Origin of the sequence: Sulfuritalea sp. (assembly GCF_017302275.1) — a bacterium.
Lineage (GTDB): Bacteria > Pseudomonadota > Gammaproteobacteria > Burkholderiales > Rhodocyclaceae > Sulfuritalea.
In genome coordinates this window covers 1-51,605 of the sequence record NZ_JAFLDR010000030.1, presented here as the reverse complement: position 1 = coordinate 51,605, position 51,605 = coordinate 1, and the positions used below count along the sequence as shown (strand labels likewise).

Annotated in this window: 43 protein-coding genes and 2 pseudogenes; 10 read left to right on the top strand and 35 right to left on the bottom strand. The window is 63.5% G+C overall.

Annotation, left to right across the window (positions count from 1 at the left end; all coding sequences use genetic code 11):
* Both J0M27_RS15355 and J0M27_RS15350 read left to right on the top strand, forming a co-directional pair.
* The coding region (locus tag J0M27_RS15355) for a putative Ig domain-containing protein (RefSeq protein ID WP_294993496.1) at nt 1-4,353 on the top strand (4,353 nt) is incomplete at its 5' end.
* 72 nt (nt 4,354-4,425) lie between these two features.
* Nucleotides 4,426-6,222, top strand: a complete 1,797-nt coding sequence (locus J0M27_RS15350) for an ABC transporter transmembrane domain-containing protein (protein ID WP_294993493.1) — start codon at nt 4,426-4,428, stop codon at nt 6,220-6,222.
* A gap of 120 nt (nt 6,223-6,342) precedes the next feature.
* Here J0M27_RS15350 and J0M27_RS15345 read toward each other — a convergent pair whose 3' ends face one another.
* The 5 genes from J0M27_RS15345 to mltG are packed head-to-tail and all read right to left on the bottom strand — an operon-like array spanning nt 6,343 to nt 10,380.
* Nucleotides 6,343-6,972: an ankyrin repeat domain-containing protein gene (locus tag J0M27_RS15345; RefSeq protein ID WP_294993490.1), complete on the bottom strand. Its 630-nt coding sequence runs from the start codon at nt 6,970-6,972 to the stop codon at nt 6,343-6,345.
* Nucleotides 6,965-7,738, bottom strand: coding sequence for a TatD family hydrolase (locus J0M27_RS15340; protein ID WP_294993504.1), 774 nt, complete (start codon nt 7,736-7,738; stop codon nt 6,965-6,967). Before J0M27_RS15340 ends, J0M27_RS15345 begins: the two co-directional genes overlap by 8 nt.
* A gap of 5 nt (nt 7,739-7,743) precedes the next feature.
* Nucleotides 7,744-8,745 carry a DNA polymerase III subunit delta' gene (gene holB, locus J0M27_RS15335; RefSeq protein ID WP_294993487.1) on the bottom strand — a complete coding sequence of 334 codons (1,002 nt, stop codon included), beginning with the start codon at nt 8,743-8,745 and terminating at the stop codon, nt 7,744-7,746.
* A gap of 28 nt (nt 8,746-8,773) precedes the next feature.
* Nucleotides 8,774-9,385, bottom strand: a complete 612-nt coding sequence (gene tmk / locus J0M27_RS15330; protein WP_294993484.1) for a dTMP kinase — start codon at nt 9,383-9,385, stop codon at nt 8,774-8,776.
* Nucleotides 9,386-9,390: 5 nt separating this feature from the next.
* On the bottom strand, nt 9,391-10,380 hold the full coding sequence (gene mltG / locus J0M27_RS15325) for an endolytic transglycosylase MltG (RefSeq protein ID WP_294993481.1): 990 nt from the start codon (nt 10,378-10,380) through the stop codon (nt 9,391-9,393).
* Nucleotides 10,381-10,476: 96 nt separating this feature from the next.
* Here mltG and J0M27_RS15320 point away from each other — a divergent pair, with 96 nt between their 5' ends.
* Together J0M27_RS15320 and J0M27_RS15315 are read left to right on the top strand one after the other, a co-directional pair.
* Nucleotides 10,477-11,514, top strand: a complete 1,038-nt coding sequence (locus J0M27_RS15320; protein ID WP_294993479.1) for a folate-binding protein — start codon at nt 10,477-10,479, stop codon at nt 11,512-11,514.
* 8 nt (nt 11,515-11,522) lie between these two features.
* On the top strand, nt 11,523-12,317 hold the full coding sequence (locus tag J0M27_RS15315; RefSeq protein WP_294993477.1) for an NRDE family protein: 795 nt from the start codon (nt 11,523-11,525) through the stop codon (nt 12,315-12,317).
* Here the strand turns inward: J0M27_RS15315 and J0M27_RS15310 are convergent.
* From J0M27_RS15310 to J0M27_RS15275, 8 genes and pseudogenes are all read right to left on the bottom strand, one after another.
* Nucleotides 12,271-12,603: a GNAT family N-acetyltransferase gene (locus J0M27_RS15310; RefSeq protein ID WP_365962911.1), complete on the bottom strand. Its 333-nt coding sequence runs from the start codon at nt 12,601-12,603 to the stop codon at nt 12,271-12,273. The genes J0M27_RS15315 and J0M27_RS15310 overlap by 47 nt on opposite strands.
* An 84-nt stretch (nt 12,604-12,687) precedes the next feature.
* A pseudogene (locus J0M27_RS15305) lies at nt 12,688-13,164 on the bottom strand (L,D-transpeptidase); the annotation flags it as partial.
* Nucleotides 13,165-13,176: 12 nt separating this feature from the next.
* A complete protein-coding gene (gene tadA, locus J0M27_RS15300) occupies nt 13,177-13,641 on the bottom strand; it encodes a tRNA adenosine(34) deaminase TadA (protein WP_294993474.1) in 465 nt (154 codons plus the stop codon).
* Between the two features lie 79 nt (nt 13,642-13,720).
* Nucleotides 13,721-16,516 carry a pyruvate, phosphate dikinase gene (gene ppdK, locus J0M27_RS15295; RefSeq protein ID WP_294993471.1) on the bottom strand — a complete coding sequence of 932 codons (2,796 nt, stop codon included), beginning with the start codon at nt 16,514-16,516 and terminating at the stop codon, nt 13,721-13,723.
* A 280-nt stretch (nt 16,517-16,796) separates the two neighbouring features.
* Entirely contained in the window at nt 16,797-18,362 is a 1,566-nt protein-coding gene (guaA, locus tag J0M27_RS15290) for a glutamine-hydrolyzing GMP synthase (RefSeq protein WP_294993468.1), read from the bottom strand.
* A 56-nt stretch (nt 18,363-18,418) separates the two neighbouring features.
* Complete coding sequence (guaB, locus tag J0M27_RS15285; protein WP_294993465.1) at nt 18,419-19,879, bottom strand: IMP dehydrogenase; 1,461 nt, start codon at nt 19,877-19,879, stop codon at nt 18,419-18,421.
* A 100-nt stretch (nt 19,880-19,979) separates the two neighbouring features.
* Nucleotides 19,980-20,300 carry an RnfH family protein gene (locus J0M27_RS15280; protein ID WP_294993462.1) on the bottom strand — a complete coding sequence of 107 codons (321 nt, stop codon included), beginning with the start codon at nt 20,298-20,300 and terminating at the stop codon, nt 19,980-19,982.
* On the bottom strand, nt 20,293-20,724 hold the full coding sequence (locus J0M27_RS15275) for a type II toxin-antitoxin system RatA family toxin (protein ID WP_294993459.1): 432 nt from the start codon (nt 20,722-20,724) through the stop codon (nt 20,293-20,295). Before J0M27_RS15275 ends, J0M27_RS15280 begins: the two co-directional genes overlap by 8 nt.
* A 321-nt stretch (nt 20,725-21,045) precedes the next feature.
* Between J0M27_RS15275 and smpB the strand changes: the two genes are divergently transcribed.
* Together smpB and J0M27_RS15265 are read left to right on the top strand one after the other, a co-directional pair.
* Entirely contained in the window at nt 21,046-21,495 is a 450-nt protein-coding gene (gene smpB, locus J0M27_RS15270; protein ID WP_294993456.1) for an SsrA-binding protein SmpB, read from the top strand.
* A gap of 25 nt (nt 21,496-21,520) precedes the next feature.
* Nucleotides 21,521-22,702 (top strand): multidrug effflux MFS transporter, encoded by a 1,182-nt coding sequence (locus J0M27_RS15265; protein ID WP_294993454.1) that lies wholly within the window; start codon nt 21,521-21,523, stop codon nt 22,700-22,702.
* A 60-nt stretch (nt 22,703-22,762) separates the two neighbouring features.
* Here the strand turns inward: J0M27_RS15265 and J0M27_RS15260 are convergent, their stop codons facing one another.
* Complete coding sequence (locus J0M27_RS15260) at nt 22,763-23,575, bottom strand: SAM-dependent methyltransferase (protein WP_294993498.1); 813 nt, start codon at nt 23,573-23,575, stop codon at nt 22,763-22,765.
* Nucleotides 23,576-23,592: 17 nt separating this feature from the next.
* On the bottom strand, nt 23,593-24,435 hold the full coding sequence (locus J0M27_RS15255; RefSeq protein ID WP_294993452.1) for an NYN domain-containing protein: 843 nt from the start codon (nt 24,433-24,435) through the stop codon (nt 23,593-23,595).
* Nucleotides 24,436-24,554: 119 nt separating this feature from the next.
* Here J0M27_RS15255 and recQ point away from each other — a divergent pair, with 119 nt between their 5' ends.
* Both recQ and J0M27_RS15245 read left to right on the top strand, forming a co-directional pair.
* Nucleotides 24,555-26,411, top strand: a complete 1,857-nt coding sequence (gene recQ / locus J0M27_RS15250) for a DNA helicase RecQ (protein ID WP_294993449.1) — start codon at nt 24,555-24,557, stop codon at nt 26,409-26,411.
* 151 nt (nt 26,412-26,562) lie between these two features.
* Entirely contained in the window at nt 26,563-27,807 is a 1,245-nt protein-coding gene (locus J0M27_RS15245) for a nitronate monooxygenase (RefSeq protein ID WP_294993446.1), read from the top strand.
* A gap of 222 nt (nt 27,808-28,029) precedes the next feature.
* On the opposite strand, the gene cysM is transcribed toward J0M27_RS15245, so the two are convergent.
* The 20 genes from cysM to gyrA form a co-directional block, all read right to left on the bottom strand.
* The gene (gene cysM / locus J0M27_RS15240; protein ID WP_294993444.1) at nt 28,030-28,932 is read right to left on the bottom strand and encodes a cysteine synthase CysM; all 903 of its coding nucleotides are present in this window, start codon (nt 28,930-28,932) and stop codon (nt 28,030-28,032) included.
* The gene (rfaD, locus tag J0M27_RS15235; protein WP_294993441.1) at nt 28,929-29,927 is read right to left on the bottom strand and encodes an ADP-glyceromanno-heptose 6-epimerase; all 999 of its coding nucleotides are present in this window, start codon (nt 29,925-29,927) and stop codon (nt 28,929-28,931) included. Before rfaD ends, cysM begins: the two co-directional genes overlap by 4 nt.
* Before the next feature lie 58 nt (nt 29,928-29,985).
* Nucleotides 29,986-30,924: a D-glycero-beta-D-manno-heptose-7-phosphate kinase gene (gene rfaE1, locus J0M27_RS15230; protein WP_294993438.1), complete on the bottom strand. Its 939-nt coding sequence runs from the start codon at nt 30,922-30,924 to the stop codon at nt 29,986-29,988.
* Between the two features lie 159 nt (nt 30,925-31,083).
* A complete protein-coding gene (locus tag J0M27_RS15225; protein WP_294993436.1) occupies nt 31,084-32,406 on the bottom strand; it encodes a UDP-glucose/GDP-mannose dehydrogenase family protein in 1,323 nt (440 codons plus the stop codon).
* 7 nt (nt 32,407-32,413) lie between these two features.
* Nucleotides 32,414-33,589: a lipopolysaccharide assembly protein LapB gene (lapB, locus tag J0M27_RS15220; protein ID WP_294993434.1), complete on the bottom strand. Its 1,176-nt coding sequence runs from the start codon at nt 33,587-33,589 to the stop codon at nt 32,414-32,416.
* Between the two features lie 4 nt (nt 33,590-33,593).
* Complete coding sequence (locus tag J0M27_RS15215; RefSeq protein ID WP_294993431.1) at nt 33,594-33,836, bottom strand: lipopolysaccharide assembly protein LapA domain-containing protein; 243 nt, start codon at nt 33,834-33,836, stop codon at nt 33,594-33,596.
* Nucleotides 33,837-33,920: 84 nt separating this feature from the next.
* On the bottom strand, nt 33,921-34,217 hold the full coding sequence (locus tag J0M27_RS15210) for an integration host factor subunit beta (protein WP_294993428.1): 297 nt from the start codon (nt 34,215-34,217) through the stop codon (nt 33,921-33,923).
* A 9-nt stretch (nt 34,218-34,226) separates the two neighbouring features.
* Nucleotides 34,227-35,936, bottom strand: a complete 1,710-nt coding sequence (gene rpsA / locus J0M27_RS15205; protein ID WP_294993425.1) for a 30S ribosomal protein S1 — start codon at nt 35,934-35,936, stop codon at nt 34,227-34,229.
* A gap of 114 nt (nt 35,937-36,050) precedes the next feature.
* Nucleotides 36,051-37,985 (bottom strand): bifunctional 3-phosphoshikimate 1-carboxyvinyltransferase/cytidylate kinase, encoded by a 1,935-nt coding sequence (locus tag J0M27_RS15200; RefSeq protein WP_294993422.1) that lies wholly within the window; start codon nt 37,983-37,985, stop codon nt 36,051-36,053.
* A gap of 48 nt (nt 37,986-38,033) precedes the next feature.
* The gene (locus J0M27_RS15195) at nt 38,034-38,669 is read right to left on the bottom strand and encodes a hypothetical protein (RefSeq protein ID WP_294993419.1); all 636 of its coding nucleotides are present in this window, start codon (nt 38,667-38,669) and stop codon (nt 38,034-38,036) included.
* 165 nt (nt 38,670-38,834) lie between these two features.
* Nucleotides 38,835-40,508, bottom strand: coding sequence for a tetratricopeptide repeat-containing serine protease family protein (locus J0M27_RS15190; RefSeq protein ID WP_294993416.1), 1,674 nt, complete (start codon nt 40,506-40,508; stop codon nt 38,835-38,837).
* 55 nt (nt 40,509-40,563) lie between these two features.
* Complete coding sequence (locus J0M27_RS15185) at nt 40,564-41,133, bottom strand: hypothetical protein (RefSeq protein WP_294993413.1); 570 nt, start codon at nt 41,131-41,133, stop codon at nt 40,564-40,566.
* Between the two features lie 123 nt (nt 41,134-41,256).
* The gene (locus tag J0M27_RS15180; protein ID WP_294993412.1) at nt 41,257-41,556 is read right to left on the bottom strand and encodes a type II toxin-antitoxin system RelE/ParE family toxin; all 300 of its coding nucleotides are present in this window, start codon (nt 41,554-41,556) and stop codon (nt 41,257-41,259) included.
* Nucleotides 41,556-41,750 carry a hypothetical protein gene (locus tag J0M27_RS15175; protein ID WP_294993409.1) on the bottom strand — a complete coding sequence of 65 codons (195 nt, stop codon included), beginning with the start codon at nt 41,748-41,750 and terminating at the stop codon, nt 41,556-41,558. The genes J0M27_RS15180 and J0M27_RS15175 overlap by 1 nt, the downstream gene beginning before the upstream one ends.
* 100 nt (nt 41,751-41,850) lie before the next feature.
* Nucleotides 41,851-42,744, bottom strand: coding sequence for a prephenate dehydrogenase/arogenate dehydrogenase family protein (locus tag J0M27_RS15170; RefSeq protein WP_294993406.1), 894 nt, complete (start codon nt 42,742-42,744; stop codon nt 41,851-41,853).
* Complete coding sequence (gene hisC, locus J0M27_RS15165; RefSeq protein WP_294993403.1) at nt 42,744-43,832, bottom strand: histidinol-phosphate transaminase; 1,089 nt, start codon at nt 43,830-43,832, stop codon at nt 42,744-42,746. Before hisC ends, J0M27_RS15170 begins: the two co-directional genes overlap by 1 nt.
* 12 nt (nt 43,833-43,844) lie before the next feature.
* Nucleotides 43,845-44,927 (bottom strand): prephenate dehydratase, encoded by a 1,083-nt coding sequence (pheA, locus tag J0M27_RS15160; protein ID WP_294993401.1) that lies wholly within the window; start codon nt 44,925-44,927, stop codon nt 43,845-43,847.
* Nucleotides 44,928-44,929: 2 nt separating this feature from the next.
* Nucleotides 44,930-46,120 (bottom strand): phosphoglycerate dehydrogenase, encoded by a 1,191-nt coding sequence (locus J0M27_RS15155; protein WP_294993398.1) that lies wholly within the window; start codon nt 46,118-46,120, stop codon nt 44,930-44,932.
* Complete coding sequence (gene serC, locus J0M27_RS15150; RefSeq protein WP_294993396.1) at nt 46,117-47,202, bottom strand: 3-phosphoserine/phosphohydroxythreonine transaminase; 1,086 nt, start codon at nt 47,200-47,202, stop codon at nt 46,117-46,119. Before serC ends, J0M27_RS15155 begins: the two co-directional genes overlap by 4 nt.
* 7 nt (nt 47,203-47,209) lie before the next feature.
* Complete coding sequence (gyrA, locus tag J0M27_RS15145) at nt 47,210-49,789, bottom strand: DNA gyrase subunit A (protein ID WP_294993393.1); 2,580 nt, start codon at nt 49,787-49,789, stop codon at nt 47,210-47,212.
* Between the two features lie 114 nt (nt 49,790-49,903).
* Here gyrA and J0M27_RS15140 point away from each other — a divergent pair, with 114 nt between their 5' ends.
* Both J0M27_RS15140 and J0M27_RS15135 read left to right on the top strand, forming a co-directional pair.
* Nucleotides 49,904-51,247: a TRZ/ATZ family hydrolase gene (locus J0M27_RS15140; protein WP_294993391.1), complete on the top strand. Its 1,344-nt coding sequence runs from the start codon at nt 49,904-49,906 to the stop codon at nt 51,245-51,247.
* A gap of 173 nt (nt 51,248-51,420) precedes the next feature.
* Nucleotides 51,421-51,605: pseudogene (locus tag J0M27_RS15135) on the top strand (OmpA family protein); the annotation flags it as partial.

Below are 51,605 nucleotides of genomic sequence, written 5' to 3'. Positions count from 1 at the left end.
GACGGGGCGACCCGGATCGAGCAGGTCCGCTTCGCGGACGACATCAACATGATCTGGGATGCCGCGCTGCTCGGCGCCACCATCAGCAGCGGGACGCCACTGGCCGATACCTTCCTCGGCGACGGGCTGGCGGACCATTTCGATGGGCGGGAAGGTAACGACAGCTTGACCGGCGGAGCGGGGGACGACGTGCTGGTTGGCCGGCCGGGCAACGATCTGCTGAAGGGAGGCAGCGGCAACGATACCTACCGCTTCGGTCGCGGCGACGGCGAGGACACGATGGACGAGAGCTTCCAGGGCGGCGGCATGGATACGCTGGAACTGGGCGCCGGAATCACGGCAGCGGATGTCAGCCTGTATGCCAACGACTTTTTCGCCGGCGATGGTCGCCTGGTGGTGGTACTCGACGGCAGTCCGACGCAACTCACTGTCAGCAGGTTCTTCACCGGCGGGACGGCGCAGATCGAGCGCATCCTTTTCGCCGACACGAGCGAGTGGAATGTGGCGGAGATCAATGCGCGGGTGATCCGCGGCGCCGCCAATGCGATGGTCGGCACTGCCGGCAACGACAGCTTCGTCGTCGACCACTATGCCGATACGATTACCGAGGGCCTCAATCAGGGCACCGACACGGTGCTGTCGGGTATCGGCTGGACGCTGGGCGCCAATCTGGAGAACCTGACCCTGACCGGCCCGCTGAACGTGTGGGGTAACGGAAACACGCTCAACAACGTCATCACCGGCAATACCGGCAACAACGTGCTTGACGGCCTTGGCGGCAGGGATACGCTGATCGGCGGCATGGGCGACGACACCTACTACGTCTCGCCGCTGGTCGGGGACATCGTGACGGAACTGGCGAACGAAGGCATCGATACGGTGATCGCCGATTTCAGTTACACCCTGCCGGACAATGTCGAAAACCTGAACATGAATAGCGGCTACATCGGCACGGTGGAGTCCATCGGCAACGCCCTGGACAACGTGATCTATGGTCGCTATGGCACCAGCGGGGATACCATCGACGGCCGCGGCGGCAACGATACCCTCGTGGGCAGCGTCGGCGACGACAAGTATCGCTTTGCGCTCGGCGGCGGGGCAGACACCATCATCGAAAGCGGCGGCACGGATCAGATCCTGTTCGGCGCGGGGATCTTCGCAACTGGCGTGAGCGCCAGTCGTAGCGGTTCCCAGGTGACGCTGTCGGTTTCCGCCGGCGACAGCATCAGCTTCGCCGAGACCACGCCGGGACAGTACGCGGTAGAGCGAATCGTTTTTTCCGGCGGCCCGACCTGGCTGGCAGCCGATTTGCGGCAACGGCTGAACTCGGCGCCGACCGGCGCCGTGAGCGTGAGCGGCGTGGCCGCGCAGAACCACACACTGGTCGCGGGGAATACCCTGGCCGATGCCGACGGCCTGGGTCCGATCGGCTACCAGTGGCAGAGCTCGGTCGACGCGGGCGCGACCTGGAACCCGATTCCCGGTGCCACGGCAGGCACATTCACCCCGGGAGAAGCGCAAGTCGGCATGCAGGTTCGTGCCGTGGCTTCTTACACGGATGTTCGCGGCACGCTTGAGAGCAAGGCCAGCGAGCCGACGGCGGTGATTGTCGGCATCGGCGGCAATGCGGCGCCGAGCGGAGACGTCGGCGTTGGTGGCACGGCGATTCAGGGTCAAAACCTGACCGCCAGCAACACGCTGGCCGACGCTGATGGTCTGGGCGCCATCGGCTACCAGTGGCAGTCCTCAGCGGACGGCACGACCTGGACCGACATTGTCGGCGCAACGGCCGGCAGCTTGACTTTGGCCGAAGCGCAGGTGGGCAAGCAAGTGCGCGCGCTGGCCAGTTACACCGATGGCCACGGTACCCTCGAATCGGTCGCAAGTTCCGCCACGGCGATCGTTGCCAACCTCAACGACGCGCCGAGCGGAGAAGTCGGCGTTGGTGGCACGGCGATTCAGGGTCAAACCCTGACCGCCAGCAACACGCTGGCCGATGCCGATGGTATGGGCAGTATCGGCTACCAGTGGCGAGCGGATGGCGTCGCCATCGGCGGCGCCACTGCGAGCACTCTGGTCCTGGCCGAAGCCCAGGTGGGCAAAGCCATCAGCGTGACCGCCAGCTATACCGACGGCCATGGCACGGCCGAGGCGGTGACCAGCACTCCGACGCCTGCGGTCGGCAACATCAACGACGTCCCGACGGGAACCGTCACCATCACTGGCAGCCCGACGCAGAACCGAACCCTCACGGCAAGCAACTCGATCGCCGACGCCGACGGTCTCGGCACCCTCGGTTACCGGTGGCAAAGCTCCGCGGACGGCTGGACATGGAGCGACATCGACGGCGCGACGTTCGAAAGTTTCACGCTGACCGACGCACAGGTGGGCAGGCAAGTACGCGCACTGGCCAGCTACATTGACGGCCACGGCACGCTCGAATCGATCGCCAGCGACGCAACCGCACCAGTGGTCGGCGACGTCAATCACGCGCCGACCCTCGCCGCGCCGATCGCCGATCAGGTTGCCATCGAGGAAACCGCGTTTTCATTCACGCTGCCGGCTGGCAGCTTTGCCGACTCCGATCCCGGCGACGTCCTCGGCTACCAGGCCACGCGAAGTGATGGCACGGCACTGCCGGCGTGGCTGAGCTTCGATGCCGTGACGCGAACATTCAGCGGCACGCCACCCGCGGCCCCGGTCGGTCAGGTGGCGGTGCGCGTCACCGCCACCGACCTGGATGGCGCCAGCGCCACCGACGTTTTCACGCTCGACGTGGCCAATCACATGGTCGGCACGGCCACCGCGAACACGCTGGTCGGCACCTCGCAACGCGACGTCATCGAAGGCCATGCCGGCAACGATGTGCTCGATGGCGGGTCCGGCGCGGATGTCCTGATCGGCGGCATCGGCGACGATACCTACGTGGTGGATGATGCGGACGACCGGGTCGTCGAAGCGGAAGGCGAAGGGATCGATCAGGTCATTGCGTCGTCCAGCTTTGTTCTTGCCGGCGGCGTGGAGAACCTGACCCTGAACGGCTGGCAGGACGCCGACGGCACCGGCAACGCGCTGGACAACGTGCTCATCGGCAACGGTGACGCCAATCGCCTGACCGGTCTTGCGGGCAACGACTGGCTCGACGGCGGACTGGGTCGCGACACGCTGCTTGGCGGCGCGGGCGATGATACCTACCTGGTTGACCAGGCCGGCGACAGCATCATCGAGAATCCGGGCGAGGGGATCGACTGGGTGCGCAGCAGCGTCACCTGGACGCTGGGCGCCAACCTGGAGCACCTGCAACTTGTCGGCAACTCGGGAGTGGGCGCGATCGGCAACGAATTGGACAACACCCTGATCGGCAACGCAGGCAACAACAACCTGGATGGTGGCGCGGGGGCGGACGTGCTTGTCGGCGGCATTGGCAACGATACGTACTGGGTGGACGATGCCTCCGACATCGTCTTCGAGTACGCCGGCGAGGGGATCGATCAGGTAAGGAGCGGTTCCGTAAGCGTGATCCTCGCCGACCACGTGGAAAACCTGGCGCTGCTCGGCAACGCCTCGATCGACGGAACCGGCAATGCGCTGGACAACGTGCTGCGGGGCAATGCCGGCAGCAATCGCCTGGTCGGCGGCGATGGCAACGACAGCCTCGACGGCGGCGGCGCCGTGGCGGATATCCTGATAGGTGGGCGCGGCGACGATGTCTACACCGTTTATGGCGCCACGCAGGTCATCGAATTGGCAGGCGAGGGCGTCGATACGATATATACGCCGACGAGTTACTCACTTGCCGCCCATGTCGACAACCTGACTCTCACGGGCGACGCCACCAACCACATCGGGGGTACCGGCAACGAGCTGGACAATGTGCTTGTGGGAAACGCCGCCAACAACACGCTCACCGGCAGCGGTGGCAACGACACACTGGACGGCCGGGGCGGGGCCGATGTGCTGATCGGTGGCACCGGCGACGACCGCTACCTGTTCGGGGCCGGTTTCGGCAGCGACACGGTGCGCGAAAACGACGCCACCGCCGGCAACGTCGATGCCGCGGAATTCCTGGCCGGCATCGCCGCCGACCAAATCTGGATGCGCCATGTCGGCAACCACCTGGAGGCCAGCATCATCGGCACCACGGACAAGTTCACGGTGGAGAACTGGTATCTCGGGTCCAATTTCCACGTCGAGCAGTTCAAGACCGCCGATGGCAAGTTGCTGCTCGACAGCCAGGTCGAGAATCTGGTGCAGGCGATGGCGGTCTTCGCGCCCCCCGCGCCGGGGCAGACCAGCTTGCCGAGCTACTATCAGGAGGTGCTGGCGCCGGTGATCGCAGCGAACTGGCAATAAGCCGCGATGGACCGGGACGACATTCCCGGTCCGCTGCAGGGCAGGGCACCTGTATCCATAAGATAATCGGGCATGGATACCGCCGCACTGGAAGCTCCGATCACTCCCCGCCGCCTGTCGCCGCTGCGCGGCCTGCTGCCCTTCCTGCGCCCCTACCGGGCGCGCATCGCGCTGGCCTTCGTGTTGCTGTGCGTCGGTTCGGCGACCATCCTGCTGGTGCCGCTGGCGTTTCGCGACCTGATCGATTTCGGCTTCGGCGCGCAGCCGCGCGCGGCCGGGGGGCTGCTGGGCGGCCTGAGCCTGAACGGGCATTTCCTCGCGCTGTTCGCGCTGGCCAGCTTCTGGGGGCTGGTGGTGTCGGCGCGTTTCTACATGGTGTCGTGGGTCGGCGAGCGGGTCACCGCGGACCTGCGCGATGCGGTGTATGGTCGCGTCCTGGCGCAGTCGCCGCAGTTCTTCGAGACGCTGCAGACGGGGGAGGTGCTGTCGCGGCTGACGGGCGACACGACGCTGATCCAGACGGTGGTCGGCAGTTCGATCTCGATGGGCCTGCGCAGCCTGTTCCAGTTCATCGGCGGCATGGTGATGCTGGCGGTGACGAGCTTTTACCTGTTCGCGCTGAACCTTGGGCTGATGGCGCTGCTGGTGCTGCCCATCGTCGCCATCGGGCGCAAGGTGAGGAAGCTCTCGCGCGAATCGCAGGACCGCATTGCCGACGCCTCGGCACTGGCGGGCGAGATCCTCAATGCCATGCCGACGGTGCAGGCCTTTACCCAGGAAAGGCAGGAAGTCCGCCGTTTCGCCGAACGCACCGAACGCAGTTTCGCGACGGCGATCCGGCGCGCGCGGGTGCGCTCGGCGCTGACGGTGCTGATCATCTCGGCGGTGATGGGCAGCATCATTTTCGTGCTCTGGGTGGGCGCACGGCAGGTGCACGAGGGCGTGCTCACCGGCGGCGAGCTGGCGTCCTTCGTCCTTTACGCGGCGCTGGTGGCCGGCGGCGTGGGCACGCTGGCGGAGGTGTGGGGCGACGTGATGCGCGCTTCCGGCGCGACGGAAAGGCTGCTCGAACTGCTGCATGCGGAACCGGCGATCCGCGAGGCGCCACGTCCGGAACGACGGCTGCGGCCGGAGAGTGCCGCGCTGCGTTTCGACCACGTCGTCTTCAGCTATCCGGCGCGCCCTGGAACGCGGGCGCTGGACGACGTCTGCCTGGATATCGCGCCCGGCGAGAGCGTGGCGCTGGTCGGGCCCTCCGGCGCGGGCAAGACCAGCCTGTTCCAGTTGCTGCTGCGCTATTACGAGGTTTCGGGCGGCCGAATTCTTTTGAACGGGCAGGACCTGCGGCAGCTCGTGCTGGACGACTTGCGTGGCAGCATCGCCATCGTGCCGCAGGACCCGGTGATCTTTTCCGCCAATGCGCTGGAAAACATTCGCTACGGGCGGGCTGCGGCCAGCGACGCGGAGGTCTTGGCGGCGGCGCGCACGGCGCTGGTGGATGAGTTCATCGACCGCCTGCCGGAGGGTTACCAGACTTTTCTCGGCGAACGCGGCACGCGGCTGTCCGGCGGTCAGCGCCAGCGGATTGCAATAGCGCGGGCGATCCTCAAGGGAGCACCCTTGCTATTGCTTGACGAGGCGACCAGCGCGCTCGATGCGGAATCCGAGATACTGGTGCAGCGTGGGCTGAATGCGGCCATGGTCGGGCGCACCACGCTGATCATCGCGCATCGCCTGGCGACCGTGCGGCAGGTGGACCGCATCGTGGTCATGGAGCGCGGGCGCATCGTCGAAACCGGTACGCCGGCGGATCTGAGGACGCAGGGCGGTTTATATGCCCGGCTGGCGGCGTTGCAACTCGATGCCTGAATGGACAGTCCCATCCGCAACACGGTTGACCACCGTAAACTTATTTATTTACATAATACGGATTATGCGCTGTTTTAGGTTGACGGAATTGCCAAGTTTGCGGCTCTTCAAGCCTTGGATCTATTCGACCGCGCCGACCTGGCGCAGATAACTGGCTATCTCGTTATTGCCGGCTTTCCGCGCCAGACGCAATGCCGTGTCGCCGTCGTAGTCGGCCAGGTCCATATCGGCATCGGCGTCGATCAGCAATTTGACCAGATCTAGCTTGCCCAATTTGGCGGCGAGCATCAGCGCCGTCTGTCCATTCGGCGCACGGCTGTCGAGTTTCGCCTTGTTTTCGATGAGCATCGCCAGGGTTTCCGCACTGCCGCCGAATACCGCGTAATGCAAGGCAGTCCATCCTGAAGTTTCGAGTTCCGCCCCGATGACAAGCAGCAACTGAACGGCTGGCGATTTCGCGTTGATAGCCGCAAGCATCAGCGCCGTATCGCCGTGCTGGTTGCGCCGGTTGATTCCCGCGCGGTTGGCCAGCAGCATTTCCATGAGTCGAACATTGCCGGTGCGCGCCGCCATCATCAGCAGCGTGGTACCGGCGCGGTCGGTCGTATTGACATCCATGCCGCGCTGGAGCAAACCGATGACGGTGGCGTTTTCACCATTCTCCGCGGCGGCGAGGATGTCATCGTAAGCTCCCGCCTGGACAAGCCCGGCCAGCAGCATCAATACAATTGCAATCAGTCGCTTAGGCATCTTTTTCCGGTGCGAACAGGCGTTGAAAATTGGTCGTGGTGGCCTGCGTCAACTCGTCGAGGCCGATGCCCCGCAGGCGCGCAATCTCTTCCGCGACATGGCGTACCAGTGCGGGATGGTTCAACTTGCCGCGATGCGGAACGGGCGCCAGATAGGGCGCATCGGTTTCCACCAGCAGGCGATCGAGCGGCACCGATCGCGCTACCTCCTTGACCTGCAGTGCATTTTTGAACGTTACGATGCCTGAAATGGAGATGTGGAAGCCCAAAGCCAGGGCGGCCTGGGCGACCGCAGCCGTCTCGGTAAAGCAATGGAAGACGCCCCCAGCCTTGCCTCCATCTTCTTCCTCAAGGATACGCAGGGTATCGGCGGCCGCTTCCCGCGTGTGGATGATCAGCGGCTTGCCGCAGCGGCGCGCGGCGCGGATATGGGTGCGGAATCGGTCGCGCTGCCATTCCAGATCGCCCTCCAGCCGATAGTAATCAAGCCCGGTTTCGCCGATGGCAACCACTTTGGGGTGCGCCGCCAGGCGTATCAGGGTTGCCTCGTCGGGTTCCTTGCCCTCCTGCGTGTCGGGATGGACGCCCACGGCGGCATACAGGTTGGAAAAACGCTCGACCAAGGCCCGAACAGACGGAAAACGTTCCAGCGTCACCCCCGCGATCAGGGCATGGCCAACGTCGTTGGCCGCCATGGCGGCGACGAGTTCGGCTTCCCGCCCGTTGAAATCGGGGAAGTCGAGATGGCAATGGGAGTCGACGAGCAAGGTAGTCATGTGCCGACCGGGCGCAGCGCCCGCAGGAAATGGGCCGCCAGGCTTTCCAGAAACAGTAATTGATTCAAGGGATGGCGCGCGCTGCGGCGAAATGGCTGGAGCTCGCGCCAGGCCGCAAGCAGGGCTTCCGGATCCAGCTTTTCGATGCCCTTGGGACGCGGCCAGCCGCCGTGGTAGCGAACCTCGCCCGCCATGCGCTCCTGTGCCAGGTCGAACAGCCAGCGCTGAACACCCTCGACCAGGTTTTCCAGGCGAAACATGCCGTCGCCCTTGAGCAGCCCATCCCATCGCGCGGCTAGCGCGAGCGGATCGGCGACCGGCGCAATCAGCGAATCAACCAGCGCATCGATCGGGGCCAATTGCCCCTGTTCCTGCCATTGGGCGACGCGCATGGGCGCACCGCCGGCCAGGTCGAGATAGCGCTTGGCCTGCTTTTCCAGCCCGGCATTGCGCAACCATGCGGTCGCCGCCGTCGTGTCGGGCGTCGTGAACGGGATTACCCGGCAGCGGCTGCGCAGGGTCGGCAATAGTGACTTTGATCTAGTGGATACCAATATAAAATATACGCTTGACGGAGGTTCTTCAAGTATCTTAAGAAGTGCGTTTGCGGTCGGGCCGTGCATGGCTTCGGCTTCCGTGATCAGCACCACCCGATTGCCGGCACGATGGCTGCCGGTAAAAACGAAAGCCTCGAGTTCGCGGATCTGCTCGATGCGGATGATGCTGGCCGAGCGCTTTTTGGCCTTTTCGCCGGCACCCTCCTCCGCGTCGTCGTCGCCCTCGGGCGCGATGCGACGAAAATCCGGATGGTTGCCGGCGGCCAGCCAACGACATGCCTGGCATTCGCCGCAACCGGAAAGCGCGGCGCTTATCGACTCGCAGAGCAGCAATTCTGCAAGCTGTTCCGAAAACGCGGTCTTGCCGACACCGGGCGGTCCGACCAGCAGCACCGCGTGCGGCAGGCGGTCGAGCCCCTGCCCCAGCAGCTGGTGCCGCAATGTATCGTTCCAGCTTATTATTTTATTATCAGAATGTTGCAATTATTTTCTCAAGTGTTTTATTAATATCATCTGGTGTCCGGGTGGCGTCGATGACGCGCACTCGATCTGGATTTTCGGCGGCAATTCGGAGATAGGCCGCACGCACTTTTTCGAAGAACGCCGCCTGTTCCTTTTCAAAGCGGTCGGGATTGGCGGTGGCGGCATGCAGTCGCTGTTGGGCGATGGCGACCGGCGCATCGAAGATCAGCGTCAGGTCGGGTTGTAGGTCGCCGAGCACCCAGCGCGTCAGCGTCTGGAGTTTCCCCCAATCGAGGCCACGCCCTCCGCCCTGATAGGCAAAGGAGGCATCAACGAAACGGTCGCAGACCACCCAGTCGCCTCTATTCAGTGCCGGTTCAATGACTTGTGCGACATGTTCGCGCCGTGCAGCGAACATCAGCAGCGCTTCGGTTTCCAGGTGCATGGCTTCGGCCAGCAGCAGGCTGCGCAGCTTTTCACCCAATGGAGTACCGCCCGGTTCCCGCGTGGCGACCACCGTGCGCCCATGCCGCCGCAGGTGCCCGACCAGCCAGGCATGCTGGGTGCTCTTGCCGGCACCGTCGATGCCCTCGAAACTGATGAAGCGACCACGCGTCATGCAAACTACCTCCTTTGATAGCGGTTGACGGCTTCGTTGTGCTCGCCGAGGTTGGCGGAAAAGGCGCTCGATCCGTCGCCGCGGGCGACAAAATACAGCATGTTGCTCGGTGGCGGTTTGGCGGCGGCCAGCAGCGACGCCATGCCCGGCATGGCGATCGGGGTGGGCGGCAACCCGGCGCGGGTATAGGTGTTCCACGGCGTATCGGTTTGCAAGTCGACCTTGCGCAGGTTGCCGTTGAAGCGTTCCCCCATGCCGTAGATCACCGTCGGATCGGTCTGCAGCAGCATGCCGCGCCGCAGGCGATTGACGAAAACCGCGGCCACTTGCGGCCGGTCGGCGGGCAGCCCGGTCTCCTTTTCGACGATCGAGGCCAGGATCAGCAATTCATAGGGCGATTTGAGCGGCATCGTTGGCTCGCGTCGCTCCCAGGCCATGGCCAGACGGGATTTCATGGCGCCATGCGCGCGCCGGAAAACGTCGATGTCGCTACTGCCCTTGGCAAAAAGGTAGGTGTCGGGAAAGAACAGGCCTTCGGCATGCTTCTCCGTGGCGCCGAGGCGGGACAGTATCTGGGCATCCGTCAGTCCAAGCGTGTCGTGTGAAAGATCGGGATGTTCGTTGACGGCAGCGCGGAACTGGCGAAAGTTCCTGCCTTCGACGAGCACCAATTCCCCCATGGTCACGTCGCCGCGCGTCAGCTTGTCCAGCAGGCCGAGTGCGCTGAGGCCGCCTTCGATTTCATAACTTCCCGCCTTGATCCTGGCTGAGTGGCCGAGGATGCGCCCGAGCAGTTCCAGTTGCCAGGCGGGCAAATCGACTCCGGCCGCTTCGATGGCCTGGGCCGCGGTGCGCAGGCTGGCGCCGGGGGGGATGGAAAAGGCTGTCGGATCGCTGCGCATGGGGAGATGGCGGGAAGTGACCCAGCCGACTCCCCCGACTGCACTGACAAATGCGAGAATCGTCAGCAGCAGGATCAACTTGAACGTACGCATGAGTACCCGGCAAGGCTTGAATAATTCAGGGAGCGGCGCAATATTTGCTGCTGCTTCGATAATAGCATCGCCCCCCTTCCAACCGGACACCCACCGATGACCCAAGACTGGAATTCCCTACTCGCCGGCCAGGGCCTCGCCGCCGATGGCAGCAGTTTCGGCGCCCTTGCCGACGAACTGGCCGCGGCGCGCGACGGCGCGGTCGTGGCCCCGCTGGTGGACTTGGGCGTGATCCGCGCCAGCGGCCCCGATTCCGCCGAGTTCCTGCATAAGCTGATGAGCAACGACATCAAGGGCATCACCCCGACGGGAGCGCGTTTTGCCGGGTTCTGCACGGCCAAGGGGCGGCTGCTGGCGTTGCTGCTGATCTGGCGCGAAGGCGACGACTTTCTGCTGATGCTGCCGCGCGACATCCTGCCGATGATCCTGAAGAAGCTTTCGATGTACGTGCTGCGCTCGAAGGTGAAGCTGAGCGACGCGACGGCGGAGCGCATCCTGATCGGTTGTTCGAGCCCCACCGTGGCGCCAGCGCCGACTCTTGAGCAGTCTGCACTTGAACTGTCGCGCTTCGGTGTCTGTGCCACTTCGGGTGGCCAGGCCATCCGCCTTGACGACACACGCTGGCTGCTGGCCGTCGACCCGACAACCGCGGTGGCGCGCTGGCCAGCCTTGTCGGCTGCGGCGCGGCCGGTGGGTCTGGCGGCCTGGCAATGGCTGGAAATCGCCGCCGGGCAGCCGCGCGTCGTGGCCGCCACGCAGGAAGCCTTCGTGCCGCAGATGCTGAACATGGAGTTGCCGGCGGTGGCCGGCGTCAGTTTTACCAAGGGCTGTTATCCCGGCCAGGAAATCGTCGCCCGCACACAGTACCTGGGCAAGGTCAAGCGGCGCACTTACCGCGCCCGGCTTGATTCGGCCGTGGCGCCTGGCACCGCCGTGTATGCTCCGGCGACCGGCGACCAGCATTGCGGCGCGATCGTCAGCGCGGCGCCCTCCCCGGCTGGCGACTTCGAATACCTGGTCTGCGTGCAGAGCAGCGCGGTCGAGGCCGGCGCGGTGCATGTCGGCGCGCTCGACGGGCCGCAACTGGAAATCCTGACGCTGCCCTACGCCCTGCAGGAAGCCCCCTCGGCCTGACGCCGGCGATGTGCCTGATCCTGGTCGCCTGGCGGGTGCATCCGGACTATCCGCTGGTGGTGGCGGCCAATCGCGACGAGTTCTTCGCCCGGCCGACGGCGCCGGCAGCCTTCTGGCAGGAAGCGCCCCAGGTCCTCGCCGGGCGTGACCTCGACGCCGGAGGCACCTGGATGGGAGTCACCCGTGGTGGGCGCTTCGCGGCGCTGACCAATTTTCGCGATCCGGCCCAGATGCGCAGTGGCGCGCCGTCGCGCGGCGCGCTGGTTGCGGACTTCCTGGCCGGCGCCGAGGCTCCGCAGACCTACCTGGAACGGATCGCCGAACGCGGCCGCCTTTGCAACGGCTACAACCTGCTGGTCGGCGACGACGATTCCCTGTGGTGGGCGTCGAACATGGGCGGCGCGGCGCGCGCCCTGGCGCCAGGGGTTTACGGCGTATCGAACCACCTGCTCGATACGCCATGGCCGAAAGTCGGCGCTGGCAAGACGGCGCTGGCCCGGGCCCTCGACGATTTGCCCGCGGACGAGGCGCTGTTCGCGCTGCTGCGGGATGACGGCGTCCATCCCGACGAGCATCTGCCCCAAACCGGTGTTCCGCTCGAATGGGAACGCCTGCTGTCCTCGGCCTTCGTCAGGTCGCCCGGCTATGGCACGCGCAGCTCGACCGTGTATCGTCTGGGCAGCGATGGTCGGGCCAGTTTCGACGAGCAGACGTGGCTGCCCGGCGCACAGCGCGGTGGGCGAATGCGCTGCGGATTCAAGGCGAACGCACCATGGTCCGGTGCGGAATGCCGGCCTCCATGAACTCCGGGCCTTCCTCGACGAAGCCGAAGCGCCGGTAGAAGCCGGTAGCCTGGGTCTGCGCGTGCAGGGCCAGGCGCCGCATGCCAAGTCCGGCCGATTCTTCCAGCAAGCGTTCCAGCAAGGCCCGGCCGACGCCCTTGCCACGCCAGTCGGCCAGCACCGCCATGCGGCCGATGTGCCCGTCGGGCAGCAGGCGGCCGGTACCGACCGGGTTGCCATCGTTGTCGCGGGCCAGCACATGGCGGCTGCTTGCGTCGTGTTCGTCGAGCTCGATCTCGGCCGGCACCTTCTGCTCGACGACGAACACGGCCTCGCGCACCGAGGCCGCTGCTTCGCGCAGGTCATTCCACGAGCCCGCTTCGACCCCGAATTCGACGATATCGACCGGCGTGTACGCCGGCACCAGGTCGAACAGTTCGATGATGTCGTCGTTGCGCAGGCGCACGCAGCCGTGGGATCCCGGCACACCCGTGACGGAGCCGTCGGGGCTGCCGTGCAGATAGATGTAACGGCGCATGGTATCGACTTCACCCAGGCGGTTGCAGCCCGGTTCCCGGCCCGAGAGCCAGAGGATACGCGACAGGATCCAGTCGCGGCCGGGAAACCGGGTGGCGAGTTCCGGCGACCAGACCTCGCCGGTCGGACGGCGGCCCACGAAGACCGTGTTCGCCGTCTCGCCAGCGCCGACTTTTGCGCGCACGAGATGGCGCCCGCGTGGCGTGCAGCCGCTACCAGAGTGCTCGCCGGGACCATTGCTGGCGGTGGATACAGGGTAGCGGCGCAGCAGCGCTCCATGGGCGTCGTGCAGTTCCAGGGTTTGCTGCGGCAGGCTGATGCGGATCTGCATGGGCTGTGGCGATCACGCCACCAGCGTGCGACCGCGGCGCGCGGCAAAAAAGCTCGACAAAAGGCTGCCGCAGTCGTCGGCCAGCACGCCGCCGGTGATCGTGGCGTGGTGGTTGAGGCGGGCCTCGGCGAACAGGTCGACCACGCTGCCCGCCGCGCCGGTCTTCGGATCGCGTGCACCGAACACAACCTGTGCGACGCGGGCATGCATGATCGCGCCGGCGCACATGACGCAAGGTTCCAGGGTTACGTAAAGGGTGCAGCCCGGCAGGCGGTAATTGCCCAGCCGCGACGCGGCGTCGCGCAGGGCCATGACTTCGGCATGGGCGGTGGGATCGTGGCGGTCGATCGGGCGGTTGAAGCCGCGCCCGACCACCTCGCCCTCGAGCACGACCACGGCGCCCACCGGCACTTCGCCAAGGGCACCCGCCTCGCGTGCCAAGTCCAACGCCAGTCCCATGAAATGCACATCGTTCATGGCGTCGATTATGGCACCGCTGCAATCCGCCGCCGCACCCGGATCGGTGCGCGGCAGCGGGATTCCGCAGCGTCGGGTGTCAGGCGTTCTTGGTGACCGCGCCGCCGCCTTCGAGCAACTGCGCCTGCGCCGCCGCCAAACGGGCGATCGGCACGCGCGGGCCGGAGCAGGACACGTAGGTCAGACCGATCTTGTGGCAGAACTGGATCGAAGCCGGATGCCCGCCATGTTCGCCGCAGATGCCGACCTTGAGCTCCGGATTGGTCTTGCGGCCTTCGCTTACGGCAAATTTCATCAGTTCGCCGACGCCCTTCTGGTCCAGCACCTCGAACGGGTTGTCCTCGAGGATGCCGGTTTCGATATAGGCCGGCAGGAACTTGTTCTCGGCATCTTCACGGCTGAAGGAAAAGGTCGCCTGCGTCAGGTCGTTGGTGCCGAAGCTGAAGAACTGCGCGTCCTCCGCCATGCGGCCGGCGCGCAGGCAGGCGCGCACGACTTCCAGCATGCTGCCGAACTTGACGCCGACATTGATGCCGTGGGTCAGTTCGACCACCTTGTGGATGCGCTGCACGTAACTGTGGATGCGCTTGAGCTCCTCCACGGTGGCAACCTGCGGCACCATGATTTCCGGATAGACCTCGATGCCTTCCTTGGCGCAGAGCGCCGCCGCTTCCAGGATTGCCTTGATCTGCATCTCGTAGATCTCGGGATAGGTGATGCCGAGGCGCACGCCGCGGTGACCCAGCATGGGATTGACCTCGGAGAGCGCACGCACCTTCTTCAGCGTCTTTTCCTTTTTGTGGATGACGTCTTCCTCGAGGTGGCTGTCCTTGAAGTCCTCCATGCCGCGGCTGAGCTTATTCAGGCCGTCGGCATACTGCTGGTACAGGCGCGGGCTCAGAAGTTTCAGCGTCTCCGGCAGTTCCTCGACCGCCTTCAGCGAATCGCGCAGATGGTGCAGGTGGGCGATTTCCAGTTCGAGCTGGGCAGCCGTCGGCAGGAACTCGTGCAAGGGCGGATCCATCAGCCGCACCGTGACCGGCAGCCCCTTCATGGCCTTGAAGATGCCCTTGAAATCGGCACGCTGGATCGGCAGCAGGCGGTCGAGCGCGGCCTGGCGTTCCTCGCTGGACTCGGCGAGGATCATTTCCTGAACGATCGGCAGGCGATCAGTGGAGTTGAACATGCGCTCGGTACGGCACAGGCCGATGCCCATTGCACCGAAGCCACGAGCCTTGACGGCATCGTCGGGCGTATCGGCGTTGGCCATCACCTTGAGCCGCGCCACCTGGTCGGCCCACTTCAGCAGGGATTCCATGTACTCGTTGAACTCGGCCTGCACCGTCGGCACTTCGCCGGCATAAACCTTGCCGTTGCCGCCGTCGATGGTGACGACGTCGCCCTCATGCAAGGTCGTGTCCCCGATGGTGGCGCACTTCTTGATGTCGTCGATATGGATCGCATCGCAGCCGGAAACGCAGGGCTTGCCCATCCCGCGCGCAACGACAGCGGCATGCGAGGTCTTGCCGCCGCGGCTGGTGAGGATGCCCTGGGCCTGGAAGAAGCCGTGGATGTCCTCGGGCTTGGTTTCTTCGCGCACCAGGATGATGCGCTCGCCGTTGCGGCCGCGCGCCTCGGCCGTGTCGGCATCGAACACGATCTTGCCCGAGGCGGCGCCGGGTGACGCCGGCAGGCCGGTGGCCAATGGCTTGCCCTTGAAATCGGGTGCCAGTTGCGGCACAAGGAGTTGCTCCAGCATCGCCGGATCGATGCGCAACAGGGCTTTTTCCTTGCTTACCAGGCCCTCCTTGAACATTTCGACCGAGGTGCGCACCATGGCCATGGCATTCATCTTGCCGTTGCGGGTCTGCAGGCAGTAAAGCGTGCCGCGTTCGATGGTGAACTCAAAGTCCTGCACTTCCTTGTAGTGGCTTTCCAGGCGGTTGTGCAGTTCCAGCAACTGCCGGTAGATCTCCGGCATGTCGCTTTCCATCTCGGCAATGGCCTTAGGGGTGCGAATGCCGGCCACCACGTCCTCGCCCTGGGCGTTCACCAAGTACTCGCCGTAAATCAGGTTTTCGCCGGTGCCGGGATTGCGGGTGAAGCCGACGCCGGTGCCGGAATCGTTGCCCATGTTGCCGAAAACCATGGTGCAAATATTCACTGCCGTGCCGTTGGCCTGGGCCTTGGTGATCCGGAACTGCTTGCGGTAGTCGATCGCCCGCTTGCCGTTCCAGGAACGGAATACCGCCTGGATCGCGATTTCGAGCTGCTTGTAGGGATCTTCCGGGAAGGGCTTGCCGGTGTTGGCCTCGATGATCCTCGTAAACTGGTCGGCCAGTTCCGCGAGGTGCTCGGCGCTCAGGTCGACGTCCTGCGAGACGCCCACCTTCCTCTTCATCGCCACCATGGCGTCGTCGAAATGCTTGTCCTCGACGCCCAGCGCGATCTTGCCGTAAAGCTGGATGAAGCGACGGTAGGCGTCGTAACCGAAGCGCGGGTTGTCCGTCAGCTTGATCAGGCCCTGCAGCGTGGTCTTGTTCAGGCCCAGGTTGAGGATGGTGTCCATCATTCCCGGCATGGACATCGAGGACCCGGATCGCACCGATATCAGCAGCGGATTGCCGGCCCCGCCGAACTGCTTGCCGGTCTTCGCTTCCAGATCCTTCATGTTCTTCAGAATCTCTTCCCAGGCGCCCTTGGGCAATTCGTCATGCTCCAGGTAGGCAAGGCAGGCTTCGGTGGTAATGGTGAAACCCGGCGGCACGTTGAGGCCTATCTGGGTCATTTCGCAGAGATTCGCACCCTTTCCGCCCAGCAGCATCTTGTTCTTGCCATCACCTTCCTCGAAGGCAAACACCCATTTCGATTTCATGATTTGTTCTCCCTTTAGACCTGCAGTCACACGGCTCGAAACTTTGAATATTGCCACTCAATCGCCCGTGACGGGGCGATTTCGGGATGAAAAGCACAATGCTTGAGATAAACGAATTCCATGGTAGCCAGCTTCATGGAAACTTCACCGATTGCCGTGGCGACGGCCGGTGGCAGCCAGGCCGGCGGGGCCAACGGGAACCTGAACCGGCATCGACGGGAAGGCTTCCGATCGATTCAGGTCCCTGATCGACGGACGGTCGGGACGGTCAATCCTCCCGTCACTCCCACTCGATGGTCGCCGGCGGCTTTCCCGAGATGTCGTAGACCACGCGGTTGATGCCGCGCACTTCGTTGATGATGCGGTTGGACACCCGGCCCAGCAACTCGTGCGGCAGTTCCGCCCACTTCGCGGTCATGAAGTCCGAGGTCTGCACCGCGCGCAGGGCCACCACGTATTCGTAAGTGCGGCCGTCGCCCATGACGCCGACGCTCTTCACCGGCAGGAACACGGCAAAGGCCTGGCTGGTCTTGTCGTACCAGTCGGCGGCGCGCAGTTCGTCAATGAAGATCGCATCAGCGCGGCGCAGCAGATCGGCAAACTCCTGCTTCACTTCGCCGAGGATGCGCACGCCGAGCCCGGGTCCCGGGAAGGGATGGCGATACACCATCTCGTGCGGCAGGCCCAGCGCCACGCCGAATTCGCGCACTTCGTCCTTGAACAGTTCGCGCAGCGGTTCCAGCAGCTTGAGGTTCAGCGTTTCGGGCAGGCCGCCGACGTTGTGGTGGCTCTTGATGGCGTGCGCCTTCTTGGTCTTGCCGCCGGCCGATTCGATCACGTCGGGATAGATGGTGCCCTGCGCCAGCCAGCGGGCGTTGGGCAGTTTTTGCGCCTCGGCCTGGAACACTTCGACGAATTCGCGGCCGATGATCTTGCGCTTTTGCTCCGGGTCGGCGACACCCTTCAGGTGGCCCATGAACTGGCCCACAGCATCGACGTGGATCACCTTGACGCCGAGGTTGCGGGCGAAGGTGTCCATCACCTGCACGCCTTCGTTGAGGCGCAACAGACCGTTGTCGACGAAGACGCAGGTCAGCTGGTCGCCGATCGCCCGATGCAGCAACGCGGCCACCACGGAGGAATCGACGCCACCGGAGAGGCCGAGGATCACCTCCTCCTTGCCGACCTGCGCGCGCACCTTGGCGATCGCCTCCTCGACGTAATTGGGCATGTTCCAGTCGCCGCGGCAGCCGCAGATGTCACGCACGAAGCGGGCATAGATTTCGCGCCCCTTGAGCGTATGCGTGACTTCGGGATGGAACTGCACGGCGTAGAAACCGCGCGTTTCGTCGGCCATCGCGGCGATCGGCGTCGATTCGTTGCTGCCGATGAGCTTGAAGCCGGGAGGCAATTCGGTGACCTTGTCGCCGTGGCTCATCCAGACTTCGAGCAGGCCGTGGCCCTCGGCATTGGTGCGGTCCTGGATGCCGTTGAACAGTTTCGAATGGCCGCGCGCGCGCATCTCGGCATAGCCGAATTCGCGCTTGTGACTGCTTTCGACCTTGCCGCCGAGCTGCGCCGCCATGGTCTGCATGCCGTAGCAGACACCGAGTACCGGCACGCCGAGCTTGAACACGATGTCGGGCGCCTTCCATTCCTCGGCTTCATAGACCGAATTGGGGCCGCCGGAAAGGATGATGCCCTGCGGCTTGAACTCGCGGATGAATTCCTCGCTGACATCGAAGGGATGCAGTTCGCAATACACCTGCTGCTCGCGCACGCGACGGGCGATGAGTTGCGCAACTTGCGAACCGAAATCGAGGATGAGGATCTTCTGGTGGGACATGTGGCTTCCTGAAAGAAGAAAGGCGGCCGCAGCCGCCTTTCGCGCGGTGGAAGGGTTCAGTCGATATGGTAGTTCGGTGCTTCCTTGGTGATCTGCACGTCATGCACATGCGATTCGCGGATGCCGGCCGAGGTGATTTCGACGAATTCCGCCCTGGCCCGCATTTCGTCGATAGTGGCGCAGCCGACATAGCCCATCGAGGAACGCAAGCCGCCCATCAACTGGTGAATCACGGCGATGACCGGGCCTTTGTAGGGAACGCGGCCTTCGATGCCTTCGGGCACCAGCTTTTCGACATTGGCATCCGAATCCTGGAAGTAGCGGTCCGCCGCCCCGTCCTTCATCGCGCCGAGGCTGCCCATGCCGCGATAGGCCTTGTAGGAGCGGCCCTGGTAGAGCACGGTCTCGCCGGGCGCTTCTTCGGTACCGGCGAACAGCCCGCCCAGCATCACCGAACTGGCGCCGGCGGCGATGGCCTTGGAAATGTCGCCCGAATAGCGGATGCCGCCATCGGCGATCAAAGGTATGCCGTCGGCGGCCAGCGCACTGGCAACCATTTCCACGGCCGTGATCTGCGGCACGCCGACGCCGGCGACGATGCGCGTGGTGCAAATCGAACCGGGGCCGATGCCGACCTTGACGCCGTCGGCGCCGTGATCGACCAGCGCCCTGGCCGCGTTGGCGGTGGCGATGTTGCCACCGATCACTTCCACCTGCGGAAAGTTCTTCTTCACCCATTCCACGCGCTTCAGCACGCCGTCCGAATGGCCGTGGGCGGTATCGACCACGATCACATCCACGCCGGCCTCGGCCAGCAGTTCGGCGCGTTCCTCGGTGCCTTCGCCGACGCCGATCGCGGCGCCGACGCGCAGGTGGCCCTGCTCGTCCTTGCAGGCGAACGGGTGTTCGCTCGACTTGAGGATGTCCTTGACCGTGACCAGGCCGCGCAATTGGAACGCACCATTGACCACCAGCACGCGCTCCAGGCGATGCTTGTGCATCAGGGCCTTGGCCTCTTCCGGCGAACTGCCTTCATTGACGGTGATCAGGCGCTCGCGCGGGGTCATGATGTTGCCCACCGCCTGGTCGAGGTTGGTCTCGAAGCGCGTGTCGCGGTTGGTCACGATGCCCACCACCACGCCGTTATCGACCACGGGCAAGCCGGAAATGCGGTAGCTGCGGGTCAAGGCCAGCACTTCGCGCACGCTCATGGTCGGCGGCACGGTGATGGGATCCTTGAGCACGCCTGACTCGAAACGCTTGACCTTGGCCACCTCGGCGGCCTGCGCCTTGGGATTCAGATTCTTGTGCACGATGCCGATGCCGCCTTCCTGGGCAAGCGCAATTGCGAGGCGCGCTTCCGTCACCGTGTCCATGGCGGCGGAAAGCAGGGGCAGGTTCAACTGGATCTTGCGGGTAAGGCGGGTAGCGAGGCTGACGTCGCGGGGGAGGATCGCCGAATGGGCGGGTACCAGGAGGACGTCGTCAAACGTCAGCGCCTTCTGGAGCAATCGCATAGTAAATTCCTTCGTTCCAAAACAGCATTATACGCGAGAGCCCGACGGTCATTGCCGTGCCGCCAGCGCCGACTTTCGACACGGCGACATGTAGCGATGCTCAGGCTTCGCCGCCCTCGCCGCCGCCCTTTTTCATGACTTTCCCCTCCGCTGCGCGCTGTTTGCGAACTTCCTTGGGATCGGCGATCAGCGGCCGGTAGATTTCCACCCGGTCGCGGTCGCGCAGAGGGGTATCGATCTTAGCGAGCTTGGCGTAAACGCCCAGCTTGTTTTTCGCCAGATCGATTTCGGGGAATTTCGTCAGCAGTCCCGAGGCTGAGATCGCCTGGCCCGCGGTACTGCCGACCGGGACTTCCAGGCTGGCGATTTCCTGGCGTTCCGCCAGGGCGTAAACGACTTCGACGTGAATGGTTTCAGCCATAGACCTGCCCTGCCCTTTTTACGAAGGAATCGACGAAGGTGTTGGCGATGTGGTGGAACACGGGCCCCAGCGCCTTTTCCAGCAGGTGGCTGGAAAACTCGTAGTGCAGGCGGAATTCTACCTTGCAGGCGATGTCGCCCAGCGGGGTGAAACGCCAGTGGCCGTCCATGTGGGTGAAGGGCCCGTCGGTCAGGCGGATGTCCATCAGCGTCGGCTCCTGCTTGGTGTTCTCGGTCGAAAAGTGCGATTTGAGGCCGTGGTAGTTGATGTGCACCGTCGCCGCGGTAAGCGTTGGCGTGCGCTCGCGCAAGTCCGTGCCGCCGCACCACGGGAGAAATTGCGGATAGTCCTCGATGCGATCCACCAGGGCGAACATCTGTGCCGGCGTGCGTTCGATGAGAACGGATTTTTCGACCAGGGCCATTCAAGTCGCATGAACCGCGTACAGTAGAATGTCGCATTTTAGAGCCCATTTCAGCAGAAATCATGCCCCGCGTTGAGACCAGGATCGGATGGATGCAAGGCGCGGCGCACAGCCAATGGTTATTCCATTGGCAAGCGCTGCAACGCCGCAGACGCCGATCCTGGTCTCAACCCGAAGGGCCGGCTGGCGTAGGGCGCGCTGCCACGTTGTCGGTCGCTTGCAGGGATGTACCCTGCGGCACTCCCTCCGCCTCGCATCACATCCCAACGCCAACCGGCGCGGGGTACGATTCCTACTGAAATGGGCTCTTAGCGCCGCCCCATGAGCATCGCCGACAACAAAAAGGCATTCCACGATTACTTCATCGAAGAGCGCTACGAGGCCGGCCTGGTGCTCGAAGGCTGGGAGGTGAAGGCGATCCGCGCAGGGCGGGCGCAGATCAAGGAGGCCTACGTGGTGATCAAGAGCGGCGAGGTCTTCCTCATCGGCGCCCACATCACGCCGCTGCTGTCCGCGTCGACCCACGTCCATCCCGACCCGGTGCGCACGCGCAAGCTGCTGCTCAACGCGGCGGAAATCAGCAAGCTGATAGGCAAGGTGGAACGCGCCGGCTACACCCTGGTGCCGCTCGACCTGCATTACAGCAAGGGCCGCGTCAAGCTCTCGGTCGGCCTGGCCAAGGGCAAGAAGCAGCACGACAAGCGCGATGCCGAAAAGGAGCGCGACTGGGTGCGCGAGAAAGCCCGCGTCATGCGCGATCGCCGTGGCTGATCAGGCGCGCCCGGCGCGCGAGCCGATGAGCGCCACCACCCTGCTCTGGCTGGTAACGGGCTGCATGATGCTGCAGCCCCTGTCGACCGACCTCTACCTGGCTTCGCTGCCGGGCATGGCGCTGGATTTCGGTGTCAGTCCGGCTGCCGTGCAGCAGACCCTGTCGCTGTTCGTCTTCGGCTTCGGCACCGCGCAACTGGTCAGCGGCCCGCTGTCCGACCGCTACGGCCGCCGCCCGGTACTGATCGGCGGGCTTGCCCTGTACCTCTTGTCCGGACTGGGCTGCGCCCTGACGCCGAGCCTGGGCTGGCTGATCGCGGCGCGTTTCGTCCAGGCCGTCGGCTGCTGCACGGCCGTGGTTGTCGCGCGCGCCATCATCCGCGACGCCTACTCGCCGGCCGAAGGCGCCCGCGTGATGGCAAAAGCCTTGTCGCTGCTGTCGCTGGCGCCCATCTTCGGGCCGATCCTCGGCGGCTACCTGCAGGTGGCCTTCGGCTGGCGTGCTGCCTTCGTCACCCTGGCGCTGGCGGGTATGGCGATGTGGTTCGCCGCCATGCGCCACCTGACGGAATCCAACCCCAGACTCAACCCGGATGCGATGCGTCTGAGCCATCTGGCCGCCACCTACCGCGACGTGCTGCGCACCCCGGCCTTCTGGGCCTATGCCCTGCCCGGCTCGCTCTCCTATGCCTCGATCTTCGTCTTCATTTCGGGTACGCCATTCGTCCTGATCAAGGTACTCGGCGTGCCGGCCCAGTATTACGGCTACCTGTTCGCCTTCGGCGTTCTCGGTTATCTGGGCGGTACCCTGATCTGCCGCCGCCTGCTGGGCCGTATCGGCGTAGCGCGCGTACTGGCGCTGGGAACCACCCTGGGCATGCTAGGCGGACTGGGCTTCCTGCTGCTGGTGCTCGCCGGGCTGAGCCACTGGACACTGGTGGTGATGGCCCAGTTCGTGGTGATGACGGCCCACGGCATCAACTTCCCCTGCGCCCAGTCCGGCTCGCTGGCGCCTTTTCCGGACAAAGCTGGTGCCGCCGCCGGCCTGTTCGGCTGCCTCGTCATGTATGCCGCACTGGCGGCCGGCACCTGGGTCGGCGGCAGCCACGACGGCACGTTGTTGCCGCTGGCCTCGATCAGCGCCACCGTCGGCGTCATCCTGTTCGTCGGCACCTACCTGCTGGCACGCATCGGCAAGGTGGAGTAGCGGGAATCGCCGTAGCGTCAGCGACCGAAGGAAGTCCCTGTGGGGCGCCGACTTTTGCGTTCAGCAATCGAAGCGCTCCCGCAGATCGTCGAGGTTCAGTTCCTGAAGTATCCGCCCCAGCCGCTCGCGGGCATTGCCGCGCGGCGCGGCGCCGCGGCGGGCGATGATCAGCTCGTTCTTCATCGAATGTTCCCAACCCACCAGTTCGGTGACCGTGAGCTGGTAGCCGTGCGCTTCCAGCAGCAGGCAGCGCAGTACGTTGGTCACGTGGCTGCCGAACTCGCGGGTGTGGATGGGGTGGCGCCAGATTTCCGCCAACGCGCCGCGCGCCAGCGATTCGTTCTTGTGCCGGCGCAGCGCGGCGGCGACTTCGGCCTGGCAGCAGGGCACCAGCACGATGAATCTCGCCCGCTTGGCCAGGGCGAAGCGGATCGCGTCGTCGGTAGCCGTGTCGCAGGCATGCAGCGCGGTGACGATATCCACCTGCGGCGGCAGCAGCGGCGACGCGATGGATTCCGCCACCGACAGATTGAGCAGCGACATACGCGCAAAGCCCAGCCGCAATGCCAGGTCGCGGGATTTCTGGACCAGTTCGGCCCGCGTTTCGATGCCGAACACCCGGCCGACATCGCGTGACTTGAGGAACAGGTCGTAGAGGATGAAGCCCAGGTAGGACTTGCCGGCGCCGTGATCGACCAGCGTCAGATCGCCTTGCGCCGCCAGGGATTCTTCCAGCAGCGGCTCAATGAACTGGCAGAGGTGGTAGACCTGCTTCAGCTTGCGCCGGCTGTCCTGGTTGAGCTTGCCGTCGCGCGTCAGGATATGCAGTTCCTTGAGCAATTCCAGCGACTGTCCGGGGCGGATCTCCACCATGGCGCCCGCCGGACGGCTCAATCGTCGACTGCCAGGCGGATGATGTGCTGCCCGGACTTCTCGTCGCGTTCGAGCAGCAGCAGCTTGTGTTTCTGCGCGTCCTCGAGCAGTTCGCCGAAGGAACGGTAGCCATAGTAGGACTCGCTGAATCCCGGCTTGCGCCGCTTCAGCGTCTGCTTGACCATCGAGCCCCAGATCTTTTCATCCTCGCCGCGCTCGGTGACCAGCGCCTCGACCGTCGCCACCACCAGGTCGATCGCCTGCTGGCGCTTGGAGTCTTCCGGTTTGTCTTCTGGTTTCTCACCGGCCTTGGGCTTGGCCGCGGCGCTGGCGATCGGCTTGGCGGAAGTCTTGCGTTCGCCGCGCGGCTTCTTGGCCGGCAGTTCGCGCACCAGGTCGTCGTAGAAAATGAACTCGTCGCAGTTGGCCGCCAGCAGGTCGGAGGTCGCGGCCTTGACGCCGACGCCGATCACGCGTTTGTTGTTCTCGCGCAGCTTGGACACCAGCGGCGAGAAATCCGAATCGCCGCTGATGATGACGAAGGTGTCGACATGCGACTTGGTGTAGCAAAGGTCCAGCGCGTCGACCACCATGCGGATGTCGGCCGAGTTCTTGCCGGACTGGCGCACGTGGGGGATCTCGATCAGTTCGAACGAGGCCTCATGCATCGGCGCCTTGAACTCCTTGTAGCGCGCCCAGTCGCAATACGCCTTCTTGACCACGATGCTGCCCTTGAGAAGCAGGCGTTCGAGTACCTTGCCGATGTCGAACTGCGCGTATTTTGCGTCACGCACGCCCAGCGCCACGTTCTCGAAGTCGCAGAACAGCGCCATGCTGGTGATTTCGGGGTTTCCTGCCATGTGGGTTGTCCGTCGCATCGAATTGGAAGGTGAGAGTTTCGCATGAACGCTTGCAACGCCGTGTCATCGGCGCCGACTTTTTGGCCGGCTGCACGTCGCGCCCGATGCGAACGGGCATAATGCACGCCCCCTGGATCACCGGCAATTTCCCTGTGACAAATCCGCTCGACACGCTGCACCGCGTCTTCGGCTATTCCTCGTTCCGCGGCGCGCAGGAAGAGATCATCGGGCATATGCTCGCCGGCGGCGATGCGTTGGTGCTGATGCCGACCGGTGGCGGCAAATCGCTGTGCTACCAGATCCCGGCCATGTTGCGGCCGGGTGTCGGCGTCGTGGTCTCGCCGCTGATCGCGCTGATGCAGGACCAGGTCGATGCCCTGCTGCAGGCCGGCGTGCGCGCCGCCTTCATCAATTCCTCGCAGGATTTCGCCGCGGCAATGGAGATCGAGCGCCGCCTGCGCGAGGACGAACTCGACCTGGTCTATGTCGCGCCCGAGCGCCTGCTGACCGAACGCTTCCTGGCGCTGATGGATTACCTCGCGAGCCGCAACCGCCTGGGCCTGTTCGCCATCGACGAGGCGCATTGCGTGTCGCAATGGGGCCACGATTTCCGTCCCGAATACATCCAGCTGTCGGCCCTGCACCAGCGCTATCCGCAGGTGCCGCGCATCGCCCTGACGGCGACCGCCGACCAGCTCACCCAGCGCGAAATCATCAGCCGGCTCGGACTCGATGCGGCGCGGGTGTTCGTCGCCAGCTTCGATCGGCCCAACATCCGCTACACCGTGGTCGAGCGCGACAACCCACGGCGGCAACTGCTCGACTTCCTCGCCGGCTACCGGGGCGCCGCGGGGATCGTGTATTGCCTGTCGCGCAAGAAGGTCGACGAAACCGCCGAGTGGCTGGAGCAGCAGGGTATCGCCGCCCTGCCCTACCACGCCGGCCTGGAGGCCGCCACGCGTCAGCGCAACCAGCAGCGCTTCCTGCGCGAGGACGGCATCGTGATGGTGGCCACCATCGCCTTCGGCATGGGCATCGACAAGCCGGACGTACGTTTCGTCGCCCACCTCGACCTGCCCAAGAGCCTGGAAGCCTACTACCAGGAAACCGGCCGCGCCGGACGCGACGGCGAACCAGCCGAAGCCTGGATGACCTACGGCCTCAACGACGTGGTGATCCATCGCATGCGCATCGACGAATCGGTTGCCGGCGAGGAACAGAAGCGCATCGAGCGCAGCAAACTCGACGCCCTGCTGGCCTGGTGCGAAACGGCGGATTGCCGGCGCGCGCTGCTGCTGCGCTATTTCAGCGAGGAAGCCGGAGCCTGCGGCAACTGCGACACCTGCCTCGCGCCGCCGGAAATGTGGGATGGCACGGTGGCCGCGCAAAAGGCCATGTCGGCGGCGCTGCGCACCGGGCAGCGCTTCGGCGCCGGCCACCTGATCGACGTCCTGTGCGGCAAGGCGACCGACAAGGTGCGGCAGTTCGAGCATGGCGAACTGCCCACCTTCGGCGCCGGCGCCGACCTCGACGAGGCGGCGTGGCGCTCGGTGTTCCGCCAGTTGCTCGCCGCCGGCCTGCTGCATGCCGATGCCCAGGCCTTTGGCGCCTTGCGCCTGACGGAGGCGGCGCGCCCGGTGTTGAAAGGGGAGTCCCGGATTTCGCTGCGCAAGGCGGCAGCGCGCACGCGCGGCAAGGCGAAGCTGGCCAAAGAGTCGGCGCTGGCGGGACGGCGGTCCGCCGCCGACCTCATCCTCGGTGCCGACGACGAATCGCGCTTTGCCGCGCTGCGCGCATGGCGTGCCGACCTGGCGCGCGAACAGGGCGTTCCAGCCTATGTCATCCTCCACGACCGGAGCCTGCGCGAACTCGCAATGCGACGCCCGGCCGCGGTCACTGATTTGCTCGATGTGCCCGGCATCGGGCAGGCCAAGGCCGACCGCTATGGAGAGGCCCTGATCCGATTATTGGCTTGATTCGCGACAATTTTCCGTCGCCTGTGCGTCATATGGGTGTGCCGGCAGGCGATAATGTCGCGCTGCGATTGAAGTTCCAGGGAGAGGCCGGCACCGGATCGAGCGGGCGCCGCGCGCAGCGACAGAAACCAAAATACGGGAACGTTTTTCAATGAAGCGCGTCGATGATTTTCGCCTGCGGCTGGGCAAGCAGGAACTGGTGCCGATCATGGTCGGTGGCATGGGCGTGGATATCTCGACCGCCGAACTGGCGCTGGAGGCCGCGCGGCTGGGCGGCATTGGCCACATCTCGGATGCCATGGTGCCGACGGTGTCCGACCGCCGCTTCAATACCAAGTACGTCAAGAACAAGTTGCGCCAATACAAGTTCAACGTCGCCAACACCGAGAAAGCGGTGGTTCAGTTCGACCTCGGCCTGCTGGTGGAAGCCACCGCGCTGCACGTCGGCCGCACCATGGAGGCCAAGCGCGGTGACGGGCTGATCTTCATCAACTGCATGGAAAAGCTGACCATGAACGCGCCGAGGGAAACCTTGCGCGCTCGGCTCAAGGCGGCGCTCGACCACGGCATCGACGGCGTGACGCTGGCGGCCGGGCTGCACCTCGGCTCGTTCGCGCTGATCGAGGACCATCCGCGCTTTCGCGACGTCAAGCTCGGCATCATCGTTTCTTCGCTGCGCGCCTTGCAACTGTTCCTGAAGAAGAGCGCGCGCACCGGCCGCCTGCCCGATTACGTGGTCATCGAAGGGCCGCTGGCCGGCGGCCACCTCGGCTTCGGCATGGATTGGGCCCAGTACCACCTCGCCACCATCGTCGCCGAGATCCGCGACTGGATGCAGGAGCAGCAACTCGATATTCCGCTGATTCCCGCCGGCGGCATCTTCACCGGATCGGACGCCGTAGCCTTCATGGAAACGGGCGCCGCGGCGGTGCAGGTGGCGACGCGGTTCACCGTGGCGAAGGAATGCGGCCTGCCGGAAAAGGTGCAACAGGAATACTTCAAGGCCAGCGAGAAGGACATCGAGGTGAATACCATCTCGCCCACCGGCTATCCCATGCGCATGCTGAAGAACAGCCCGGGCATCGGCGATGGCATCCGACCCAATTGCGAGGCCTATGGCTACCTGCTGGATTCGAACGGAAGTTGCCAGTACATCGAGGCCTACAACCGGGAAGTGGCACTGCACCCCGATGCGAAGAAGGTCAAGGTCATGGACAAGACCTGCCTGTGCACCCACATGCGCAACTTCGAGATCTGGACCTGCGGCCACTACACCTACCGGCTGAAGGACACCACGCGCCGCAACGAGGACGGCAGCTACCAGTTGCTGACGGCGGAGCACATCTTCCGCGACTACCAGTTCAGCACCGACAACCAGGTCGCGCTGCCGGGCTGAGCCGCAGGCCCAGGGCTTGTGAAGAAATCGTAACGAGCGGGCCGCAGCGGGGTGCGGCCGGAGCGCAGCTACCGGAATGCACTTATTTGTGCATGAGGGCGAGGCGGGGTTTCGCGAAGCATGCTTCGCGCCGCCGCAGCCGGCCGGCTGTGCAAAGCCGGCCGTGGAAGAGCACCGCCCAAGCCCCGATCCGGCACGCGCAGTAGATTTATTCGCAAGCTCTCAGGCCGGGAATACCCCGGTGGACAGATAGCGGTCGCCGCGGTCGCAGACGATGCTGACGATCACCGCATTTTCGACCTGGCTGGCAATGCGCAAGGCGACCACCATCGCGCCGCCGGACGATATCCCGGCAAAGATGCCTTCCTCGCGCGCCAGTCGCCGCGTCATTTCCTCGGCCTGGCCCTGGCCGACGTTCTCGACCTGATCCACCCGCGAACCGTCGTAGATCTTCGGCAGGTAGGCTTCCGGCCACTTGCGGATGCCGGGAATCTGCGAGCCTTCTTCGGGCTGGCAGCCGACGATGCGGATCGCCGGATTCATTTCCTTGAAGTAGCGCGAGCAGCCCATGATGGTGCCGGTGGTGCCCATGCTGGAGATGAAATGGGTGATGCGCCCCTCCGTGTCGCGCCAGATTTCCGGCGCGGTACCCTCGTAATGCGCCAGTGGATTGTCCGGATTGGCGAACTGGTCGAGCACGATGCCCTTGCCGTCCGCCATCATCCTGTCGGCCAGGTCGCGCGCCGCTTCCATGCCGCCGGCCTTGGGCGTCAGAACCAGTTCGGCGCCGAAGGCGCGCATGGTCTGGCAGCGTTCCACGCTCTGGTTCTCCGGCATGATCAAGGTCATGCGGTAGCCGCGCATCGTTGCCGCCATCGCCAGCGCGATCCCGGTATTGCCGGAGGTGGCCTCGATCAGGGTGTCGCCCGGCTTGATGCGGCCGCGTTGCTCGGCGCGCGCGATCATCGATAGGGCGGCACGGTCCTTCACCGAACCGGCGGGATTGTTGCCTTCCAGCTTGGCCAGCACCACGTTGTTGCGCCGGGCATTGTCCGCGCCGGGCAGACGCTGCAACTGCACCAGCGGCGTGTTGCCGACGAAATCGCCGAGTGATCTGGATGTCATCGCGCGAGCCACTTCACGTACTCGGCGACGCCCTGCTCGACCGTGGCGAATTCTTCCCGGTATCCCGCACGCCGCAACTGGCCGAGGTCGGCTTCGGTAAAGCTCTGGTACTTGCCTTTCAGCGCGTCGGGAAACGGGATGTACTCGATGATGCCCTGCGCCACCAGTTCGGCCACCGACTGCGCCGGCTTGCCTTCCAGCGCGCGACAGGCATTCACGGTCGCCGCGGCGAGTTCGTTGAAGCTCTGCGCGCGTCCGGTGCCGAGGTTGAAGATGCCCGAGGCGCGGGTTTCGAGGAAGTCCATGTTGACCCTGGCGACGTCGCCGACATAGACGAAATCGCGGCGCTGCTCGCCATTGCCGTACCCGGCATGACCTTCGAACAGGCGGACCTTGCCGTCGGCACGGTACTGGTTGAAATGGTGGAAGGCCACCGAAGCCATGCGCCCCTTGTGCTGTTCGCGCGGGCCATAGACGTTGAAATAGCGGAAACCGACGATCTGTGAGTCGGCGCCGGCCGCGTCCGGCCCGATTCGGCGCCGGACCACCTGGTCGAAAAGGAACTTCGAATAGCCATAGACGTTGAGCGGCGCCTCGTAGTCGCGTTCCTCGCGGAACATCCCGCCGCCGCCGTAAACGGATGCCGACGAGGCATACAGCAGGGGAGTTTCCTGCTCCATACAGAAGTCGAGCAGCGTCTGCGAATAGCGGAAATTGTTGGCCATCATGTAGCGACCGTCGGTTTCCATGGTGTCCGAGCAGGCGCCCTGATGCAGGACAGCCTCGACGCCACCGTCGAGCTGGCCATGCTCCACCAGATCGAGGAATTCCTGCTTGTCGAGGTAGTCCGCGATCTCGCAGTCGGTCAGGTTGAGGAACTTGTCGGCGCGCTTGAGGTTATCCACCGCGATGATGTCGGTGACACCCCGCTCGTTCAGCGCCTTGACCAGGTTGGCGCCGATAAAGCCGCAGGCGCCTGTGACGACGTAGTACATGTTTTCTCCAAAGCCTTGTCTGTCGATCGGGCCAGGCCCGAAAGGGAGTGGTGACGAACTAGGACTGAGCGGCGCGCAATTCCTCCAGGCTGCACGTCGCCGCACCGAGCTTGCCGACCACCACACCCGCGGCGAGATTGGCCTGGCGCATTGCCAGCGGCAGCGACATGCCCCCACCGAGCATCACCGCCAGCGTGGCGATCACCGTGTCGCCGGCACCGCTGACATCATAAACCTCGCGCGCGACGGCGGGTTCGTGTGTCGCGCCGGTTGCTGAAAACAACGTCATGCCTTCCTCGCTGCGGGTCACCAGCAGGGCTTCCAGGTCCAACTTCTCGCGCAAGGCGGCGGCCTTCGTCGCCAGTTCTACATCGTCCTGCCAGCGCCCCACCACCTGGCGCATCTCGGAGCGATTCGGCGTCAGAAGTGTGGCACCCGCGTAGCGCGCGTAGTCGTCGCCTTTCGGGTCGACGAGAACCGGCTTGCCCGCGGCGCGAGCTCGTTCGATCATGTGCCTGATGTGCGTGAGGCCACCCTTGCCGTAGTCGGAGAGGATGACTACGTCGCAATCGGCGAGGCGGGTGTCGAAGTCGGCCAGCTTCGCCTGCAACACTTCGTGATCCGGCGCGTTCTCGAAATCGATGCGCAGCAGCTGCTGCTGGCGGCCGATCACCCGCAGCTTGACGGTGGTGCTCAGCTGGGCATCCTCGTGCAGGCAGGTCTCGATGCCGGCATCGTTCATCAGGCGCGCCAGGTTGTGGCCGGCTTCGTCGGCGCCGACTACCGTCAGCAGCGCGACCCGAGCGCCGAGTGCGGCGCAATTGCGCGCCACGTTTCCCGCGCCGCCCGGACGTTCCTCGACGCGGTCGACCTTGACCACGGGCACCGGGGCTTCGGGCGAAATGCGCGACACTTCGCCGAACCAGTAGCGGTCCAGCATCACGTCGCCGACCACCAGGATGCGGGTGGTCGAGGTATCAGAAATGGTAAGAGACATGCTTCGAGCGGAGCGAGCCGAAAAGTCGCCTCCCCCGCGAGGGGGGCGTAGGCGGGGTTTCGTGGAGCACCGCTCCACGCCGCCGGAGCCGGCCGGCTGTGCAAAGCCGGCCGTGGGCGGTCGGGAGGGGACGGGACTGATGAAACAGGCAGACCGTCTTCATGGTCTGCCAATGGCGAAATATTCCAGTCCCGCTGCGCGCGGGGTTGCCGGATCGTACAGGTTGCGCCCGTCGAAGATCACCGGTGTCTTCAGCTTGGCCTTGATCGTCTCGAAGTCGGGGCTGCGGAACTCCTTCCACTCGGTGACGATGACCAGCGCATCGGCGCCGTCGAGCGCTTCCATGGGCGTTCCCGCATAGGCGATCCGCGGGTTCGCGCCGAGGATGCGACGGGCCTCGTGCGCCGCGACCGGATCGTAGGCACGAATCGAAGCGCCACGCGCCAGGAGGTCGGCGATCAATACCAGGCTGGGCGCCTCGCGCATGTCGTCGGTGTTGGGCTTGAACGCCAGGCCCCACAGGGCGAAGGTCATGCCCGAGAGGTCCTGGCCCAGGCGATTCGTGATCTTGCCGGCGAGCACGGTCTTCTGCGTTTCGTTGGCGTCTTCCACCGCCTGCAACACCTTCAGGTTCTGGCCGGATTCGCTGGCGGTGCGGATCAGCGCCTGAACATCCTTGGGAAAGCAGGACCCGCCGTAGCCCACTCCCGGATACAGGAAATGGAAGCCGATGCGCGGGTCTGAACCGATGCCCTTGCGCACCAGCTCGATGTCGGCGCCGAGCTTCTCGGCGAGGTTGGCCAACTCGTTCATGAAGCTGATGCGGGTGGCGAGCATGGCGTTGGCCGCGTACTTGGTCAGTTCGGCGCTTTTCACGTCCATTACGATCAGGCGTTCGCGATTGCGCTGGAAGGGAGCATACAGTTCGCGCATCAGGCCGATCGCACGCTCGTCCTCGGCGCCGACGACGATGCGGTCGGGCTTCAGGAAATCATCGAGCGCCGCGCCTTCCTTGAGGAATTCGGGATTCGAAACGACGCTGAAGTCGACGGATGCACCGCGCGCCTCGAGTTCCTTTGCGATGGCGGCCCGCACCTTGTCCGCAGTGCCGACCGGAACGGTGGACTTGTCGACAACCACCTTGTAGCCAGTCATGTGGCGCCCGATATTTCGCGCGGCAGCAACCACGTATTGCAGGTCGGCCGAGCCGTCCTCGTCCGGTGGCGTGCCGACCGCGATGAATTGCAGCACGCCGTGCGCAACCGCGGCTTCGATGTCGGTGGTGAAACGCAGGCGCCCGGCTGCCTGGTTCTTGCGCACCATGGCTTCCAGCCCAGGCTCATAGATCGGTATGCCGCCCTCGTTGAGGGTGCGGATTTTTGCGGCATCGAGGTCGAGGCAGAGCACGTCGTTGCCGACGTCCGCAAGGCAGGTGCCGGAAACGAGGCCGACGTAACCGGTGCCGATGACGGTGATTTTCATGATATTCCTATAGCGTGATGTCGAATTCTTCCGTGCGGCGGGGCGGATAGGTTTCCCATCCGCCGCAGCCCGGACAGCGCCAGTAGAACTGGCGCGCCTTGAAACCGCAGGCGTCGCAGCGATAGCGGGCAACGCGGCGGGTGTGATTGTGGATCAGATTCTTGATCAGTTCCAGGTCGGGACGCCGCTCGGGCGGCACCACCAGGATCTGTGCTTCGAGCAGCTTGTCGAGGCCGAGCAGGGTCGGATTGCGCCGCAGCTCGTCACGCACCAATGTATAAGCCGCTTCCGCGCCGCCGGTTTCGAGTTCGACGCGAAATACTGCATCCAGCAGGTCGAGCGAGGGATGGCGCTCGAGCCAGCCGCGCAGCAGCTGGACGCCCTGTTCCTTGCGGCCCAGCTGGATATGCGCCGCCATCAGCTTCTCAGCGGCAAGGGAAAGATAAACGGGATTCTGCTGCTCGATGGATTTCCAGTGGTCGATCGCCGTGTCACCAGCGCCGACTTTCGCCGCCAGTTCGCCCAGCAGCAGCGTGGCGCGAATGCATTTGCGATTTGCCGCCAGGGCCTCATTCAGCAGGCGGCGCGCCTCGTCGTGGCGCTCGTGCAGCATCTCGTTGGCGGCCATCTCGCAATGGAATTCGGCGATTTCCTTTTGCCATATGTGGTCGGAATGATTCGGCATGGCATTGGCGATGGTGACGGCCTTGGCCCATTCCTTTTCCTGCTGGTAGATCTCGAGCAGGTTCTGCAGCGCCTCCTCGTCGCGCTCGGTGCCGCGCAACTTGAGGAATATCTCCTCGGCTCGATCCAGCAGGCCTGCCTTGAGGTAGTCCTGGCCGAGTTCCGACAGGGCATGCAGTCGCTGCTTCGCCGACAGGCCGTCACGTTCGATCAGGTTCTGGTGTACCCGGATCGCGCGATCCGTTTCGCCGCGCCGGCGGAACAAGCTGCCCAGCGCGAAATGCAGCTCGATGGTTTCGGGATCGACGCGCGCAGCCTCGATGAAGGCCTCGATGGCCTGGTCGGGCTGCTCGTTCAGGAGGAAATTCAGGCCCTTGAAATAGGAGCGCGGCAGGGCCCGCGATTCCTTCAGCAACTGCTTGATGTCAATACGTGCGGCAATCCAGCCCAAGGCAAAGAACGCCGGAAGCACCAGCAGCCACCACAGTTCGATTTCCATCGCTTTATCGTGGCCTTTGATCCGGATGTGGCGACGGACGCGAGAAGACTCCCATGGCGGCGGTCAATCCGACGCCAACGCCGATCGCGAACACGGCCAGAACCACCAGCGAGATGGGGGCGGTCCACGACTGGTCGAGGAAAAACCGGAGTTCCACGGGCCCGCTGTTCTTGATCGCCAGGCCGAACAGACCGACGAATACCACGATACGCAGCAGCCAGATCAGGAGCTTCAGCAAGGTGGCCATGTTTCACCGGACCCGTGATCGGAAACGAAGTGCGGAATTCTGCCGGCGCAGGGCGCCGCCTGTCCTACCGCCCTTCGCCCGCCGTCACTTCTTGCCATCCGATCCGTAGTCGACCCGCTCCCGCAGCTCCTTGCCGGCCTTGAAATGGGGAACATACTTCTCGGGCACCTGGACCTTGTCGCCGGACTTCGGATTGCGACCGATCCGCGGCGGACGGTAATTCAGCGCGAAACTGCCGAAGCCGCGGATCTCGATGCGATCACTGCGCACCAGCGCCGCAGTGAGGGCATCGAGAATCATCTTCACGGCAAAGTCGGCATCCTTCGCCACGAGCTGGGGAAACCGCTCCGCCAGCCGGGCGATGAGTTCCGATTTGGTCATGGCCTGGTCTTACTGCTGGTTGAGCTTGGCCTTGAGCAGCGCGCCCAGATTGGTCGTGCCGCTGCTGGCGGAACCGCTGTCGGATGCGAGCTTCTGCATCGCCTGGCTCTGCTCTACCTGGTCCTTTGCCTTGATCGAGAGGTTGATCGAACGCGTCTTGCGGTCGACATTCACGATCAGGGTTTCGATCACTTCGCCGACCTTCAGGTGCTGCGTCAGGTCTTCGATGCGGTCGCGTGAGAACTCGGAAACGCGCAGGTAGCCTTCGACGTCGTCGCCCAGGTTGACCACCGCGCCGCGCTGGTCGACGCTGGTCACGGTGCCGGACACCAGGCTGTTCTTGTCGTGGGTGGCAACGAAGCTGGTGAAGGGGTCGCCATCGAGTTGCTTGACGCCGAGCGAGATACGCTCCTTCTCGACATCGATGGACAGCACCACGGCATCGACTTCATCACCCTTCTTGAAATTCTGCTTGGCTTCCTCGCCGCTGGCGGACCAGGACAGGTCGGACAGGTGCACCAGGCCGTCGATGCCGCCGGGCAGGCCGATGAAGATGCCGAAGTCGGTGATCGACTTGATGGCGCCGCGGACCTTGTCGCCCTTCTTGTGGTTCATGGCGAAATCGTCCCACGGGTTCGCCATGCACTGCTTCATGCCGAGCGAAATGCGGCGACGGTCTTCGTCGATTTCGAGGATCATCACTTCGACTTCGTCGCCCAGCTGGACAACCTTGGTCGGGTGGATGTTCTTGTTGGTCCAGTCCATTTCGGAGACGTGCACCAGGCCTTCGATGCCCTGCTCGATCTCGACGAAGGAGCCGTAATCGGTCAGATTGGTGACCTTGCCGAACAGGCGCGTGCCCTGCGGGTAACGGCGGGCGATTCCCACCCATGGGTCTTCGCCCAGCTGCTTCATGCCGAGGCTGACGCGGTTCTTTTCCTGGTCGAACTTGAGCACCTTGGCCGTGACTTCGTCGCCGACGTTGAGCACTTCGCTGGGGTGACGCACGCGCCGCCAGGCCAGGTCGGTGATGTGCAGCAGGCCGTCGATGCCGCCGAGGTCGACGAAGGCGCCGTAATCGGTGATGTTCTTGACGATGCCCTTGATGACGGTGCCTTCCTGCAGGTTTTCCAGCAGCTTCTGGCGCTCTTCGCCCATGCTGGCTTCGAGCACGGCACGACGCGAGACGACGACGTTGTTGCGCTTGCGGTCGAGCTTGATGACCTTGAATTCGTATTCCTTGCCTTCGAAGGGCGTGGTGTCCTTGACCGGGCGGGTATCGACCAGCGAACCGGGGAGGAAGGCGCGGATGCCATTGACCATTACGGTCAGGCCGCCCTTGACCTTGCCGGTGACCAGGCCCTTGATCAGGGCGCCGTCGGTCATGGCCTTGTCGAGGTCGTTCCAGGCGGCGATGCGCTTGGCTTTCTCGCGCGAGAGACGCGTCGCGCCGTAGCCGTCTTCGAGCATCTCGATGGCGACCAGGACGAAATCGCCCGGCTTGGATTCGACTTCACCACGTTCGTTCTGGAATTCCTCGACGGGAATCATGGATTCGGACTTGAGTCCGGCGTTCACGACCACGAAGTTCTGGTCGATGCGGACGATTTCGGCCGTGATGACTTCACCGGCACGCATTTCCTGGCGCTGGAGGCTTTCCTCGAACAGTGCGGCAAAACTCTCCATGGGCGAAGCTTCGGCAATAGCTGCAGTAGACATTGAGTGGGGGACCTTACTTGACGTGTGTCACCGGGGTGACGGGTTGGTTGATGTCTGCCGCGACGACCGGGCGGCCGCCACGACACCTTTGCTATCTTACTCGTACAGCATGTTTCACAAACCCTGCCGTCTGACCACGGTCATCACGGCAGCCACTGCGGCCTCGATGTCCATTTCGGTGGTATCCACCCGATCGGCATCGACGCATTGCTGGAGCGGAGCCACGCTGCGCTGGGCGTCGCGCGCATCCCTTTCCCGCAAATCCTGCAAAAGGGCGTGCATGTTAGCAGGCATCCCCTTTGCGATCAACTGTTTATATCGCCTTTCCGCACGAATTTCGGCCGATGCCGTCAGAAAGGTCTTGGCCACGGCTGCCGGGAACACCACGGAGCCCATGTCGCGACCGTCGGCGACCAGTCCGGGGAAGCGCCGGTAGGCGCGCTGGCGGGCCAGCAGCGCACCCCGCACGGCCGGCAGGGCGGCGACTTTCGAGGCGCCGACGGAGATTTCCTCGCTGCGGATGGCGTCGGTCACGTCGTCGCCGGCAAGCAGGATGCGGCCGCCTGCAAAACTTGCCGGAAGGCCGGCCGCCAGTGCCGCCACACCGCTTTCATCGTCCAGCGCGACGCCGCCCCGCAGCGCCGCCAGTGCCGTCAGGCGGTACAGCGACCCGCTGTCGAGGTAGTGGTAGCCCAACGCGGCGGCCACGCGCTCGGCCACTGTGCCCTTGCCGGAAGCGCTTGGTCCGTCGATGGCGATTACCGGTGCCGTGACTTCGGCGAAGGCGTCGAAATAGCCGGGAAAGGTCTTGTTGACACATTGGGGATCGTTGATCGACACCGTCACGCCGGCCAGTGCCGCCAGCGAAAAGCACATCGCCATGCGGTGGTCGTCGTAGGTGTCGATCGCCGCCGCCGCAATAAAAGTCGGCGCTGGCGAGACGGCGAGGTAATCGGCGCCCTCCTCAACCGTTGCTCCGAGTTTGCGCAACTCCGTCGCCATCGCCGCGATGCGGTCGGTTTCCTTGACCCGCCAGGAGGCAATGTTGCGCAGGCGGCAGGGCCCATCGGCAAACAGGGCCGCCACGGCGAGGGTCATCGCCGCATCGGGAATGTGATTGAGATCAAGGTCGAAAGCCTTGAGCTTGCCGCGCGGTGCGGCCGCTTCGATCCAGTTGTTGCCCCAGGTAATCGTCGCGCCGAGTTTTTCCAACTCGTCGGCGAAGCGCACGTCGCCCTGGATGGAATCCTTGCCTATCCCTTCGACGCGCACCGGTCCGCCGCCGATGGCGCCGGCCGCGAGGAAGTACGAGGCAGACGACGCGTCACCTTCCACATGGAGGATGCCCGGGCTGCGATAACTTTGTCCTGCCGCGATCGTAAAACGCCGCCACTCGTCGCGCTCGACCCGGACCCCGAAGCGCGCCATGAGGTTCAGCGTGATTTCTATGTAGGGCTTGGAGATGAGTTCGGTCGTCATCTCGATCACCGCCCGTTGCCCCGTCAAGGGCAGGGCCATCAACAGCGCGGTGAGGAACTGCGAGGAAACATCGCCGCGCAAGCGGATCGGTGCGCCCAGATTTACCGCCGCAGGGTGAATGCTCAGCGGCGGAAAGCCGTCGTTGCCTGCATAGCGCAGGTCGGCGCCGATCTGCCGCAGCCCGTCAACCAGGTCGCCGATCGGCCGCTCGTGCATGCGCGGCACGCCGGACAGGCGATAGCTGCCGCCCGACAGCGCCAGCGCGGCCGTCAGCGGACGGATCGCGGTGCCGGCATTGCCCATGAACAGGTCGGCATCCTTGACCGGAAACAGGCCGCCGCAGCCGTCCACCCGCCAGGCGTTGCCGCCAAGCGCCGTGACACCAACGCCGACTTTCCGTAGCGCTTCCAGCATTACCTGGGTGTCATCGGAATCCAGCAGGTCGCGGATTTCGGTGGTCCCTTGCGCCAGCGCCGCCAGCAGCAGCATGCGGTTGGAAATGCTTTTCGAACCCGGCAGGCGGACGATGCCGGAGGCGTGCGTCAGGCGGGGGATGCCTAATTGATCCATGCTTTTGACAACTGCCGACGGTTACGAATCATTTAACCCTAGTCCCATTCATTGTTCAAAAAAACTGCCCGTTCGGACCATGACCCAGTGGGCGCCATAGAATTCGTACAACCAAAAACTGCTATCGGCTTCGCCTATGCCGAACCGATAAACACATGCCTCGCCTGCAATGCTATTCCTTGTCAGCGACCGAATCTCTGGACTCTCCAGTTCGGGCTGTCCCCTCAACATATCAACAACCACAAGGGTGTTAGGAGAAAGAATTCGGCCAGTATGGAAGAAGAAAAGCCCACGCGTTGTGCGCTCGAAAACCGTTTGGTAGATTCGTACCGGCACCTCAAATCCAAGGCGCTCGACACAATTTCCTTCATTATCCATAGTCTCGACCGTACGAGTCGACGCAATGACGGCCTCACGGAGTTTTGTCTTCCGTTTGATACTCTTGTGTGCCCCGTCGTTCCAGAGCTTCGCTGAGCCAGCGGTCTGTTTGCCAATCTGTACGCTAATGAAGAAGCGCAAATCCTCGTCATCGGACGATGATCCGTTGTTGCAGGTGCTGCAGGCTGGAACGGTTATCAATTGAGCCTCAAGACCTTTGAACAACCCCTTAGGTGGAACATGATCATGGGTTGTCGCGGGACGAATTGCGCATAGCACGCAGATGGAACTCTTGGGTGGCTGCATGTCGGTGAGTCTTCCAAGGTAAAGCCGATCAGCGTGGCACCGATTTTCGCGACGTGTCGCAACTAAATGGGAAGTGGCTTAATGTTGGCAGCGGTGGATAGAATGTCCCTTCATTATTTGCATTTGAAGTCGCGCAGGTGCCAGCTTGTGAGCCCAACACTCTGGTCATTTCCAGCACTCCACAACCAGCGTCCACTTGCGTGCCTCGTCCGCGAGGTCAGCAGTGTTCCTTTCGAATGAAAGAAATCCACCAGTTCGGTACTCAACCTTGTGAGTGTCAAGGAAGGTTTTTAGCGTCTGGCCGCTTACTGCGAAATTGACGTTCTGGCCGACGGACCCGGTTGCCTTCGCCATCTTCGAGTCAGATAGCTTCATCGACACCACCCCGACGACCTCGCCCTTTTTGTTCATCACCGGGCTACCGCTCGAACCCGGCTGTATCGGCGCCGTAATCTGAATCTGGTTGGTGTTATTTCCAATACCCGTCATGGCACTGACCACGCCTGGCGTAAGGTTGCCACCGGATGAGAGCAAGGCATTGAGTGGGAAGCCGAATACCGCAATGTCTTCGCCCTGGCGTAGTTTTCCGGGGTCGGCAACGATGGCTGCAGCGTCTTTGACCGTACCTTGAATCTGCACCAGCGCCAAGTCGTTGACAATATCTTCGGTGACCAACTTCGCCACGCCGTCTCGGCCTTGGATTCGCAACTCGGCGCAGCCTCCTGCGACATGCTGATTGGTGATGGCGTGGCCCGTCTTGCCAACCAAAAAAATGGTTCCGGTTCCCTTCTTGCTCAGGGCACCCGGCGTTGAAGTCGCACCGGCACTTGCGACGCCCGACGCCCCTTCACGCACGAGAATCTGACCCCTCTTCCAGTTGGAAGAGATGCGTTGTGCTTCGGCGAGTTGATTTCCGGACAACCGGGATTCGGCAATGCCGCGACCCTTTAGCGCATCCGGGTTACCGCCTACAGCGGCGATATTTAGCCACGCATAGCCCAAAATAATATCTTTGGCCACACCGTCGCCATCGGCATACGATACGCCGAGGTTGTATTGCGCTAGAACCAGACCTTGTGCGGCCGCCTTCTGCCACCACTCCACGGCTTTGGCCCCATCTTTCGGGACACCAACGCCGGTCGCGTACATCTCGCCAAGCATGTATTGCGCCCCGGCGTGCCCCTGCGCTGCGGCCTTCTGGTACCACTCAATGCCCTTCACTGCATCTTGCGTTTTTCCTGAGCCGGTGGCGTATATCAAACCAAGGGCAAACTGCGCATCTGCAACGCCCTCCGCTGCGGCCTTGCTAAACCACTCCGCCGCTTTCGCGTCGTCACGAGGAATACTTTCCCCTTTGAAATGCATCCACCCAAGTTCAACCTGCGCGGAGGTATTTCCCTGCGCTGCCGCCTTCTGATACCACTCCACCGCCTTGACAGTATCTTTGGTCACGCCCTTGCCGAGGGAGTACGCAACACCTAGATTGAACTGCGCTTTGGCATGCCCTTGGTTGGCGGCCTTTTTCAGCCATTCAGCCCCCTCATCATTGAGAGACTTGCCATCCTTGTCGTACTGGAAGCCATCCCTATACATCATCCCAAGAGTGAACTGCGCCTCCACATTCCCTGCCTCTGCCTTTTTCGTCAGCGCGGCCAACTCCTGTTGCGTCAGCGGCTTGAATAACTCGGCGGTAGTGTACGTTTCTTGTTCTGGACTATTCTTCGCTGTTCCCTGTGATACGGGGAGCGAAGTCGCACTTTCGCCACAGCCTCCGAAAAAGATGACCGCGACAATTGCTATTAGAAAGTCGGCGCTGGCGATACGGCGAATGGGGCTCATGGGGTCCTCAGTGGTAGCCAATAGATGACAAGTGGGAACGATACGCTTGATGCGATCATCCATGAGGTCCTAGAAAGATGGACTCCCTAAGTCGTGAAATATCTTCCTGCACCTGGGATATGGTCAGGGAAAAAGAATTGGGCTCAAACGCGTAGATACCTTGCCATGGCTGGCCTTCCATGTTTCTGGGATAGCGATGTAATTGGTCGGTTGGTGTCGCTCGCTCGTGCGCATTAACAGAGTCTCGAAGCTCTTCCGTGATCGGTAAATTTAGGCCAGAGGAATCAATACCTCGTTTTCTGAATGGAACCTCAATCACATATTCCGCTCCTGGAAAAAGATTTTTATACCTTTTGTAGAGATACTCGATATCGTGACCGGCTCTGCCACCAAACCGTTCCTCCGGTGCCTTTTCAAGAATTGCAGCTTTGAGAAAGAGTTCGATGCCATGAAACGCAAGAGACAAGATAACGGCACCTCGCGGATAGCTGGACTCGTTTGGAGACGCGGCACGAATAGCACATAGACGTGCCGCAGAATCAAGATATGCCTCAGAGAACGTCAGAAACTGAAGTGGGGTTCGAAGCGATTCGATTTCAGAGCAGTGAACCATGTGCCAGCTCATTGTCTACTCCGCAGGGGAACCAGGAACGAACAGCGCATGGCGTTCTTGCTCAACCGATATCAAAAGTGCAAAGAACAGTCGCCGCTGAATTCTTATGGCAAATTGCCGGCATACATCCCAGAGTCACTTCGCGCCCAATCTATCCCGCCAATAGCCCAGCTTCCGGCTGTCATGCGCAATGGCGATGATCTCCGCCTGGTCGTCACGAATTCGGTAAATTACGCCATAGCGAAAATGCTTCAGGTGGCACCGCCGCAAATTGCGGCCCAGCGGATGCCATGCCAGCGGGTAAATCTGAATACGGCCGAGCGCTTCGTCCACATCGGCAGTAAAACGGTAGCCCAAACCCGGCTGCTCGCCTTCCAGATAAGCAAACGCGTCATCCAATTCGACTTGCGCTACCGGCGAAAAATACAAATTCATCAGCGGCGGTATTTGGCCATCACCAGATCGGCGGCTATCAAGGGCGTTTCGCCGCTATCGATGGCGACACATCGACCTTCGCATTCCTTGGTCCATTGCGCCTCCAGTTCGCCGCCAGCTGGACTGACCAAACCGAACAACGCATCTAGCAATTCGGCCTGATCTTCCGTCGGCCACGTCTTGGCCATTTCCATAACCGCTTCAACGCGTGCATTCATTGTTTAGCCCTCCAATCTCGTGACACTGCGGGCATTGCTGGCTGCCAAGCTTATGCCAGACAAGATGATAGCCCTGCTACTCGCCCGGCGGCAACAGGGAATCCAGCCAGGCGTCGCGCCGTTCGCGGGCGGTGCTGAACATTGCCTCGAGGCCCTGCGCGTTGGCACCGGCGAGCATCACCCGGGTGCGCATCAGTTCGATCATGTAGGCGTCGAGTTCTGCCAGCAATGCATGGCGGTTGGCGACACAGATGTCGCGCCACATTTCCGGGTGGCTGCTGGCGATACGAGTGAAATCGCGAAAGCCGCCGGCGGCGAAACCGAAGAGCTGGTCGGAGTTCGGACGTTGCGCGAAATCGTGCACCAGGGCGAAGGCCAGCAAGTGCGGCAAATGGCTGACCGCCGCGAAAACACGGTCGTGTTCGTCGGGGGCGAGTTGTGACACATTCGCGCCGCACAGTTCCCATACCGCACGCACGGCCTGCACGTCGGCGGGCGAGTTTTCGGGCAGCGGCGTCAGCACCACGCGCTTGCCGACATAGAGATCCGCCTGGGCGGCCGCCACGCCGCTTTTTTCGGCGCCGGCGATCGGATGGCCGGGAACGAATTGCCTGATCCGGTCACCGAATGCGCCACGGGCCGCGGCGACCACGTCGGACTTGGTGCTGCCGCCGTCGGTGACGATGGTGTGCGGCTGCAGGTGCGGCGCCAGGGCACTCATCACCGCCGGCATCTGGCCCACGGGCATGCCGAGCAACACCAGGTCGGCACCGTCCAGCGCGGACGCCCAGTCGGTCGCGATGGCATCGATCACGCCCAGCCGCAGCGCCTGTTCCAGCGGCGCGCGCGTGCGTCCCATGCCCACCACCTGCAAGTCGCGCCGTAGCGCCAGCGCCGACTTCTTGAGCGCCAGCGCGAAGGAACCGCCGATCAGCCCGACGCCGCAGATGACTACCTTGCTTTGGGGCATCAGAGCGATTGTTCCAGCGCTTCGAGGAAACGCGCGTTCTCGGCTTCGAGGCCGATGGTTACCCGCAGGTGGTTCGGCATTCCGTAACCGCCGATCGGACGCACGATGACGCCCTGCTTGAGGAGCTTGCCATTGACGGTTGCGGTATCGGCTACTTCGAAGGTGACGAAGTTGCCGTGCGAGGGAATGTGGGCCAGCCCGAGGCGCTTGAGTCCGGCGAGGATCTGCTCCATGCCGTTGCGGTTAGATTCATAGCTGCGGGCGAGGAACTCGTGGTCGTCGAGCGCGGCGATGGCGCCGGCCAGGGCCAGGTTGTTCACGTTGAAAGGTTGCCGCACCCGGTTCAGCAGGTCGATCATCTCCGGGCGGCCGATGCCGTAGCCGACGCGCAATCCGGCCAGGCCGTAGATCTTGGAGAAGGTGCGCACCACCAGCAGGTTGGGGAAATCCTTGATCCAGGCCACCGTGTCGGCACGATCAGCCGGAGCGAGGTACTCGGTATAGGCTTCGTCGAGCACCACGCAGATGTGCGATGGAATCTTCTCGATGAAGGCGCGCACCTCGGCCTGCGGCAGGAAGTTGCCTGTCGGATTGTTCGGATTGGCGATCCATACCACATGCGTATCGGGACGGATCGCGGCGAGCATGGCGACCGGATCGTGGCCGTAGTTCTTCGCCGCGGCGGCGATGCATTCGGCGCCAGCCGACATCGAGGCCAGCGGATAGACGGCGAAGGCATGCTTCGAGAACACGGCGGACCGGCCCGGAGCGAGGAAGACGCGGGCGGCCAGGTCGAGTACGTCGTTGGAGCCGTTGCCCAGCACCACCTGTTCCTGGGCCACGCCATGGCGCTGCGCGATCGCCGCGATCAGGTCGAACTGGTCGGGATAGCGTTCGATCCCGGCAAGCGCCGCTTCCACCGCCTGGCGCGCCTTCGGGCTCATGCCAAGCGGATTCTCGTTGGACGCCAGCTTGACGATCTTCTCCACCGGGATGCCCATCTGGCGGGCCAGTTCAGTGATCGGCTTGCCGGGGATGTAGGGAGAAATGGCGCGAACGTAGGACGGTGCCTGCTCAACAATGCTCATGCGTGTGCCTTTCTAATAGACCGCCTTGGGATAGGAGCCCAGCAACTTGACGAAGCCCGCCCGCCCGCGCAGTTCTTCCAGGGCGCGGGCGACGGTGGGCTCGCTGCGATGACCTTCGATGTCGATGTAGAACACGTATTCCCAGCGGCTGCCGCCGAAGCCGCGCGCCGGGCGCGATTCGAGGCGGCTCATGGAGACACCGTTGTCGGCGAACGGCGCCAGTAGCTGATAGACCGCGCCCGGCCGGTTCTGTGCGGAGCACACCAGCGAGGTGCGGTCCGCCCCGGAAGCGCCGGCGTCGTGGTCGGCGATGATCACGAAACGCGTGGTGTTGTTGGGATCGTCCTCGATGCTCGCGGCGACTATTTTCAACGCATACAATTCGGCGGCGGCGTCGCCGGCGATCGCGGCCGCACCGGCTTCCGCCGCGGCCAGGCGGGCTGCCTCGGCGTTGCTCGCCACCGGAACGCGCGGTACCTGCGGCAGGTTGCGGTTGAGCCATTCATGGCACTGGGCCAGCGACTGGGCATGCGAGTAGACGCGCGTCACCCCGGCAAGCACCTCGCCCTGGCCCATAAGGTTGTGGTGAATCGGCAAGTTGATCTCGCCGCAGATCTGCAGCGGCGACGACAGCAGCAGGTCGAGCGAGCGACCGATGGCGCCCTCGGTCGAATTCTCGATCGGCACCACCCCGTAATGCGCATTGGCCGACTCGATGGCGCGGAACACGTCGTCGATCCCTGGGCAGGGTTGCAGCATCGGCGCGGCGCCGAAATGCTTGCGCGCGGCGGATTCGGAATAGGTTCCCGCCGGACCCAGGTAAGCGATGGTCAGCGGCTGCTCCAGGGCCAGGCAGGCGGACATGACTTCGCGCACGATGCGCTGTGCCGCAACGGCAGGCAACGGCCCCGGATTTCGCTCCGCCACCCGGCGCAGCACCTGCGCCTCGCGCTCCGGCCGGTAGATGTTGCCCTGCTTGATCTCGCCGATGCGATGGGCGAGTTTGGCGCGCTCGTTGATCAGGCGCAGCAGTTCTCCATCGATCGCATCGATGCCTTCGCGCAGGCTTGCCAGCTCTTGCGAATCATCGGCCACCCTCAGTTCTCCAGGGGCAGATACCGAACCGCGAGCACGCCTTCGATGCCGGCAATCGAATCGATCGCCGCCTGCTTGACCTGGCTATCGACGTCGAGCAGCGTATAGGCCATTTCGCCGCGCGACTTGTTCACCATGTTGTGAATGTTCAGTCCGGCGTTGGCCATTGCCGTGGATATCTGGCCGAGCATGTTGGGCACGTTGGAATTGGCGACGGCGAGCCGGAAATTCGACTCGCGCGGCATCGCGACATTGGGAAAATTCACCGCGTTCTGGATGTTGCCGTGCTCCATGAAGTCGCGCAGCTGGTCCGCGACCATGACAGCGCAGTTCTCTTCCGCCTCGCGGGTCGATGCGCCAAGATGCGGCAGCGCAATGACTTTCGGATGCTTGTTGACATGCGCGCTCGGGAAGTCGCACACATAGCAAGCGAGCTTCCTGGACTCCAGCGCCGCGAGTACCGCCGCCTCGTCGACCACGCCTTCGCGCGAGAAATTCAGCAGCACGGCGTCGTGCTTTGTGTGCGCCAGCATGTCGGCGCCGATCATCTTGCGCGTGGCATCGACCAGCGGCACGTGCATGGAAACGAAATTGGCGTTCTTCAGCACTTCGGCGACGCTATTGGCCCTCTTCACCTGCGACGGCAGGCTCCAGGCGGCGTCGACGGTGATCTCGGGATCGTAGCCGAGCACGTTCATGCCCAACTTGATCGCCACGTCGGCCACCAGGCAGCCTATCTTGCCCAGGCCAATGACACCGAGCGTATGGCCGGCCAGTTCGTAGCCGGCGAAGTTCTTCTTGCCGTCCTCGACCTTCTTTTCCATGTCGGGATCGGCGGCGTCGAGCGCACCGACAAACTTCATCGCACCGCCGATATTGCGCGCCGCCAGCAGCATGCCCGCCACCACGAGTTCCTTGACAGCATTGGCATTGGCGCCGGGGGCGTTGAACACGGGCACGCCGCGTGCCGACATGGCCTTGACCGGGATGTTGTTGGTGCCGGCGCCGGCGCGTCCGATGGCCCGCACGGAAGCGGGGATGTCCATCTTGTGCATGTCGGCCGAACGGACCATGATCGCGTCCGGACTGGCGATGTCCTTGCCGACCTGATAACGCTCCGCCGGCAGGCGCTTGAGTCCGTTCTGGGATATCTGGTTGAGGATCAGGACGCTGATGGGTTTGGCCGCGCTCATTTGCCATGCCTCGCTTCGAATTCCTTCATGTACTCGACCAGGGCCGCGACGCCGGCGACCGGCATGGCGTTGTAGATCGATGCGCGCATGCCGCCGACGGAACGATGGCCCTTGAGCTGCACCATGCCCTTGGCCTTGGCGCCCTTGAGGAACTCCTCGTCGAGCGCGGCATCCTTGAGGGTGAAGGGTACGTTCATGCGCGATCGGTCTTCCTTGCGCACCGGATTGTTGTAGAAACTCGACGAGTCGATGCAGTCGTAAAGCATCTTCGCCTTGGCGATGTTCTGCTTTTCGATCGCCGCCAGGCCGCCCTGTTGCTTGAGCCACTGGAAAACCAGACCGGCGATGTAGATGCCGTAGGTCGGCGGCGTGTTGTACATGGAGTCGTTTTCGGCGTGCGTCTTGTAATCCATCATGGTTTGCGGCGTCGGCACGCCCTTGCCGATCAAATCGTCACGGATGATGACTATGGTCAGGCCGGCCGGGCCGATGTTCTTTTGCGCACCGGCGTAGATCAGGCCGTATTTGCTGACGTCGATCGGCTTCGACAGGATGTTGGAAGACATGTCACAAACCAGCGGCACGTTGCCGGTTTCGGGCGTCCAGTGGAACTCCACGCCGCCGATGGTCTCGTTGCCGGTGTAATGCACGTAGGCGGCATCCTTGTCCAGCTTCCAGTCCTTCTGCGCCGGTGCATAGGTAAAGCTGCCATCCTCGCTGCTGGCGACGATATTCGCCTTGCCGAAGGCCTTGGCGGCCTTGATCGCCTTTTTAGCCCACTCGCCGGTATGGACGAAGTCCGCGCTCGGCTTGCCGGCAAACAGGTTCATCGGAATCATTTCGAACTGCAATGTCGCGCCACCTTGTAGGAAAAGCACCTTGTAGTTGGCTGGAATGCCCAGCAAGTCGCGCAGGTCGGCCTCCGCCTGGGCATGGATGCCCATGTATTCCTTGCCGCGATGACTCATTTCCATGACTGACTGGCCGCTACCGTGCCAGTCGAGCAATTCGTCGGCCGCCTGCTTGAGTACCGCTTCGGGCAATGCGGCGGGTCCTGCGCTGAAATTGAAAATACGTGCCATGGTGGGTTTACTCCTCGGTATCGGATTCTTCGGATTCGTCAGCTTCGTCGGTTTCAATGACTTTTTCGACGCCGGCCAGGAAGGTGCCGTCGTCGAGATTGATCAGCGTCACACCCTGGGTCGAACGACTCATGACCCGGATGTCCGTCACGCGGGTGCGGATCAGCACGCCGCCGGTGGAAATCAGCATGATCTCCTCGCGTGTCTCGCCAAGGCCGGCGAGCACCGCGGCAACGACCTTGCCATTGCGTTCAGACGTCTGGATCGCGATCATTCCCTTGGTGCCTCGTCCGTGACGGGTGTATTCGGCAATCGGCGTGCGCTTGCCGAAACCGTTTTCGGTGGCGGTCAGCACGGAATAGTCCTCGCTGTCGGCCACCAGCATGGATATCACCTGCTGGTCGTCTTCCAGCATCATGCCGCGCACGCCGCGCGCTTCGCGGCCCATCGGCCTCACGTCGTCCTCGGCGAAGCGCACGGCCTTGCCGGCATCCGAGAACAGCATCACGTCGTGTTGTCCATTGGTTATGGCGACGCCGATCAGGTGATCCCCGTCGTCGAGGCCGACGGCAATGATGCCGGCCTTGCGCGGATTGGCGAAACTGGTCAGCGGCGTTTTCTTCACGGTGCCCATGGCGGTGGCCATGAAGACGAAATGCTCTTCGTCGAACTCCTTGACCGGGAGGATGGCGGTGATCTTCTCGCGCTCTTCCAGCGGGAACAGGTTGACGATGGGCTTGCCGCGGGAAGTGCGGGTACCTTCCGGCGCCTCATAGACCTTGAGCCAGTAAACCCTGCCGCGATTCGAAAAGCACAGGATGTAATCATGGGTGTTGGCGATGAACAGGCGGTCGACGAAATCGTCGTCCTTGATCGCCGCCGCCTGCTTGCCGCGGCCGCCGCGTTTCTGCGAGCGGTAGTCCGCCAGCGGTTGGCGCTTGATGTAACCGGTATGCGACAGCGTGACCACCATGTCCTCGCGGACTATGAGGTCCTCGAGGTTGATGTCGGCGGTACTGAGGACGATTTCCGAACGACGGGCGTCGCCGAACTGCGCCTTCACCGCGGCGAGTTCCTCGCCGATGATGGTGGTGATGCGTTCGGGACGGGCGAGGATGTCGAGCAGGTCGGCGATCTGGTCCATCACCTCCTTGTACTCCGCAACGATCTTGTCCTGCTCCAACCCGGTCAGGCGCTGCAGGCGCAATTCGAGGATGGCCTGGGCCTGCGCGTCCGACAAGAGGTAGCCCTGCGCCGAAAGCCCGAACTCGGCGCCCAGACCATCCGGTCGAGAGGACTCGGCCGACGCGCGCGCCAGCATGTCCTCCACCAGCGCCGAGCGCCAGGTGCGCGCCATCAGGCCACGCTTGGCTTCCGCCGGGGTCTGCGCCGCCTTGATCAGGGCGATGATTTCATCGACGTTGGAGAGCGCGACCGCCAGGCCTTCGAGGATGTGACCGCGTTCGCGCGCCTTGCGCAGTTCGAACACCGTGCGCCGCGTGATGACCTCGCGCCGATGGGCGAGGAAACACTGCAGCATTTCCTTGAGGTTCAGCAGGCGCGGGCGGCCATCGACCAGCGCCACCATGTTCATGCCGAAGGTATCCTGCAACTGCGTCTGCTTGTAGAGGTGATTGAGCACCACTTCCGGCACTTCACCCTTTTTCAGTTCGATCACCAGGCGCATGCCCGATTTGTCGGACTCGTCCTGGATGTGGGCGATACCCTCGATCTTCTTCTCGTGCACCAGTTCGGCGATCTTTTCCTGCAGGGTCTTCTTGTTGACCTGGTAAGGCAGTTCGTCGACCACGATGGCCTGGCGGCCATTGCGCGGCAGGTCCTCGATGTGGGTGCGGGCACGCATCACCACGCGGCCGCGCCCGGTCAGGTAGCCGTCGCGCACGCCCGACACGCCATAAATCAGTCCTGCCGTGGGGAAGTCCGGGGCCGGGATGATGGCGATCAGTTGATCGATCGTGGTGTCCGGGTTGGCAAGCAGAACCTGGCAGGCGTCGACCACCTCATTGAGATTGTGCGGCGGAATGTTGGTCGCCATGCCGACCGCGATGCCGGACGATCCATTGATCAGCAGGTTCGGGATACGCGCCGGGAGAATCAGGGGTTCCTGCTCGGATCCGTCGTAGTTCGGCCCGAAATCGACGGTCTCCTTGTCGATATCTACCAGCAGTTCGTGGCCGATGCGCGCCATGCGAACTTCCGTGTAGCGCATCGCCGCCGCGTTGTCGCCATCAACCGAACCGAAGTTCCCTTGGCCATCGACCAGCATGTAGCGCAGCGAAAAATCCTGGGCCATGCGCACGATGGTGTCGTAGACCGCCGTGTCGCCATGCGGATGGTATTTACCGATCACGTCGCCGACGATGCGTGCGGACTTCTTGTAGGCGCGGTTCCAGTCGTTCGACAGTTCGTGCATCGCGAACAGAACCCGCCGATGCACGGGTTTCAGCCCATCCCGAACGTCCGGCAGAGCCCGGCCAACGATCACGCTCATGGCGTAATCGAGATAGGAGTGACGCATCTCCTCTTCTAGGCTTATCGGCAGGGTTTCTTTGGCGAACGATGTCATTTAGGCGGGTCGTCGCCGGCATGCGGCAGGCGATGGCATAAAAGAGTGGGATTTTAGCATGCGCAGGTAGCCGAACAGGTTGTTCCGAAGCTTCAAATCTGGTTGAATCGCCAAATGAATTCCCCTTCCGAGCGGCAAGACCTGCCCCAGGATGTTGATCTCCTGATTCGTCCGGCCTGGATCATTCCGATCGAACCGGCCGGCCTCACCCTGGCGGACCATTCGCTGGCGGTCACGGATGGCTCGATTGTCGCCCTGCTCCCCGATGTCGATGCCCGGCAGCGCTTTCGGCCGCGCCAGGTCATCGACCTGCCGGGCCAGGTGCTTCTGCCCGGACTCGTCAATCTGCACACCCATGCCGCGATGAACCTCATGCGCGGCTTTGCCGACGACTTGCCGTTGATGCGCTGGCTGTCCGAGCGGATCTGGCCTGCCGAATCACGCCATGCCGACGCGGAATTCGTGCGCGCAGGAACACTGCTGGCCTGTGCCGAGATGTTGCGCGGTGGCATTACCACCTACAACGACATGTACTTTTTCCCTGAAGCGGCGGCGGCGGCAACCGAGCAAATCGGCATGCGTGCCGTTCTCGGCATGATCGCCATCGAGTTTCCCACCCGTTACGCCGCGGATGCCGACGACTACCTGGCGAAGGGACTTGCGGTGCGCGACCGGCACAGCGCCTCGCCGCTGCTCAATTTCAGCCTTGCCCCGCACGCCCCCTATACGGTCGCCGACAAAACCTTCGACAAGATTGCAACCCTAGCCGCGCAGCTGGAAATTCCCATCCATCTCCATGTCCACGAAACGCGCCACGAGATCGACGAGAGCGTTCGTCTTCATGGAGTCAGGCCCCTCGAGCGCTTGCGTCGCCTGGGCATTCTGGGTCCGCAACTGATCGCCGTGCACGCCGTGCACCTCGATCCGGGCGAAATCGAATTGCTGGCGCACGAGGGATGCCATGTTGCGCACTGCCCGACATCGAACATGAAACTGGGTAGCGGGATCCCGCCAGTGGCTGCAATGCAGGCTCGCGGACTGAATTTCGGGCTGGGCACCGATGGTGCCGCATCCAACAACCGCCTCGACCTCTTCCATGAAATGCGACACGCCGCCCTGCTGGCCAAAGGCGCCAGCCAGGATGCCGAGGCGCTCGATGCACACGCCGTCCTGTCCGCAGCGACGCTGGGCGGTGCCCGCGCGCTGGGCCTGGACGCCAAGGTCGGATCCCTGCTTCCCGGCAAGGCCGCCGACCTGTGTGCCGTGCGGCTCGACGAATGGCTGCTGCAGCCCTGCTACGATCCGGCCTCGCACCTGGTATATGTCGCGGGCCGGGAGCAGGTCACCCATACCTGGGTCGACGGCGCGTTGGCAATGTGCAACGCCGTACCTGCCCGAGTGGACATGTCGGAATTGCTTGATATCGCAGGTTTGTGGCATACTCGCCTGACTACCTGACGCTAGGCTGCGTTCAGGAAAGATTGAAACGCCGAATTCCGTCAATAACACTGCACTCGCCACCAACAGCCCAACAAGGGGGAACAATGATCACTAGCGCCAAACATTCTCTGCTGCTCGCCACTCTGCTCGGACTTTCTACAGCCGTCCTGGCCCAAACGCCCGGAATCGACATGAAGGGCACTGTCGGCTACGCCATCGACCAACGCGGCTATGTCGCGAAGAGCGGCACCGGCCTTTGCTGGCGCACCGGATACTGGACCCCGGCGATGGCCATCGAGGAATGCGACCCGGATCTGGTGAAGAAGGCCGCCCCGGCCGCCGCACCCGCCGCCGCCGCGCCGGCCGCGAAACCCGC

What these genes read in the sequence shown, in the direction of transcription:
- J0M27_RS15350 (WP_294993493.1), top strand. Translation starts at nt 4,426, where the DNA reads ATGGATACCGCCGCACTGGAAGCTCCGATCACTCCCCGCCGCCTGTCG.
- J0M27_RS15345 (WP_294993490.1), bottom strand. Translation starts at nt 6,972, where the DNA reads ATGCCTAAGCGACTGATTGCAATTGTATTGATGCTGCTGGCCGGGCTT.
- tmk (WP_294993484.1), bottom strand. Translation starts at nt 9,385, where the DNA reads ATGACGCGTGGTCGCTTCATCAGTTTCGAGGGCATCGACGGTGCCGGC.
- mltG (WP_294993481.1), bottom strand. Translation starts at nt 10,380, where the DNA reads ATGCGTACGTTCAAGTTGATCCTGCTGCTGACGATTCTCGCATTTGTC.
- J0M27_RS15320 (WP_294993479.1), top strand. Translation starts at nt 10,477, where the DNA reads ATGACCCAAGACTGGAATTCCCTACTCGCCGGCCAGGGCCTCGCCGCC.
- J0M27_RS15315 (WP_294993477.1), top strand. Translation starts at nt 11,523, where the DNA reads ATGTGCCTGATCCTGGTCGCCTGGCGGGTGCATCCGGACTATCCGCTG.
- tadA (WP_294993474.1), bottom strand. Translation starts at nt 13,641, where the DNA reads ATGAACGATGTGCATTTCATGGGACTGGCGTTGGACTTGGCACGCGAG.
- ppdK (WP_294993471.1), bottom strand. Translation starts at nt 16,516, where the DNA reads ATGAAATCGAAATGGGTGTTTGCCTTCGAGGAAGGTGATGGCAAGAAC.
- guaA (WP_294993468.1), bottom strand. Translation starts at nt 18,362, where the DNA reads ATGTCCCACCAGAAGATCCTCATCCTCGATTTCGGTTCGCAAGTTGCG.
- guaB (WP_294993465.1), bottom strand. Translation starts at nt 19,879, where the DNA reads ATGCGATTGCTCCAGAAGGCGCTGACGTTTGACGACGTCCTCCTGGTA.
- J0M27_RS15280 (WP_294993462.1), bottom strand. Translation starts at nt 20,300, where the DNA reads ATGGCTGAAACCATTCACGTCGAAGTCGTTTACGCCCTGGCGGAACGC.
- J0M27_RS15275 (WP_294993459.1), bottom strand. Translation starts at nt 20,724, where the DNA reads ATGGCCCTGGTCGAAAAATCCGTTCTCATCGAACGCACGCCGGCACAG.
- smpB (WP_294993456.1), top strand. Translation starts at nt 21,046, where the DNA reads ATGAGCATCGCCGACAACAAAAAGGCATTCCACGATTACTTCATCGAA.
- J0M27_RS15265 (WP_294993454.1), top strand. Translation starts at nt 21,521, where the DNA reads ATGAGCGCCACCACCCTGCTCTGGCTGGTAACGGGCTGCATGATGCTG.
- J0M27_RS15260 (WP_294993498.1), bottom strand. Translation starts at nt 23,575, where the DNA reads ATGGTGGAGATCCGCCCCGGACAGTCGCTGGAATTGCTCAAGGAACTG.
- J0M27_RS15255 (WP_294993452.1), bottom strand. Translation starts at nt 24,435, where the DNA reads ATGGCAGGAAACCCCGAAATCACCAGCATGGCGCTGTTCTGCGACTTC.
- recQ (WP_294993449.1), top strand. Translation starts at nt 24,555, where the DNA reads ATGCACGCCCCCTGGATCACCGGCAATTTCCCTGTGACAAATCCGCTC.
- J0M27_RS15245 (WP_294993446.1), top strand. Translation starts at nt 26,563, where the DNA reads ATGAAGCGCGTCGATGATTTTCGCCTGCGGCTGGGCAAGCAGGAACTG.
- cysM (WP_294993444.1), bottom strand. Translation starts at nt 28,932, where the DNA reads ATGACATCCAGATCACTCGGCGATTTCGTCGGCAACACGCCGCTGGTG.
- rfaD (WP_294993441.1), bottom strand. Translation starts at nt 29,927, where the DNA reads ATGTACTACGTCGTCACAGGCGCCTGCGGCTTTATCGGCGCCAACCTG.
- rfaE1 (WP_294993438.1), bottom strand. Translation starts at nt 30,924, where the DNA reads ATGTCTCTTACCATTTCTGATACCTCGACCACCCGCATCCTGGTGGTC.
- J0M27_RS15225 (WP_294993436.1), bottom strand. Translation starts at nt 32,406, where the DNA reads ATGAAAATCACCGTCATCGGCACCGGTTACGTCGGCCTCGTTTCCGGC.
- lapB (WP_294993434.1), bottom strand. Translation starts at nt 33,589, where the DNA reads ATGGAAATCGAACTGTGGTGGCTGCTGGTGCTTCCGGCGTTCTTTGCC.
- J0M27_RS15215 (WP_294993431.1), bottom strand. Translation starts at nt 33,836, where the DNA reads ATGGCCACCTTGCTGAAGCTCCTGATCTGGCTGCTGCGTATCGTGGTA.
- J0M27_RS15210 (WP_294993428.1), bottom strand. Translation starts at nt 34,217, where the DNA reads ATGACCAAATCGGAACTCATCGCCCGGCTGGCGGAGCGGTTTCCCCAG.
- rpsA (WP_294993425.1), bottom strand. Translation starts at nt 35,936, where the DNA reads ATGTCTACTGCAGCTATTGCCGAAGCTTCGCCCATGGAGAGTTTTGCC.
- J0M27_RS15200 (WP_294993422.1), bottom strand. Translation starts at nt 37,985, where the DNA reads ATGGATCAATTAGGCATCCCCCGCCTGACGCACGCCTCCGGCATCGTC.
- J0M27_RS15195 (WP_294993419.1), bottom strand. Translation starts at nt 38,669, where the DNA reads ATGCAGCCACCCAAGAGTTCCATCTGCGTGCTATGCGCAATTCGTCCC.
- J0M27_RS15190 (WP_294993416.1), bottom strand. Translation starts at nt 40,508, where the DNA reads ATGAGCCCCATTCGCCGTATCGCCAGCGCCGACTTTCTAATAGCAATT.
- J0M27_RS15185 (WP_294993413.1), bottom strand. Translation starts at nt 41,133, where the DNA reads ATGAGCTGGCACATGGTTCACTGCTCTGAAATCGAATCGCTTCGAACC.
- J0M27_RS15180 (WP_294993412.1), bottom strand. Translation starts at nt 41,556, where the DNA reads ATGAATTTGTATTTTTCGCCGGTAGCGCAAGTCGAATTGGATGACGCG.
- J0M27_RS15175 (WP_294993409.1), bottom strand. Translation starts at nt 41,750, where the DNA reads ATGGAAATGGCCAAGACGTGGCCGACGGAAGATCAGGCCGAATTGCTA.
- J0M27_RS15170 (WP_294993406.1), bottom strand. Translation starts at nt 42,744, where the DNA reads ATGCCCCAAAGCAAGGTAGTCATCTGCGGCGTCGGGCTGATCGGCGGT.
- hisC (WP_294993403.1), bottom strand. Translation starts at nt 43,832, where the DNA reads ATGAGCATTGTTGAGCAGGCACCGTCCTACGTTCGCGCCATTTCTCCC.
- J0M27_RS15155 (WP_294993398.1), bottom strand. Translation starts at nt 46,120, where the DNA reads ATGAGCGCGGCCAAACCCATCAGCGTCCTGATCCTCAACCAGATATCC.
- serC (WP_294993396.1), bottom strand. Translation starts at nt 47,202, where the DNA reads ATGGCACGTATTTTCAATTTCAGCGCAGGACCCGCCGCATTGCCCGAA.
- gyrA (WP_294993393.1), bottom strand. Translation starts at nt 49,789, where the DNA reads ATGACATCGTTCGCCAAAGAAACCCTGCCGATAAGCCTAGAAGAGGAG.
- J0M27_RS15140 (WP_294993391.1), top strand. Translation starts at nt 49,904, where the DNA reads ATGAATTCCCCTTCCGAGCGGCAAGACCTGCCCCAGGATGTTGATCTC.